A 41,264-nucleotide genomic window follows, 5' to 3' on the forward strand; every position below is an offset into this window, starting at 1 on the left:
ACCACGACCACTCCAAGGGGATCCTCGGGCGCGTTTTCGGTGCCGAGAAGGTGGGGATCTTCGCCGAGCTGCGACGCGGAACCAGGCGCGCTGACACGGCGAGCTACATCCGGTCCCTCTGGGACGGTCTCGCGGACGCCCGCTCCGTGGTGGAAGAGGCGGTGCTGGAGCAGTACCACGCGTTGTTCTCGGCGATGTCCGCGCCGACGTACGCGACACCGGGCAATGTGGACAGTCCGCAGCTGTGGCCGCAGTTCGCCGGTGACGGTGTGCACGTGCTCGACGGCGAGGCGGTGGAGATCGGCGGGCTGAAGTTCGGGTTCGCGGGTGGCGGGCTGATGCTGCCCGGACACATGCGCAACCCCAACGCGCCGTGGTTCCCGTACCTCCGAACGGACGAGGACATGGCGGCCGCACTGGATCGGATGGGTCCCGTCGACGTGCTGTGCACGCACATCCCACCGGCTGTTCCGGATCTGACCTACGACGTCGTCGCGCGCCGTCCCGAGTGGGGTTCGCGGCCGGCGCTGGAGAAGATCGTGCGGGAACGTCCGCGCTGGTCGGTGTTCGGGCACGTGCACCAGCCGCTCGCCCGCCGGGTGCGGATCGGGTACACCGAGTGCGTCAACGTCGGGCACTTCCAGCGCAGCGGCAAGCCTCACGTCCTCAACTGGTAAAGACGCGAGTAACCTCCTCACACATGGCCGACGAGTCCACTCAGTCCATCGTCATCGACGCGCCGCCTGAGAAGATCATGGCGATCATCGCGGATTTCCCGTCGTACCCGGACTGGGCGAACGGGATGAAAGAGGTGGAGGTCCTCGACGCCCGCGACGACGGCCGCGCGGAGCAGGTGCGCTTCGCGATCGACCAGGGGCCCGTCAAGGATGAGTACGTCCTGAAGTACGACTGGGCCCCGGACGGCCTTTCGGTGCAGTGGGACCTCGTCAAGGGCACCATGCAGAAGTCGCAGCACGGCAGCTACGTGCTGGAGCCGTCCGGTTCCGGTACCAAGGTCACCTACACGCTGTCGGTGCAGCTGGTGATCCCGATGATCGGGCTGTTCCGCCGCAAGGCGGAGAAGCTGATCCTCGACACCGCGCTCAAGGAGCTCAAGAAGCGCGCGGAGAAGGCGGCTTGAGCCGGGTCCTGCTCTTCACCGGCAAGGGCGGGGTCGGCAAGACGACACTGGCCGCCGCGACGGCGGCCTCCCTGGCGGCGCACGGCCGCAAGGCGCTCGTGGTGTCGACCGATCCCGCTCACTCGCTGGGCGACGCCCTCGACGTCCGTCTGGGCGCCTCGCCGTCCGAAGTGGACACGGCGGACGGTCTTTACGCGTGCCAGATCGACCCGCGCGGCCTCGTCGACGAGGCGTGGGGGGAGCTGCGCGGCCATCTGCGGACCGTGCTGGCGGGCGCGGGCGTCGACGAGCTCGACGCCGAGGAGCTGACCGTGCTGCCGGGCGTCGAGGAGCTCCTCGCGCTCGCGGAGGTGCGGCGGCTGGCTTCCAGCGGACCGTGGGAGGTCGTTGTCGTCGACTGCGGGCCGACCGCGGAGACGTTGCGGCTGCTGTCGCTGCCCGAGGCGTTCGCCGGCTATCTGGAGAGGCTCTTCCCGACGCACCGGCGGGTGGTGCGCGGGCTGCTGGCCGGTGTCGCGGGCACCGGGACCGTCGAGAAGTGGGATGCGACGGCGGACGCGCTCAGCAGGCTCGCGGAGCGGCTGGACGCGTTGCGGAGCATGCTCGCCGATCCGTCCTCGTGCTCGGTCCGGCTGGTGCTGACACCCGAACGCGTCGTGGCCGCCGAGACCCGGCGCACGCTGACCGCGTTGGCGCTGCAGGGAATCCGCGTCGACAGTGTGATCGCGAACCGGCTGGTGCCTTCGCCGGGTTCCGCGCGTGGTGCCGCCGCGACGTGGCTGCGGACGCGCCGGCACGAGCAGGACGCGGTGCTGGCAGAGCTGACCGGCATCGGCGAGATCCGCACGGTCGACCACCGCGCTTCGGAACCCGTCGGCGTGCCGGCTCTGCTGGAGGTCGCCGGGCAGCTCTACGGCGACTCGGACCCGTTGCCCGGTGGCGCGGTGCCGGAGTCGTTGCTGGAGGTGTCGGGCAGCGGACGCGGTCTCGACGCTCGATACTCGCTGCGTATCGCGTTGCCGCTGACCGATGACACGGAGCTCGACCTCGCGCGCGTGGGCGACGACCTCGCGTTGACCGTCGACGGCCGGCGTCGGCTCGTGGCGCTGCCCTCGTTGCTGAGGCGCTGCATCGTGACCGGCGCGGAGATGGACTCGGGTGGCGTGACAGTGGGGTTCCGCCCAGACCCGTCGCTGTGGCGCTGATCAGGAGTTTTCAATGACCCAGGACAACACCGGCAAGCTCGCCGAGGAGCTCCGGCTGCTCATCGACGCGGCCGCTGAGCGCATGCAGCCGTGGCTGCAGCGTGTGGCGGAGGCGGGCGACGGCTCGCACACGCCCGAGACGTGCGGCTGGTGCCCTCTGTGCAACGGCGTGGCGCTGCTGCGCGGCGACCGTTCCGAACTGGCCGCGAAGGCCGCCGAGCACGCGGCGGGCCTTGTCGCGGTGCTGCGCGCTGCCCTGCGCGAGCCCGGTGCCCCGCCGACGCCACCGCCGGCCTCGGGTGGCGAGCCCGCCGAGGCAGGCGAGGCCGGCCAGCGGGTGCAGCACATCAAGGTCGTCAGGAAGACCGACTAGTGCTCACGGTCGGAGTGGACATCGGTGGCACCAGCGTGCGCGCGGGCGTCGTGGACGCGCGTGGCTCGGTGCTGGACACCTCACGCGCCCCAACGCCCGCCGGCGAGCGCGCTCTCGAAGACGCGATCGTCGCCGCCGTGGAGGAGGTGGCGGACCGCCACGCGGTGAACGCCGTCGGTCTGGCAGTGGCGGGCTTCATCGCCTCAGACCGCCGCACGGTCCGTTTCGCGCCACACCTGGCGTGGCGACAGGCCGACGTGGCCGACCGCATGAGCGACCGCCTGGGCATGCCGGTCGTGCTGGAACACGACGCGAACGCCGCCGCCCTCGCCGAACACCGCTTCGGTGCGGCCCGTGGCGCGCACACGGCCGTGTTGGTGGCCATCGGCACGGGCATCGGTGCCGCGCTGCTGCTGAACGGCGAGGTCTTCCGCGGTGCCCACGGCGTGGCTCCCGAACTGGGTCACCTGCGCGTCGTCCCGGACGGCCGGCCCTGCCCGTGCGGCAAGAACGGCTGCTGGGAGCGCTACTGCAGCGGCACGGCCCTGAGCGCCACCGCCGTGGAGCTGCTCGCCAAGCATCCCGGCATCTCGACCGTGCTGGCCCGCGAAGCCGCCGGTGACTCCCGCGCGGTGACCGGCCGCCGCGTCGCCGGGGCCGCCCGCGACGGCGATCCCCTGGCCAAGCGCGCGATGGCCGACCTGGCCCGCTGGCTGGGCGAGGGCCTGGCGCTGGTTGCCGACGTCTACGACCCCGAGGTGATCGTCATCGGAGGAGGGGTGTCGGAGTCGGCACCGCTGTTCCTCGACGACGCCCGCGAGCGTTACGCCTCCGTGGTGACCGGCGCGGGCCACCGCCCGCTCGCCCGGATCCGCACCGCGCAGCTCGGTGACGACGCGGGCATCGTGGGCGCGGCGACTCTGGCTCGCGAGATGTCCGCCTCGATGGCGCGGAACTCACGCCGCTCCTGACCGCTCGCCGGACGCGCCCCACAAGCCCGAGGTCCTGCGCCGCCCCTTGTCCTCCGACTGATCCCGGCTCGCTTGCCCCTTGCAATGACTCGTTTGCGGGCGAAGTCCAAAGTCTCATTGCTAAGGCACAGGTCAGAGACGCACGGAACTGATATATCGGTTGGTATGTCATCCGCGACGGGCTGGTGCGTTCAACATCGCCAGGGCTGGGATCGACGGACTGGCAGGTGCCCGAACACGCCGAAGCCCGCTGCGCCGGGCGGGATCGCCAAGTGCAGCGGGCTTCCGGGTTGAGGTGTCGCGGCAGGCGTGTCGGGGTCTGTTCGCTCGCCGCGAACACCCAGCTCGAACGGCCGGGATCTAGCGGCCGAGCATGCGCAGGATGCGCGGGCGGCGGCGCTTGGCGCGCTCCGCGTCCTTCTTGCCCAGAGTCGCCAAGGCGCGGGCCATCATCAGGTGCTGCATCTGGTCCATGCCCGACACCGTAGGCATGACCGAATCGTTATCTGAAGGTTTGAGTGGCCGTTATCACGCCGTTACCAAGCAAAAGGTGACATGTCACACCTGGGCGCCGTCGTCCCATCCCGAGTCGGGTGGCGGGGTGTTGCGCATGCGCAGGATCAGCCAGCCGACGCCCGCGCACAGCGCGACGAGCGACAGCGGCGTGCCGATGCGCGGCTGGAGGCCGAAGATGCCGGGGGCGACCAGAAGGACGATGCCGAGCACGAAGAGGCCGAGCGCCGCGATCGTGGACGCGCGCAGCACCGGGAACGGCGGCGGCTCCGGCGGGACGTAGTGGTCCTCGTCGTCCCGATCTCGCCGATCAGGCTCTTCCGCGGGCTCGGTCGCGATGTCGTCGGTCGCGTCGTCGCGTAGCTTGAGGTCCTCCGGGGCCGCCTCGTCGAGGTCGAGCCAGTCCTTGCCGACCCCGTCCCGTTCGAGACCCGCGACGATCTCGGCAAAGAGCTCGTCGACGTTCTCGGGGCCGTCGGTCGAGTCGCGCCGGGCGTTCATCCAGAGCCTCTCCGTGTGCCGCAACCCTCTTGACCCCTCATCGTTGCACGGGCGGGATGTGTTGCGGGTTACGGCAGTCGGCTCAGTCATGGCCGTGACGCACTGACTCGGGATTCGTTGTGTGAGGTGCGGTCGGCTCCGTAGGCTGGTTGTCGGGATCAAGGTTCGGTGTCTAGGGAGGCGCTTCCCGCTGTGCTGTACTGGATCATGAAGCACGTCCTCCTGGGACCGATTCTGCGGCTGTTCTTCCAGCCGAAGATCATCGAGGGCGCCGAGAACATTCCCAAGGAGGGTGGCGCGATCCTGGCGAGCAATCACCTCGCCGTTTCCGACTCCTTCTTCCTGCCGCTGATGTTGTCGCGGCGCGTGACCTTCCCCGCCAAGATCGAGTACTTCACCGGTACCGGGCTCAAGGGCAAGCTGCAGAAGTGGTTCTTCTCCGGCGTCGGTCAGGTGCCGATCGACCGGTCCAGCGCCTCTGCCGCCCAGGGCGCGCTCGACACCGGCGTGCGGATCGTGCGCGAGGGCAAGCTGCTCGGCATCTACCCCGAGGGCACCCGTTCGCCCGATGGCCGCCTCTACAAGGGCAAGGTCGGTGTCGCGTGGATCGCGCTTGAGTCCGGCGCGCCGGTCATCCCGGTGGCGATGTTCGGCACGGACAAGGCGAACCCCATCGGCTCCCGGATGTGGAAGCCGTACCCGATCCGCATCAAGATCGGTAAGCCGCTCGACTTCTCCCGTTACGAGGGCCTGTCCGGCGACAGGTTCGTGCTGCGGTCCATCACCGACGAGATCATGTACGCGTTGATGGAGCTCTCCGGCCAGGAGTACGTCGACGTCTACGCGGCGAAGGCGAAGGAACAGCCGGCGAACGTCCCGGAGCAGGGCAAGCCCGCCGACCGGGTGCCCGAGACGAAGGCGGGCTGACCGCACCCCCTAGGGTGTCGCGGTGCGGTTCTTCTACGACTGTGAGTTCATCGAGGACGGGGTGACGATCGACCTCGTGTCGATCGGTGTGGTCGACGAGGAAGGCCGCGAGTTCTACGCCGTGTCCACCGAGTTCGACCCCGAGCGCGCGGGGCCGTGGGTGCGGCAGAACGTCCTCAACCAGCTGCCCTCGCCCGCGGACAAGGCGTGGCGCAGCCGCGAACGCATCCGCGAGGACCTGCTCGACTTCCTCGGCGCCCGCAACGCCGCGCGCGACGAGGTGGAACTGTGGGCGTGGTTCGCCGCCTACGACCACGTCGCGCTGGCGCAGCTGTGGGGCGCGATGCCGGCGTTGCCGCGCGCCCTGCCCCGCTTCACCCGCGACCTGCGGCAACGCTGGGAGGACGTCGGACGTCCCAAGCTGCCCGCCCCGCCCGCGGACGCGCACGACGCCCTCGCCGACGCCCGCCACAACCTCGCGCGGTGGAAGGTGATCGAGGAACAGCGGCGGAAACTCGGCTTTCCCGTCCGGTAAGTGAGACCCGCATTGCTGCACCGATACAGCTCGTGAAAGTCTGAGTGACACAGAACACGAGAGATTGGGCAAGCAGATGCGCATCGGTGTGCTCACTGGCGGTGGTGACTGCCCCGGTCTGAACGCCGTGATCCGGGCCGTGGTCCGCAAGGGAATCAAGGCTCACGGCTGGGAGGTCGTCGGGTTCCGCAACGGGTGGCAGGGCCCGATCGAGAACCTCACCAAGCCGATCGGTCTCACGGACGTCGAGGACATTCTCACGCGCGGTGGCACGATCCTGGGCTCGTCGCGCACCAACCCCTACAAGGTCGAGGGCGGTGTCGACCGCATCCGCGAGGTTCTCGCGGAGAACAAGGTCGACGCGCTGATCGCCATCGGCGGCGAGGACACCCTGGGTGTCGCCAAGAAGCTGACCGACGACGGCATCGGCGTCGTCGGTGTGCCGAAGACCATCGACAACGATCTCGGCGCCACGGACTACACGTTCGGCTTCGACACGGCCGTGCACATCGCGACCGAGGCCATCGACCGCCTCCGCACCACGGCCGAGTCGCACCACCGTGCGCTCGTCGTCGAGGTCATGGGCCGGCACGCGGGCTGGATCGCGCTGCACTCGGGTCTCGCGGGTGGCGCGAACGTCATCCTCGTCCCGGAGCGCCCGTTCAGCGTCGACAAGGTCGTCGAGTGGGTCGAGCGCCGTTTCGAGCGCGAGTTCGCGCCGATCATCGTCGTCGCCGAGGGCGCGATGCCCGAGGGCGGCGCCGAGGTGCTGCACTCCGGTGAGCGCGACGCCTTCGGTCACGTCCGCCTCGGTGGCGTCGGCCAGTGGCTCGCGGAGGAGATCGCGGACCGCACCGGCAAGGAGTCGCGCGCGGCGATCCTCGGCCACATCCAGCGCGGTGGCACGCCGACCGCGTACGACCGCGTCCTCGCGACCCGCTTCGGCCTCAACGCCGTCGACGCCGTCGCGGATGGCGACTTCGGTGTCATGGTCGCGCTGCGCGGCACCGACATCGTGCGCGTGAAGCTGTCGGAGGCGACGGCCGAGCTCAAGACCGTTCCGACGGAGCGCTACGAAGAGGCCGAGGTCTTCTTCGGGGCCTGATATCCGATATATCGCGTGCCGTCACAACGCGGTGCCGACCCGCCGATATATCAGTTATGCAAAAGACGTTTGCGGTCGTCCGCAAACGTCTTTTGCATAAGGATGGGTTTGCGCAGGTCAGAAGGCTTTCACGTCGAGGTAGGCGGCGAACGTGCCGAGCCAGTGGTCGGCCATGTAGCCGTGCCCGCCGAACACGTAGGTCCACCCGGCCTCGCGATGCGACGCCGAAGCGGTCCGGGCCAGCTCGGCATACCGGTGCCCGTCCGGCAGCGACTCCGCGATCGCCTCCCAGTTCCACGCCCGCGACAACGCGAGCCCGGCCAGGTGCGAGCCGTAGGGGTCACTGGGATCGTCGACCGGGAAGGGCTCGCGCAGCACGCGCCACCGTTCCGCGTCGAGGTCCGGCAGGTACGCGTCGAACCACGCGGCGAAATCCTCGGCGTCCATTGCGCGGCGCATCAGGTCGGCCGTCGTCAGCGCGGGCGACAGGAAGTCCGCGGCGTCCGGCTCGAACCCGCCGTACGCGACCTCGTCCCGGTGCCACCGCAAGGCGGCGTCCACGCACGCCGAAGCCAGCTCGGAGTCCCCGTTCACCTGAGCGGCGTCCAGCACCAGGCCGGTCGCGAACGCGGTGTTGCCGTGGGTCCCCGTCCGCACCGGCAGCCGCGCTGCCGAGATCCACTCCAGCCACCGGTCGCGCAGCACGTCCGCGATCGGCGCCACCGACCACGGCAGGCCGGAGGTTCGCAGCTCCGCGTCGAGCAGCAGCAGCCACGCCCACCCGTACGGCCGTTCCCAGTGCCGCCCCGCCGGCGAGGCGAAGAACGAGGCCTCTACGGCGCAGTTGTCGGGGGTGACCAGCTTGTCCAGCGCGTCACGGGCCAGGTCGGCGCCCGGCAGCGACGGGCGCAGCCGCAGCAGCCGCACGGCGAGCCACGTCTGGTGCACGCACGAGTGCCAGTCGAACGACCCGGCGAACACGGGGTGCAGGACCCGCTGCGGTATCAGCCGGTCGTCGCCGTCGATGACGTGTGTCCAGTGCACCGGGTGATCGCGCTGGATGTTGTCGATCGCGATGGCCAGCAGCCGGGTCGCGGTGCTGTCATCCAGCCGGGTGGCGTTCATGGCCACATCATGCAGGGCGTTGTCTCAACAGGGCAGAGGTGGATAGTTGACAAGTAACAGACTTCACTCGCAATACACCATCGGGCGGCATCCGTGCCGGCACCCGTGCAACTGCTGACAGGCCCGGCCGGGTCTCTCAGTGTGGGACAACTAGGATGAGCAGCGTGAACTGGACCGTGGACGTGCCCATCGACACGCTTCCCGAGCTTCCGCCGCTGCCTCCGGAAATGCGCAAGCGCCTGGACGACGCCCTGTCGCGCCCGGCCGCTCAGCAGCCCGAATGGCCCGACGCCGAACAGGTGCGTCGCGTGCGGACCGTGCTCGAGAGCGTGCCGCCGATCACCGTGCCCGCCGAGATCGACCGGCTGCACACGCAACTGGCGCAGGTCGCGAACGGTGAGGCGTTTCTTCTGCAGGGCGGTGACTGCGCCGAGACGTTCGCGGACAACACCGAGCCGCACATCCGCGCGAACATCCGGACCCTGCTGCAGATGGCCGTGGTTTTGACCTACGGCGCGAGCCTGCCCGTGGTGAAGGTCGGCCGCATCGCCGGCCAGTACGCCAAGCCGCGTTCGTCGAACATCGACGCGCTCGGCCTGCCGTCCTACCGCGGCGACATCATCAACTCCCTGGTCGCGACGCCCGAGGCCAGGATCCCCGACCCCGGCCGCATGATCCGTGCCTACGCCAACGCCGGCGCGGCCATGAACCTGCTGCGTGCGCTCACCGGCGCGGGTCTCGCCGACCTGCACCGGGTGCACGACTGGAACAGGGACTTCGTGCGCACCTCGCCCGCCGGCGAGCGCTACGAGGCCCTGGCCAGCGAGATCGACCGCGGCCTGAAGTTCATGTCGGCCTGCGGCGTCAACGACCAGTCGCTGCACGGCACGGAGATCTTCGCCTCGCACGAGGCGCTGCTGCTCGACTACGAGCGTGCGCTGCTGCGCCTGGACACCACCGGTGACCAGCCGAAGCTGTACGACCTGTCCTCGCACTTCGTGTGGATCGGTGAGCGCACCCGTCAGCTCGACGGCGCGCACATCGCGTTCGCGGAGATGCTCGCGAACCCGATCGGCCTGAAGATCGGCCCGACGACGTCGCCGGAGATGGCCGTCGAGTACGTCGAGCGCCTCGACCCGCGCAACGAGCCGGGCCGCCTGACGCTCATCTCGCGCATGGGCAACCAGAAGGTGCGCGACGTGCTGCCGGCCATCATCGAGAAGGTCGAGGCGAGCGGCCACAAGGTCATCTGGCAGTGCGACCCGATGCACGGCAACACGCACGAGTCGAGCACCGGCTACAAGACCCGGCACTTCGACCGGATCGTCGACGAGGTCCAGGGCTTCTTCGAGGTGCACCGCCGGCTCGGCACGCACCCCGGTGGCATCCACATCGAGCTGACGGGTGAGGACGTCACCGAGTGCCTGGGTGGCGCGCAGGAGATCTCGGACGACGACCTCGCCGGCCGCTACGAGACGGCGTGCGACCCGCGCCTGAACACGCAGCAGTCGCTCGAGCTCGCGTTCCTCGTCGCCGAGATGCTGCGTTCGTAGAAGTTTCCTGAAGACGAGCTGAAGAACGAAGGGCCCCGCGTCGAGAACGCGGGGCCCTTCGCTTTGCCCTGATCAGAGACCGACGATCGTGATCTCCGTGCCGCGCCTCACCCGTGTGCGCGGCGGGATCGACTGGTTCACGACGGTCGCGTTGTTGCTCTTGTTGAACTCGACCTTCACCTTCAGGCCGAGCTTTTCGAGCTCCTCCTTGGCCTCGCGCACCTTCAGCCGCGTCACCTCGGGGACCTCGACCTCCTTGTTGCTCTGGAAGAACACGGTGACGCGCTTGTTCGCCGTGCCCTCCAGCACCGTGCCCGCCGGCGGATCCGTCCGCACTGCGCGCGCCTCGTCGCCGTCGGCGGCGTCCTCACCGCTCGCCTCGACCGGCTCCAGACCGGCACGCTGCAGCTCGGCGAACGCCTCGTCCTTCGACCTGCCCGCGACGTTCGGCACCGGCCTGCGCGGCGCCGGGCCCTTGCTCAGCACCAGGGTCACCGGGTCGGTGGTCTTGAGCGCCGTGCCGGGACGCGGATCCAGCGCGACGACCTTGCCGATCGGCACGGTGTCGTGGAACGCGTCCTTCGTGGCGTCCTTGATCGCCTTGAGCCCCGCCGCCTCGATCTCCTTGGTCGCGGCCTCGACGTCCACGCCGACGTTGACGAACGGCACCACGGGCTTGCCGCGCGACACGACGATCTTCACGGGCTGGTTCTTGCGCAGCTCGGTGTTCGGAGCGGGATCGGTGCTGATGACCTGGCCGTTCGGCACGTCGTCGGACGGCACCTTGTCGACCAAGGCGGTGAGGTCGGCGCTGCGGATGAGCTGCGTCGCGTTCTGTTCGGTCTGGCCGACCACCGGGGGCACCGTCGTCCAGCGGCCCGCGCCGACGTACCAGGTGAACAGGCCGCCGATCAGCACCAGCACGCCGGCCACGGAGCCCAGGATGATGAAGAGCCTCTTCTTGCGCTTGCGCGCTTCCTCGACCGGGTCGACCTTCGGTTTCCGGTTCTGCGGCGGCCGCCGCCGCGGCGGTTCCGGCCGCGCCATCGTGCGGGTGGCCGAGATGCCCGGAGGCGGCGTCGGCGGGCCCGTGTTGACGGTCGTCATCGCCGGCTGCACCGGCTGCACCGGCCGGGTCGCCTCGGCGATCGACGGGGGAGTGGCGCCGACCGCGACCGCGACCGGAACCGGCCGCATGACGACCGTCCTGTCGTTCTCGGGCGCCGTGCCGGGCACGGGCACCGGCTGCGGCGTCAGGCCGACCTCCGACCCCACGCGCTCCAGCTCGGCGAGGAACGCGTCCGCGTTCGCCGGCCGCAGCGACGGGTCGCGCCGCGTCGCCTTGCGCACCAGCGTGTCGAGCGCCAAGGGGACGTCCGGGATGGACGGGACGTCCGAGTTCACGTGCTGATAGGCCACTGAGATGGCCGTGTCGCCGCGATACGGCGCCCGCCCCGCCAGCATCTCGTAGAGCACGATTCCGGCCGAGTAGACGTCACTGCGCGCGTCCGCGGCGCCCGTCTCCACCTGTTCGGGTGAGAGGTAGGCCACAGTGCCGAGGATCTCGCTGTCGCTCGTGACGCCGTTCTCGGCGATCGCGCGGGCCAGCCCGAAGTCCGCCACCTTGACCTGGCCGCCCGGCCCGATCAGCACGTTCTCCGGCTTCACGTCCCGATGCACCAGTCCGGCCCGGTGAGCGGCACCCAACGCGGACAGCACCGGGCCGAGAACGCTCAACGCGATCGCGGGCGGCAGCTTGCCGCGCTGATTCAGCAGGTCACGGAGGTTTCCGCCGTCGATCAGCTCCATCACCAGGTACACCTGGTCACCGTCGACGCCCTGGTCGTGCACGGACACCACCGCCGGGTGGTGCAACTGTGCCGCCGCGCGGGCCTCGCGCTCGAAACGCGCGACGAAGGCCGGGTCCGCCGTCAGGTGCGGATCCATCACCTTGATCGCCACATCACGATCGAGGCGGGTGTCGCGACCTCGATAGACGGTGGACATGCCACCGCGCGCGAGCACGGAGTCCACCCGGTAGCGCTGCTCGAGCAGTCCACCCATCACGTTCGAAACCGACCTCTCCACAGTGCGAGATGGTAAAGCTCAGGATGACCCGGTTGGCGGAAGGGCGTTCACAGTTCGGTTATGGCATCGTGACCCCCGTGAGTGCGATTCCTGCCGCTGCGGATGTACTGGCTGCCGACCTGGAGGTTCTTCCCCTCCCCGAGGTGGCCGACCGAATGGGACTTCCGGTCACCCGGGTCCACCAACTGCTGCGCGACGGGCAACTGCTCGCCGAGCGGCGCGACGGCGTTCTCGTCGTCCCCGAAGCATTCCTCGCTGCCGGAGGTGTGGTGAAGGGTCTGCCCGGCACCATCACGGTGCTGCGCGACCAGGGCTTCTCCACGGACGAGATTCTGCGCTGGCTCTTCACGGAGGACGAGAGCCTCCCTGGCACTCCGATCGAAGCATTGCGCGGAGACCGTGGGCGTGAGGTAAAGCGACGCGCGCAAGCCATGGGCTTCTAGTTCACACGATGTGGCGGTTCCGGGCTTCTCGGCAGGCGAGAGACGCCCGGAACCCCTGAACTGGTGCGCATGATCATCAAGACACTGCTCGCCGGCGTCACCGCCGTCGGGCTGCTCCTCTCGCCGGTCGCAGCCACCGCGGCTCCGGCCGTGCAGGCCAAGCCGACCACGCTCGAACTCGACGCGGGTGGCGCCACGGTCAAGCTGAAGAAGGGCAACCAGCTCCAGATCAAGGGCAAGCTCGGCGCGCAGGGCGAGCGTCAGCTCACCCTCGGTCTCGACGTGTTCGCCCAGGTCAGGGTCGGTGCGTCGACGTGGACCAACATCTACACCAGGTCCTGTGCGCCGAACTCGACGTTCACCGCGAAGCTCACCATCGACGCGTCCGCTGACCTGCGCCTCTACTTCGCGGGCACCAGCGTCTACGCCTCCGCGACGTCCAACATCGTCGGTGTCGTCGTCATCTAAGGCCGGGTTCATCTGGTCATGGCGCGTGCGAGCAGTGCCCGGCCCGCGCCGGGCACTGCCACCGCGAGACGTCGTGAGTTCGGCACAGCGACCCTCCGCCACAGCACCTCGCAGCCGATGAGGCCGAGGATGTCGCGATACAGCGTGAAGGCCGTCTGCATGCAGGGCCGCGACGACGGCGACAGCATCGCGATCCCCGGTTCGGCCGACTGATATATCGCATACGAGTGCGCGACGAGGTCGCCGAGCGCCCGTTGCACGCGGCCGTCCGCGCGACGACTTCGTCGGCACCATTGCAAGAGGTCGCGGTCGACGCCGTGCGCGACGAGGACGTCCTGCGGCAGGTACACGCGGCCGCGGTCGAGGTCCTCGCCGACGTCGCGCAGGAAGTTCGTCAGCTGGAACGCCACCCCGAGCCGGGCCGCGTACGGTTCGGCGTCCGCACGGGGCACGACGGTGCCGAGAACGGGCAGCATCTGCAGCCCGATGACCTCCGCCGAGCCGTGCATGTACACGCCGAGGGCGCCGAGGTCGGCGTACTCGGTGACGTGGAGGTCCATCCGCATCGACGCGAGGAAGTCCGTGAAGAGCGAGCGGTCGATGTCGTAGCGGCGCATCGTGTCCGCCAGCGCGTGCAGGACCGGGTTCGACGGCTCCTTGCCGAGCATCCGCTCCAGCCGGTCGAGCTCGCCCTGGCGGTCGTCGACCCCGGCCGCGTCGACGATCTCGTCGGCCCACCGCGCGAACGCGTACAGCGCGTGCACCGCGGGTCGCTGTTCGGGCCGCAGCAGCGTCGTGGCCAGGAAGAAGGTCTTGCCGTACCGCGCGTTCACCCGGCGGCAGGCGGCATAGGCGGTGTCGAGACTCATTCGTAGCGGGTGGACAGGCCGAACGGGTCCGGCTTCACCAGCGACCGCGCCGCGAGCGCCGACACGAGCAGGGCGAAGAACAGGTAGCCCCACGAGTACAGCGCCGTGTCGCCGTTCGGGTACGTCACCAGCAAGAGGAACACCGAGGCGACCGTCACCGTCACGAGCGCACCTGTGCTCCAGGCGAACCCGGCGGCGAGCGCCAGCGGCCAGCTGAAGTACCACGGCAGCGTCGCGGGGGAGAGCAACGCGACGGCCAGCATCGTCAGCGTGCCGCGCCGGATGCTGTCGCGGACGTCGCCGTCACGCGCCGCCCACCACTGCGTGTAGGCGATCCAGATCAGCACCGCAGAGCCGAGCGCCCGCGCCACGCCGATGAAGATGCCGCCGTCGACGTAGACGAACCAGTTCACGACCATGCGCACGAAGTCGCCGACCGCGCTCGGGATCGACAGCCAGTTGATGATCATCGACGAGCTGCGCAGCGCCGGGATCCAGCCGAGGGTCACGCCGGCGACGAGCGTGCACGCGGCGAACGTCCCGAGGAACGCCACCAGGCCGGGTACCAGCGCCTTGCGGAACTGCGTGCGCTTGTCGCCGTCGAGCCGCGCGGCCCAGATCCAGACGAGGAACGGCACGATCACGACCGCCGTCGCCTTCACCGAGAACGCGAGGGCGAGCAGCACGAAGCCGACGATGTGCCGGCGGTCGAGCACCAGCAGCACACCCGCGGCCATCAGCCCGATCATGAGCAGGTCGTTGTGCGCGCCACCGACCAGGTGGATCAGCAGCAACGGGTTCGCGGCCACCAGCCACAGCGCGATCGCCGACTTGCCGCCCAGGTGACGGCTGAGGCCCGGCAGCGCCCAGCACAGCAGCACCAGCCCGCCCGCGAGCGCGAACCGCATCGCGACGACGCCGAGGATCACGCTCGCGTTCGTCGCCCACACGATCGCCTTGGCGACGAGGATGAACAGCGGCCCGTACGGCGCCGGCGTGTGCTGCCACACCCAGCTGACGTTCTCGCTGAGCGTGCTCTGCAGCACCGCGGGCCCGACCTCGTACGGGTCGTACCCGGTCAGCGCGAGCTGGCCCTGCGCCAGGTAGCTGTAGATGTCCTTGCTGAACAGCGGCGGCGCGAAGAGCAACGGCAACGTCCAGACCGTCACCGCGACCAGCACCGCGAAGTCGCCGATCTCACCCCACCGGACGAGGCGGCCGAGCCGGACCCACGCCCAGATCACGAGGCCCAGGCCCAGATACAGAACCATGCTCGCGAGGTCGTGACCGTGGCCGTAGCGCAGCCAGCTGAGCCCGACCTGGGTGAGCAGCGGATCGCGCTCCAGAATCGCGCCCGCACCCATGCCGCCGAGCGCGATCAGCGCCACGCCCAGCAGGCCGAGCATGGTCGTGCGGATGGGGATGGCGTAGGTGTTCGCGCGCACGACAGGTGAAGGCTCCAGCGGAGACACCTCGGAGCTCGTGCGGGGGAGAGACGGAGTTGCTGCCATCGCCCGAACATCGTTGCACAAGGCGTGGAAGCGTCAGCAAGCAACAGCCCGGACTGGTCACGAGGAGTTAATGAAGAAACCAGTCCGGTGACTCATGATCGACTTCAGAACGCCCGCTTCGTGGAACTGATCGCGAGGTCGGCGAGCTTGGTCGCCGCGGGCTCGGCCACGGGAGCCGCGTCGAGGGCGGCCAGCGCGCTTTTCGTGAGCTCCTCGATGCGCTCCTCGACGGCGTCGACGGCACCCACCTTCACGAGCGCGCGGCGGACTTCCTCGACTGTGTCGATGTCGAGGTCGGGCTTGCCCAGAGCGATATCCAATATATCGGCGCCGAACTGCATGCCGAGCGCCACAAGCAGCGTCCGCTTGCCCTCGGCGAGGTCGTCACCAGCGGGTTTGCCGGTCACCTCCGGGTCGCCGAAGACGCCGAGCAGGTCGTCGCGCAGCTGGAACGCGACGCCGATGTCGGCACCGAACGCCCGCAGCCCGTCGATCAGCTCCGGCGAGCCACCCGCCATCGCCGCGCCCATGTGCAACGGCCGTTCGACGGTGTACGCGGCCGTCTTGAGCCGGTCGATCCGCAGCGCCGCGTCCGCGGACGAGTCGCCCCGCGCCTGCGTCAGCACGTCGAGGTACTGGCCCGCGAGCATCTCGGTGCGCATGTCCCGCCACGGCTCGCTCATCCGCCGCAGCACCTCGGAGGGCAGCCCGGCGGCGAAGAGCATGTCGTCCGCCCACGCCAGCGCGATGTCGCCGATCAGGACCGCGGCCGACATGCCGAACCGCTCCGACGAGCCGAGCCAGCCCTGCTCCCGGTGCCGCGCGCCGAACGCGATGTGCACGGTCGGCTTGCCCCGGCGCACCGACGAGGCGTCCATCAGGTCGTCGTGGATCAGCGCGCACGCCTGGATGAGCTCCAGCGAGCTGACCGCCGTGAGCACCTCGTCCGCGAGCTCGCCATCCGGATCGCCACCCGCCGCGCGCCACCCCCACCACGCGTAGGTCGGGCGGATGCGCTTGCCGCCGCCCAGCACGAAGTCCGAGAGCGCGTCCACCGCGCTCGCGAAGCTCGGGTCCATCGCCTCGCCCGACGCGCGCCGGGAGGCCAGGTACGTGGTCAACGCTTCTTCGACGTGCTGGGGCAGGGCAACATCGATCGGGTGGTGGGACACATGTCCATGGTCCGCTGTGTCCGGGACCACCCGCATGGCGGGGCCCGCGTACCACATGGTGAGCGGAAGTCTCACCTGGCGGAAATGCCATTAGGGTTGTACCCATGACGTCGGTGGTGGAGCGGCTACAGGGACAGTCCAGTGTCTCGGCCCCCAAGTTCTCGGTCGAGTTCCTGCCACCGCGGGACGCCGAGGACGAGAAGATCCTGTGGAAGGCCGTTCGCGAGCTGGAAGGCCTGGACCCGGCCTTCGTGTCGATCACCTATGGCGCCGGCGGGTCGCGAAGGGACCGCACGATCCGCGCCACCGGCCGGATCGCGCAGGAGACGACGCTGCTGCCGGTCGCGCACCTGACCGCCGTCGACCACTCGGTGGCCGAGCTGCGCAACGTGATCGGCTGGTACGCGGCGATCGGCGTGCGCAACATCCTGGCGCTGCGCGGCGACCCTCCCGGCGACCCGATGGGCGAGTGGGTCGCGCACCCCGAGGGCCTCAACTACGCCGACGAGCTGGTCCGGCTCGTGCGCGAGCTCGGCGACTTCTGCGTCGGCGTGGCGGCGTTCCCGTACGGGCATCCGCGGTCGAGCGACCTCGACACCGACCTGAAGTACCTGCTGCGCAAGCTCAACGCGGGCGCGGACTACGCGGTGGCGCAGCTGTTCCACGAGCCGGAGCCGTTCCTGCGGCTGCGCGACAGGGTGGCGGAGGCCGGCTGTTCGGCGGCGATCCTGCCGGGGATCATGCCGATGCTGTCCGCGCGCGGCCTGGCCAAGATCGTGGAGCTGTCCGGCGCTGACCTGCCGGTGGAGATCTCGCGGCGGCTGGAGCCGTACGCCGACGACCCCGCGGGATTCCGCGCCACGGGCATCGACATCGCGACCGAGATGTGCCAGCGGTTGCTGGAGGAAGGCGTGCCCGCGCTGCACTTCTACACGATGAACCGGTCGAAGGCGACGAAGGAAGTGCTGGGGCGCTTGGGTTTGGTGACCCGCGTCTAGGTCATCACGTTGCGCTTGTGCGCGATGAGAGCGAGCACGACGACGATCAGCGCGGCACCACCGGTGAGCCCGGCGACGAGCAGCGCCCAGCCGAAGAACGAGCCGGACTCCTCGCCCGCGTACTGCACGGTCGCCTGGAGCATCGACGCCTGACCGGGTTTCGGAGACCACGCGATGGTGTTGTTCTCCTCCTCGCGGCCGTTGGTGTTCACGATCTTGCCGGGGAAGCTGACCTTCACCTGGATGTCCGCGCGTTCCACTGGCACTTGGGTGAGGTCGACCGAGCCCGAGAGCGTGACAAGATCACCCGACCGGCGGAAGTTCATGCTGTACCGGCTGTTCGACGAGCTGGTGGCGGAGGAGAGCGTGCGCATCTCCTCGAACGACAGGCCGTTGAAGAACAACTGCGTGCCCGCGTACGCCTCAACCCGGTACGGCTTGGTGGTTACGCGACTCGCGAGCTCCGGCGGCACCTTCAGCTGGGGACCGGGGTCGTTGTCCTGCGTGGGCGGCGTGGCCGCGACGATCTCACCCGAGACGCGGTCGTCGTCCGACACGGCCATGGCCGCGTACACACGAACGCAACCGCTCAACGAGAACAGGGTGAGCAGCAGGAAGACCGGCACCAGAAGTGCCCGGGATCGACGCACGGCGGACATCCTGCCAGCACGGTCCAAACGACGCAGTACCTCCATTGGTCGTGAGCTTGACTAACTACCTTTTGGTGCCGTGGGCCGCGAGGTAGCGTTTCGCGCCATGGCATCCGTGCACGAGATCAGCAACAAGTACGTCAGCGACTACGTGGCGCTCGACCCCATCACCGCCACCACCCTGGGCTTCGCGGGATCCGATGACCAGCTGACGGACTTCTCGCCGGAAGGGCACGCGGCGCGCGACGAACTCGCCGTCCGCGCTCTGGCGGACATCACCGCCGCAAAACCCGCGGATGCTTCCGAGGAAGCGGCACGCGCCGTCTTCCTCGAACGAACGGGCCTCGAGCACGAGCGTTACGAGGTCGGCCAGACCGAGTCGTCGTTGAACGTGATCGCCAGCCCGATCCAGTCGGTGCGCGACATCTTCGATCAGATGCCGACCGACTCGTCGGAAGACTGGGCCACGATCGGGCGTCGTCTTTCCGCCGTGCCCACAGCTCTGGACGGTCTGCGCGCTTCTCTCTCACACGCCGCTTCCCGTGGCCACGTTTCCGCGCTGCGTCAGGTGACCAAGGTCGCCGCACAGTGCGACGTCTGGGCTTCGACGTTCTTCACCTCGTTCGTCGCCTCGTCCGGTGCCGACGGCGCGCTGCGTTCCTCTCTCGACGCCAGTGCCGCCGCCGCTGCTTCCGCGTACGCCGCGTTCGCCTCGTTCCTGCGGACGTCGCTGGCTCCCCAGGCGCCGGAGAAGGACGCGGTCGGCGAGGAGCGGTACCGCCTCGGCTCGCGCTACTTCACCGGGTCGCGGCTCGACCTGGCCGAGGCGTACGCGTGGGGCTGGGAGGAGTTCCTCGGCATCGAGGCCGAGATGAAGAAGGTCGCGGCACGGTTGAAGCCTGGCGCTTCACTGGTCGAAACGGCTGCCTACCTCGACGAGCAGCCGCGCTACCAGGTCCACGGCAAGGACGGGCTGCAGGCGTGGATGCAGGAGCTGTCCGACAAGGCCCTGCTCGACCTGCGCGACGTGCACTTCGAACTGCCGGACGCGCTGATGAACCTCGAGTGCAAGATCGCGCCGCCCGGCGGTGGCGTCGGTGCCTACTACACGCCGCCGACCGCCGACTTCTCGCGCCCCGGCCGCATGTGGTGGTCGATCGCCGAGGACAAGACGGTGTTCCCGACGTGGCGCGAGACCTCGACCGTCTACCACGAGGGCGTGCCGGGACATCACCTCCAGTGCGCGACGGCGGTGTACCAGGCGGAGACGCTCAACAACTTCCAGCGCCTGATGTGCTGGGTCTCCGGCCACGGCGAGGGCTGGGCGCTCTACGCGGAACGCCTCATGCGCGAGCTCGGTTACCTCGACGACGACGGCGACCTGCTCGGCATGCTCGACGCGCACCTGTTCCGCGCGGCCCGCGTGATCATCGACATCGGCATGCACCTGGAACTGGAGATCCCCGCCGGCACCGGTTTCCACCCCGGTGAGCGCTGGACCCCGGAGCTTGGTCTCGAGTTCCTGCTGACGAGGACGCTGCAGGAGCCCGCGGCGGCCCGTGACGAGATCGACCGCTACCTCGGCTGGCCGGGCCAGGCACCGGCGTACAAGATCGGCGAGCGCCTCTGGCTCGCCGCTCGCGAGGACGCACGGGCCCGCAAGGGCGCCGACTTCGATCTCAAGCGCTTCCACAAGGACGCCCTGGAGATGGGCTCGATGGGCCTCGACACCTTGCGTGAACGGTTGGCAGCCCTCTGACCCACCTCTCCGCCGCAGCACTCTGACCTGCGCAAACCCGCCCTTGTGCAAAAGACGTTTGCGGACGTCCGCAAACGTCTTTTGCATAACTGATATATCGGATATCGCTGGCGGAGTGCTAGCCGGCGGGGTGAGGGCGCCGGAGCCGGAACATCGAGATGTCGAAACCGGTGCCGGTGAGGCTGCTGTCGAACGGCGCGCCATCGGGGCCGGAGTAGGTCAGCCTGCGCACGTCGTCGTTGGACAGGAACGCGCCTTCGATCTCGAAGTCGTCGCCACCGCTCTTGATGCGCTGCGACAGCTGGTGGGCCAGGTACTGCGCGAGGCTGTACCCCTTGCCGGTGCCTCCCACCTCGGCCTTGAGCTCCTTGGCGATCTCCGGGTGCGCCCGGTCGACCTTGATCGCGAGTTGGTACGCGGTCATGTAGGGACGGCCGAAGTGGTGGCCAGACTCGTTGACGATCGTCACGGTCCCGAGCGCTTCACGGACCTTCTCCTGAACCGACAGCCTCTCCCAGATGCTCACGTGGCACGTCCTCCTGCGGCGGCGGATTCGACGGACGGCCTGTCGCGGGATCGCGGGAAGTCGTTACGACGCGGGCGCCCACCGAACGCGCACTCGGTTGGTGATCGGCTCCGAGTCGTCGGTCCGCACGAACTCCAGCCACGGGCCCGGTTCCGGCCGCACCGAGGCGAACCCGTCACCGCTGCGCACCACCGGATGCCCGGTCGCCTGAGCGGAAGCCAGCGGATCCGGGGAGTCGACGACGACGGCCGCGATCACGCCTGTGTACTCGGGCCGGGGTTCCAGGACGCAGAACTCGTTGCCCTGCGGATCGCGCAACACGACCCACGGCACGTCTCGCTGCCCGATGTCGGCGTGCTCGGCGCCGAGCTTCAGGGCCCGCGCCACGATGTCCGCCTGGTGCTCGGGCGACGTCGAGGCGAGATCGATGTGCACCCGGTTCTTCTCGATCTTCGGGGCGTCGCTCCACACGAACGTCAGCTCGAGCTCGTCACCGGCGAACTCGGACCAGAACGCGGCCAGGGCGGAGGGATCGGCTGCGTCGAACGTGATTTCCACGCGTGCGAGGGTACTGTCTCGCGGGTGGCGAAGCTGGTGCTCGGACCGCTCCTCAGACATGTCAACGAGACGTCCGCGACCGTGTGGGTCGAGACGGACGTCTCCTGCGACGTCACGATCGCGGGGCACACCGCGCGTACGTTCCAGGTCGGTGGCCAGCACTTCGCCCTCGTCCGACTGGAAAACCTGGGCCCGCGCACGGAGTACGAGGTCCAGCTCGACAAGCAGACCGTCTGGCCCGAACCCGGCAGCACGTTTCCCAAACCCGTGATCCGCACCGGCGACGTCCGCCGGATCGCCTTCGGGTCGTGCCGTGCCGCGCCGAACCAGCCGGTCGGCCCCGACGCCCTCGACGCCTTCGCGCAACGGCTCATGAACACACCCGAACAGGAGTGGCCGCAGGCGCTGATCCTGTTGGGAGACCAGGTCTACGCCGACGAACCCACCGAGGCCACCAAGCAGTGGCTGCGCGACCACCGCCACGGCACGCACGAACCCGACGGTGAGGTCGTCCACTTCTCCGAGTACGCCCGCCTCTACCACGAGACCTGGGGTGACCCGGAGATCCGGTGGCTGCTGTCGGTCGTCCCGACGTCGATGATCTTCGACGACCACGACGTGCGCGACGACTGGAACACCTCCGCCGCCTGGCGCGCGGAGATGAAGGACAAACCCTGGTGGCGCAACAGGATTCGCGGCGCCATCTCCTCGTACTGGGTGTACCAGCACCTCGGCAACCTCGGCCCGGAGGAGCTCGCCAGTGATCCCTTGTACGCCAAGGTGAGGGCCCAGGGCACGGACGTCCTGCCGCTGCTGGAGGAGTTCGCCGAGGAGGCGGACAAGGAAACGGAAGGCCGCAAGTCCACGTGGTGGAGCTTCCGCCGCGACTTCGGCCGCGCCAGGCTGCTGATGGTCGACACGCGCTGCGGCCGCATCCTCGAGAACGGCCGGCGGAAGATGGTCAGCGACGCGGAGTTCGAGTGGCTCGAACGCAACGCCGACGGCGAGTACGACCATCTGCTGATCGGCTCGTCGCTGCCGTGGCTGATGCCGCACGCGCTCAGCCACTTCCAGTCCCTCAACGAGATCGGCGCGCGCAAGAAGGGCTGGCAGGGACGGGCGGCCGAGAAGATCAGGCAGGCCGCCGACCTCGAACACTGGCCGGCGTTCCGCGAGTCGTTCGACCGGCTCACCCGCATGATCGAGAAGGTCGCGAACAACGGCGCCGCAACGGTGTGCGTGCTCTCCGGCGACGTCCACCACAGCTACGTCGCCGAAGCCGAGTTCCCCGCGCCGACCAAGGCGACCGTCACGCAGCTCGTGTGCTCACCTGTGCACAACGAGCCGCCGGACGTGTTCCTGCCGATCTTCCGGCTGTCGTGGTCCCGCATCGCCGCGTGGGTGTTCCGTCGTCTCGCGAGCCTCGTCGGCGTGCCGAAGGACCTGGTGCGCTGGCGCAAGACCAGCGGCCCGCACTTCGGGAACTCCGTGGCACTGCTGGAGTTCGACGGCCGCCGCGCCCGCTACCGGCTGTTCTCGGCAACGGGAGCGGAAACCGCGTCGGTGTTACTTGGTCGCGAGCCGCAGTAGTGCCCACAGCTGTGCGATCGCGTCGTGGTCGCCGATCACCTCGACCATCCGGTCGGGCAGCCGGCCCCACAGCCAGCGGTACATCGTCATCGGGAGCGCCGACACCTGCGCGTCGGCCAGGTGGGCGTCCTCCGGATTGACGACACGCCACGCCGACGCACCGTGCGGACCACAACGCGTCAGCCACTCGTCGTCGCCGACCCGAATGGCGACCAGCCCGTCCCGTGACCCCCGCACGCCGAGCACGTCCAGCTTGTGCCCCAGCCACAACGTGAGCACCTCGTCGACACCGTCGATCGCGACCTCGTCGGCGACGGCGCCGACCTCCATCCCGGCGGCACCCTGGATGTCCATGCGGTGCAACGTCGTCTCGTGCGCGAGCCGTCGCCGCCAGAACCCGTAGTTCTGCTGCACCGGCCACCACGTCGCGCACGGCTCGTTCTCCTCGTGCGCGCTCAACTCCTCGATCACGGCCTCCGCGCCCGAACGCATGAAGTCCAACGGGTCTTCGCCGTCCGCGGGAAACTCCTGCCATTCCCCGGCTTCGGGCTTGCGGCCGAGCCTGATCCACGCCAGCGCGATGCGGTAACCGCTGCCGACGTGCCGGACGGTCTCCCCGAGATTGAGCCCAGGACACGCGGGCACGCCCTTGTGCGGCGGCTGGCCGATCGCGGACATGGCGAGCAGTTCGGCCTCACGACGCAACACCTCCAGTGAGTTCACCGCCTCGCCTCGTTCATCACGCGGTCGACGAGAGTCACGAACTGATCGGTCTGACGCACCAGGTCGTCGGCCGTGCGCGCGTTGACGTGTCTGGTGATGCCTGCGAGCACAGCAGCACGCGTGGATGACCACGACGCGAAGAACGCGGCCCACTCCTGCATTTCCGGCGCGATCGCGGCGAGCAGCACCCACGCGCTGGTCGGCTTCGAACGCCCGCGATGGGGCCGTCCTCGCAACGCGAGCACCGCGGCGGCAGCACGCAACGCGGCGAGATAGGCGGTGGCGAACCGCTCCGGCGGCTCCGGCGTGCGCTCCGACTCGGCGAGCGAGTCGCGAGCCTGCTGCAGCAGCGCGAGCGCGGATGCGGGTGGCAACGGGATGGGGAAGTCGATGGCAGTCATCTCGGCCTCCTCGTGGCGTCGGTGAACGACGTCTCCGCCGAGGGGAAGCCGGCGGCTCCCGGAGGTGGGGTGCTTCCCCCACCCCACCTCCGGGGCATGGTGCGACTCGAACACATGTTCGAGTCCCTCTCAGCGTAGCTCCCGGCCGATGGATTCCTCAACCCGCCCCACCACGTGGGGGCCAGTCGTGGTCTGATGGTGATGTGAGTGCGCTCGAACACCCTGGAATCCGCAGAGTCGCCGAAGCCCTGCCACCCGCCACCGCCGAACGCATCGTCGTGCTGCCGGACGCCGTGCGGACCGCGGCAGCCGCAGCGGACGCGGTGGGCGTGCAGGTCGGCGCGATCGCGAACAGCCTGCTGTTCGCCGCGGTGCGCGACGGCGTGGCGACCCCGCTGCTGGTGCTGACCTCGGGTGCGCACCGGGCGGACACGTCACTCGTCGCCGAACTGGTGGGTGCGGACGCGGTGAAGCGCGCCGACCCGGAGTTCGTGCGCGAGCACACGGGCCAGGTGATCGGCGGGGTCTCGCCGGTCGGGCACCCAGCGCCGATCGAGACGGTGGTGGACGAGGCGTTGTCCGGCTACGAGGAGATCTGGGCGGCCGCGGGACATCCGCACGCCGTGTACCCCACGACCTTCGCGGAACTGGTGGCGCTGACGGGCGGACGTGTGGCGGTGGTGTCGTCATGACGGCGTCGCCACGCCTGGAGCGCATCGTCGAGATGTCCGCGTCCGAGCTGAACCTCCGCCTCGGTGAAGCGCTCGCGCTGTACGTGACCGCGATGAACTACCCGCCCAGCACCGTCGAGCAGCGCGCCCCGATGTGGCTCGCGCACATGATGCGGGAGGACTGGCGCTGCGTCGTGGCGCTGGGGGAGCAGGACGAGCTCGTCGGCATCGGGTACGGCTACCGCGGCGCCGCCGGGCAGTGGTGGCACGAGCAGGTGCGGCGCGGGCTGATGGCCGTCGCGTCACCCTCCGTCGTCGAGGACTGGCTCACCGACTACTTCGAGCTGACCGAGCTCCACGTGCTGCCGCGCGCGCAGGGCCGTGGCCTCGGCGAGGACCTGTTGCGCCGGCTCTTGGAGAGCGTGCCGTCGTCCCGCGTGCTGCTGTCCACGCCCGAAGGCCCGAGCAAGGCGTGGAAGCTCTACCGGCGCGTCGGTTTCCTGGACGTGTTGCGGCACTACCAGTTCACCGGCGACCCGCGCCCGTTCGCGGTGCTCGGCCGGATGCTGCCTCTCTAGCTCGCCCAGAACCACTCCGACTCCCGTGCCGCGCGCAACGCCTTGCGTCGCAGCTCCGGAGTGAGCCGGGACAGGTACAGCTTCCCGTCGAGATGATCGGTCTCGTGCTGCAAGCACCGCGCCAGCAACCCGGTTCCGCGCACCACCACAGGCTCGTTGCGCAGATCAACGCCGCGCACGACGGCCTCCTGTGCGCGCACCGTCGGGTACCAAAGTCCTGGTACCGACAGGCATCCCTCGCCGTCGTCCTGCGTCTCCTCGGACAACTCGACGATCTCCGGGTTGATCACGTACCCGGTCAGCCGTCCGTCCTCGGTGGGGACGTCGTAGCTGAACGCACGCAGCCCCACCCCGATCTGCGGCGCCGCGAGCCCGGCTCGCCCGTCGGGCTTCACCGTGTCGAGCAGGTCGCTGATCAGCGCTTCGAGGTTGCGGTCGAACCGCGTCACCGGGTCGGCACGGCTCATCAGCACCGGGTCACCGAAATATCGGATATCGCGTACTGCCATGCCGTCCAGCCTAGGTTGCGATCACCGGACCACGCCCCTACTCTCACCAATATGCAATATATTGGATATGGGTCACTGAAGGAGCGGGCGGCCGCCGAGATCAGGTCGGCGATCGTGCGCGGCGACCTCGAACCGGGCACCGCCATCAAGGACGTCGAGCTGGCCGAGAAGCTCGGCCTCTCCCGCACCCCGGTGCGCGAGGCGCTCGCCACGCTGGCCGACGAGGGCCTCGTCGAGACCAAGCCGCACGCGTACACCCGTGTCACCGCGCTGGAAGCGGAGCCGGTGCTCGACGCGCTCGTTGTCGTGCAGTCGATGCATTCCCTCGCGACCGGCCTGGTCGTGAAGTCGCGGTCGATCACGGCCGAGGACATCGCCGCGATGCGCGCCGCGAACAAGGCCTTCAAGAAGGCGCTCGACGCCAACGACGCCGTCGCCGCCCTGGCCGCCGACGACGAGTTCCACGCGGTGGCCGTCCACCGCTGCAACAACTTCGCGATCGCCGCGACCATCGACCGCTACACCCCGCTGGTCCGCCGCCTCGAACACAGCAGGTTCTCCTCGCCCAACGCCCGTCACTCCGTGCCCCAGCACGACCAGATCATCGAGGCGTGCGAGCAAGGCGACCACGCGCTGGCCTCGACCTTGGTCGACAAGAACTGGAGCACGCTGCAGGAGGAACTGTGAACAGATTCCCGCTTCTCTTCGGTCCCTCGCCGGTCCACCGCCTGGACCGCCTGACCACGCACCTCGGCGGCGCCTCGGTCTGGGCGAAGCGCGAGGACTGCAACTCCGGCCTCGCCTACGGCGGCAACAAGACCCGCAAGCTCGAATACCTCGTCGCCGACGCGCTCGCCACCGGCTGCGACACCCTCGTGTCGATCGGCGGCATCCAGTCCAACCACACCCGCCAGGTAGCGGCCGCCGCGGCGCGCGCGGGCCTGAAAGCCGTGCTGGTGCAGGAAAGCTGGGTCGACTGGACCGACGTGGGCCACGACCGGGTGGGCAACATCCTGCTCAGCCGCATGATGGGAGCCGACGTCCGTCTGGTGAACGCCGAGTTCGGCATCGGCGTCAAACCCGCCTGGGAACAGGCCATCGAGGACGTCCGCGCGTCCGGCGGCAAGCCCTACCCGATCCCAGCCGGCGCCTCCGACCACCCGCTGGGCGGCATGGGCTTCGCGAACTGGGCCGACGAGGTCCGCCAGCAGGAAGCCCAGCTGGGCGTCTTCTTCGACACCATCATCGTCTGCTCGGTCACCGGCAGCACCCAGGCGGGCATGGTCGCCGGTTTCGCGAACGACGCCAACCGCCGCGTGCTCGGCATCGACGCGTCCGCCAAGCCCGCCGAGACCCTCGACCAGATCACCCGCATCGCCCACAACACCGCCAAGCTCCGCGAGGTCACGGTGTCCGAGAAGGACATCCTCCTCGACGACCGCTTCCACGCCGGCACCTACGGCATCGCCGACCAGTCCACAGTGGACGCCATGCGGCTCGGCGCCCGGCTCGAAGGCATGATCACCGACCCCGTCTACGAGGGGAAGTCGCTGGCAGGCCTCATCCACCTCGTGTCGTCGGGTGAGATCGACCGCGACTCCACGGTTCTCTACGCCCACCTCGGCGGCCAGCCGGCCCTGAACGCCTACAGCTCGCTCTTCCCCGCCTGATCAAGCTCTCAACCGCAGTCCCTTCGGTGTGGCACGGAAACCCGCTTCCTGCAGCACCGTCGCGAGGTGCGAGGTCAGCGCGACCTCGCCGTCGGCCCGCTGCACGGCCAGCTGACCGAGCCAGCCGTCACGGACCGCCCGGCTCAGCGCGTTCGCGGCGATGCGCAACGTCGGGTCGTCGTCGGTGAAGGACAGCAGGGACTTGCCACCCCGCTCGACGTACAGCGCCGGGCTGCCGTCGACCAGGACCGCCAGCGCACCGGCCTTGCGTGCCGGCCGGTGTTTGCCCTCTCCCAGCGGATCCGGCCACGGCAACGCGGCACCGTACGGCTGGGCCGGGTCGGCCGCCGCGAGCACCACGGCAGCCTGGTCGGCCTGCGCCGGCTGACCGGGTGGACGGGACAACGCCCGCAGCCGGTCCACCGCGCCGCGCGCCGCGAACTGGGCCGCGCCCAGCCCTTCGACGACGTAGCCGCGGATCACCTGGCCCGATTCCTCCATGGCCCGCAGGACCTTGTAGACGCCGCTGAACCCACCGGTCACGCGTTCGGTGTCGAGGGCGCCACGGGTCAGCACGCCGTGGCGTTCCAGGAAAGCCTCGGCTCTGGCGTGCGCCCGGCGAGTCGGGTCTTCCGCCGGGCTCACCGCCAGCGACCAGCGGCCCGCGGCCGTCGGCGGACCCGTGCGCGACGGCATGTCCGGACGAGCCGCCCGCAGCCGGGCGTAGCGACCCCGCGGAGCGCTGCGGCGAGGTTTGTGGGCCGCGCCGCCACCGGACACCAACGCGCGCAGCGGAGACAGCGTGTCGTTGGTGATCAGGCCCGCCCACACCAGGTCCCACAGCGCGCCGACGACCTCGGCGTCCGTGCACTCCACGGACAGCGAGACCCGGTCGACCACCTGCCGGAAGAACAGCGCGCCACCGGACAGGGTCTCCAGGACCGCCGTGTGCAGCGGCGACTCCGGGATCGACTCCGGGACCAGATCGGGCAGCAGCAGATCGGCCACGTCCGTCGGGGCCAGCGCGATCCAGCCGTCGCCACCGGCCAGCGAACCGCAGCCCGTCCACGTCACCTCGCCGGACGCGGTCAGCTCGTCCAGCAGCGCCGGGTAGTAGCCCGGCAGCCGGGAGGGCAGCAGCAGGGATTCCAAGGCACTCGCGGGAAGTGGCGCTCCCGCGAGCTGTTCCACCACCGAGAACACGTCGTCGACCGTCGGCGCCGAACGCAGCCGCCGGCCCAGACCGTGCCACGACGGCAGGAACCGGCCCAGCGCCGCCGGTTCGACCGGCTCCACCTCGGAACGCAGGCGGGCCAGCGAGGCGCGGCGCAGGCGGCGCAGCACGTCCGCGTCGCAGTACTCGGTGTGCGTGCCGCCGGGCCGCAGCTCACCGCGGACCAGCCGGCCCGTGGCCGCCATCCGCTCCAGGACGCCCGTCACCACGGCCACGCCCAGACCGAAGCGAGCAGCGGGTTCCGCGGCGGCGAACGGGCCGTGGGTGCGGGCGTAGCGGCTCAGCAGGTCGCCCAGCGGATCGGCCACCGGTTCGGTGAACGCCTCCGGGACACCGACCGGGAGGGCGGCACCGAGCGCGTCGCGGACCCGGCCGGCGTCTTCGATCGCGATCGTGCGTTCCTCACCGGCGATCCGGACGCGGATCGCCCTGCGCGCGGACACCAGCTCGTCCAGCCACGCGCGGGGCACGCCGCGTTCGAGAGCCTCCGCGTCGGAGAGGTCTCCCAGGAACCGCAACAGGTCCGCGGTGTCCTCGGCGTGCCGCGGGCGGCGGTCCTCGGTCAGGCGCCGCAGGCTGCGCTCGACCTCGGCCACGACCTCCGGGTCCAGCAGTTCCCGGATCGCCTCGGAGCCGAGCAGCTCCGCGAGCAGCGTCGAGTCGAGGGACAGCGCCGCCGCACGGCGTTCCGCCAGAGGAGCGTCCAGCTCGTAGAGGAACATGCCGACGTACCCGAAGAGCAGGCTGCGGGCGAACGGCGACGGCGACGGCGTCTCCACCTCGACCACGCGGACCCGGCGCGCGCGGACGTCGGACATCAGCTCGCGCAGGCCCGGCACGTCGTAGACGTCCTGCAGGCACTCGCGCATCGCCTCCAGGACCACCGGGAACCGCTCGTACTTCGCCGCCACCGACAGCAGCTGCGCCGAGCGTTGCCGCTGCTGCCACAACGGGGTGCGCCGTTTCGGATCGCGGCGGGGGAGCAGCAGCGAGCGGGCCGCGCACTCGCGGAACCGGGCCGCGAACAACGCCGAGCCGCCGACCTCGGCCACCACGATCTGCTCGACCTCGTCGGGATCGAGCAGCACGTCCTCGGCGCTCGCCGTGATCTCCACGCCCTCGAAGTCGAGCGCGTCGGGCAACCGCAGCACGATGCCGTCGTCGGAGTGCGCCGCCTGCACCTCGACGCCACGGCGTTCGCGCAGCCGTGCCGCGATCGCCAGCGCCCACGGCGCGTTGACCTGGGCGCCGAACGGGGAGTGCACCACGAGCCGCCAGTCGCCCAGCTCGTCGCGGAACCGTTCCACCAGAACGGTTCTGTCGTGCGGGACGTGCCGCGTCGCCTCCCGCTGCTCGCTCAGGTACGCCAGCAGGTTGTCCGTCGCCCACTTGTCCAGCCCGGCGGAGGCGGCCCGTTCGCGAGCGGCCGAATCCTCCATCGTGGACACTTCGCGGAGGAACTTGCCCATCGCGCGGCCGAGTTCCAGCGGACGGCCCGGTGCGTCGCCCTTCCAGAACGGCATCCGCGCGGGCTGACCCGGCGCGGGCACCACGATCACCCGGTCGTGGGTGATGTCCTCGACCCGCCACGACGACGTGCCCAGCAGGAACGTGTCGCCGACCCGCGACTCGTAGACCATCTCCTCGTCGAGCTCGCCGACCCGTGAACCGGGACCGTTCTCCGACGGTGGTGTCATCACCGCGAACAGCCCGCGGTCGGGGATCGTGCCGCCGGACGTGACCGCGAGCCGTTGCGAGCCGGGCCGCCCGCGCAGCTCGGAGTTCACCCGGTCCCACGTGATCCGCGGCCGCAGCTCGCCGAACTCCTCGGACGGGTACCGGCCCGACAGCATGTCCAGCACCGCGTGCAGCGCCGAGTCCGGCAGCCCGGCGAACGGCGCCGCCCGCCGCACCAGCGCGGTCAGCTCCTCGACCGTCCACGTCTCCATCGCCACCATCGCGACGATGTGCTGTGCCAGCACGTCCAGCGGGTTGCGCGGGAACTTCACGGCCTCGATCGCGCCGTTCTGCATCCGCTCCGCCACCACCGCGCACGACACCAGGTCGCCGCGGAACTTCGGAAACATCACGCCCCGCGACACCGCGCCCACCTGGTGCCCGGCGCGGCCGACGCGCTGCAGCCCCGAGGCGACCGACGGCGGCGCCTCGACCTGCACCACCAGGTCGACCGAGCCCATGTCGATGCCGAGCTCCAGCGACGACGTCGCCACCACGCACGGCAGCCGCCCGGACTTGAGGTCTTCCTCCACCGCCGTGCGCTGCTCGCGTGACATCGACCCGTGGTGCGCGCGGGCCACGGACGCGGTCTTCTGGACCGTGAGCCCCGACTGACCGATCGCCTCGGCCGGGAAGGACTCCAGCTCGGTGGCTTCCTCCGCGAGCTCGTTCAGGCGCGCGGTCAGCCGTTCGGCGAGCCGCCGCGAGTTCGCGAAGACGATCGTCGACCGGTGTGCCCGCACCAGTTCGAGCACCCGTGCCTCGACCGACGGCCAGATCGAGGCGCGCTGCTCGGCTCCCGCCGCCGAGCCCGAGACCTCACCCGTCGGCTGGCCGAGCAGCGACATGTCCTCGACCGGCACCTCCACCTCGACCTGGATGGTCTTGGGAGTCTTCGGCTGCACCACCGACACCGGGCGGCCGCCGGAGAGGAACGTGCTGATCTCCTCGACCGGCCGCACCGTCGCCGACAGCCCGATCCGCTGCGCCGGCCGTTCGAGCAGCGCGTCCAGCCGTTCCAGCGACAACGCGAGGTGTGCGCCGCGTTTGGTGCCGGCCACCGCGTGCACCTCGTCGACGATCACCGTCTCCACGCCGCGCAACGACTCGCGCGCCGACGAGGTCAGCAGCAGGAACAACGACTCCGGCGTCGTCACCAGCACGTCCGGCGGAGTGCGCCCGAACGCCCGCCGTTCCTCCGGAGACGTGTCGCCCGTCCTCATTCCGACCGTGATCGACGGCTCCGCCAGTCCCAGCCGGTGCGCGGCCTGCCGGATCCCGGCCAGCGGCGCGCGCAGATTTCGTTCGACGTCCACCGCCAGCGCTTTCAACGGCGAGACGTAAAGGACCCGGCACCGTTTTTTCGGCTCCGCGGGTGCGCCGGAAGCAGCCAGCCGGTCGAGTGCCCACAGGAACGCGGCCAGCGTCTTGCCGGAGCCCGTCGGGGCGATGACCAGCGCGTGCTCGCCCGCCGCCGCGGCCGCCCACGCGCCGGTCTGCGCCTGGGTGGGCGCGGCGAAAGCCCCGGCGAACCACTGCCTGGTCGCCGGTGAGAAAGCCTCCATCACGTCCATGGGCACCATCATGACGGCGGGGTCTGACAATTTCTGATTACGCAGGTCCGAGCACCTGCCGGAGGCCGCTGTGGCACGATCACCGAAGTACGTCCTGCGAGGGGAGCACGGTGCGCGTCCTGTCCGTCGACCTGGGCACCGCCAACACGGTTGCGGTGCTGTCCGACCACGGTGTGGTGGATCTGGACGGAGGGCCGACCATGCCCTCGTCCGTCTACCTCGACGAGGACGGCACCCTTCGCGTCGGCAGGGAAGCGGAGCGGCGTTCGCGCCAGGACCCGTCGCGCTACGAGCCGAACCCGAAGCGCCACATCGACGAGGCGACGATCAAGCTCGGCGAGACGAACCTGCCGGTCAACGACGCGCTCGCGGCCATCTACGCGCGCGTGATGGAGTCCGTGACCCCGTTGCTCGGCGGCGGTCAGCTCGACGAGATCCGCCTCACGCACCCCGCCGAATGGGGCCCGACCAGGCGCAACAAGCTGCTGTCCTCGGCGAGGCTCGCGGGCATGACCGGCCAGCTCGTGCCGGTCCCCGAGGCCATCGCGGTCGCGTCGCTCGGTGGCGGCCGCCCGCTCGCCGTCTACGACTTCGGCGCCGACACGTTCGACGTCTCCGTGCTCGACTCCGAGCACCGCATCCTCGCCGACGGCAGCCTCAGCGACGTCGGCGGTCTCGACGTCGACCAGGCGCTGCTGGAACACATCGGCCGCGCGGTCTCCCACAAGGACCCGGCCGGCTGGCAGCGGTTGCTGCGCCCGGTCACCGTGGACGACCACCGCGCCCGCCTCGGCCTGCGCGAGGAGCTGCGCCTCGCCAAGGAGGACCTCTCCGAGCTGCCTCAGGTCGAGGTGATGATGCCGGAGCCGTTCGAGAAGGTCGTCGTCACGCGCGCCGAGCTGGAGGCGCTGATCCGGCCGAGCCTGATCCGCAGCGCCGAGCTCCTCATCGCCACCGTGCAGAAGGCCGGTGTCACGCCGGAGCACGTCTACCTCGTCGGCGGCTCCTGCCGGATGCCGCTGGTCGCCCAGGTCATCGCGGAGAAGGTCGGCATCGTCCCGACCAACCCCGACCACCCGGAGACGATCGTCGCGTCCGGCGCGCAGGTCGTGGACCGCGCGACGATCACGTTGAAGGCAGAGGACGACAAGCCCAAGTTCGTCGAACCGCCCACGGTCGTCACCACGCCGGTCAGCCCCTCCGTCAGCGGCTCGTACCCGGTCAGCCCGACGACCAGCGGCTCGTACCCGGTCGGCCCGACCGCGAGCGGCTCGTACCCGGTCAACCCGAACGTGAGCGGGCCGTACTCGGCGAGCGGCACGTACCCGGTCACCGCGCCGTACCAGGTGAACCCGTCGGTCAGCGGCAGCTACCCGATGAACTTCCCGCAGCAGGCGCCGAAGAAGGACAACAAGAAGGTCCTCCTCGGCATCGGTGGCGCGGTCGTGGCGCTGGCCGTCGTGATCGGCGCTGTGTTCGCGTTCTCCGGTCCGGACCTGCCCAGCGCGGACGAGTGCAAGGACGACACCGCCCAGGACGGCCAGGGCTTCACGAAGTGCCTGCGCCAGCTCGCGGGCCACGTGCCCGACGGCGGAGGCTGCGAGAAGGCCGGCTCCGCGCAGATCACCGGCATGGAGGAGATCAAGGGCACGGTCGTGAGCTGCACGATCCGCGACGGCTACGAGGTCCAGTACATCCTCACCGACAGCGTCACCGGTGCCGAGAACAACGCCGACGCCATCGCGAAGTCGTTCCAGACCGACCGCGTCGAGGCCGACTGGACCGGCAACGGCCTGGAGGGCACCTACCGCGCGGCCACCTCGACCGGCACCGGTGTGCTGGTGTTCACGGCCAAGGGGCGCCCCATGTTCGGCATCCTCACCAAGCACGCCGAGGAGAACGCCGACGAGCTCAAGCCGGACGAAATCGCCGATTTCTTCGAGAACTCCGTTCAACCGGGTGAGTAAGCGCCCCTGATGGACCTGTCGGCGCGCGGCTGAGCGTGCCACCATCGCGATCATGGTGACGGTCGCGCCGCAGGTCGAACGCGTGCAGCGCAAGGTCGTCCGCGTGCTGACCGGCACCCAGGTCCTGGGGTCGGCCGCGGTGACGATCGGGCTCGCGATCAGCACGTTGATCGCCGCGTCGCTGTCCGGATCCGATGCCGTCGGCGGGCTCGCGCAGACCGCGGCCGTCGCCGGAGCCGCGTTGCTCGCCCTGCCCGGTGCCCGTCTGGCGCAACGGCGTGGGCGTCGGCCCGCGCTCCTCCTCGGCTACGGGGTGGGCGCGCTCGGTGCGTTGGTGGCCGCTGTCGCCGTGAGCGCCGGGCTGTGGCAAGTGCTGCTGGTGGGGCTCCTCCTGTTCGGAGGGGCGTCCAGCGCGAACTACGCGGCTCGTTATGCCGCAACGGACCTGGCGGATCCGCAACGCCGCGCGCGCGAGCTGTCCCGTGTGGTGTGGGCGGCCATGATCGGGGCGATCATCGGGCCGAACCTCGCCGATCCCGCCGGGCGGACGGCTGCTTCGCTGGGGCTGCCGGTGGGCGCGGGACCGTTCCTGCTCGCCGCTCTCGTGCTCGGCGCCGCGGCGCTGGTGATCCAGCTCGGGTTGCGGCCGGACCCGTTGGTCGTCGTGAAAAGCACTCGACCGGTTGAATCTCCGCACTGCTCTGGCGGAGGCACACCCGGTGGTCTGAGGATCTGGGGATCGCTCGGGCCGATGGCGCGGCTTGCACTCGTTGGAGTGATGTTGTGCCACACCGCGATGGTCGGGCTGATGTCGATGACGCCGGTGCACATGAACCACTCCGGGTCGTCGTTGCGCGTGGTCGGCATCGTGATCAGCCTGCACGTCGCCGCGATGTACGCCGCGAGCCCGTTGTTCGGGTGGATGGCGGACCGGCTCGGGCGCGTGCCGGTGCTCGCGATCGGCGCGTCGCTGGTGGTGGCGGCGTCCGGGATCGCGGGGATGGCGCCGTCGCACGACGCTCCGCAGCTCGCCGCGGGACTGGCGCTGCTCGGGTTCGGCTGGTCGGCGGGGCTGGTGTCGGGATCCGCACTGCTGACCGAGTCCGTGCGGGTGGAGGACCGGCCGGCCGCGCAGGGACTGTCCGATCTGGTGATGAACGTCGGTGGCGCCGTTGGTGGCGCCGTGTCCGGGATCGTCGTCACCGCGTGGTCGTACGCGGCGCTCGGGCTGATCGTGGGGTTCACCGCGCTGCCGCTGCTGATCGTGTGCCTCTTCGCATCGCTGCACAGACCCGTTCGTTAGTGTCTGCAGGTGCGCATCACCATGTTCCGCAAGCTCATGGCAGGGGAGTTCGGCCAGGTCAGGGCCGAGATGATCGCCCGTGACCACGTCCTGTCGTCGCTCGGCGGACGCACCGCCGACGAGGCTCTGGAGGCGGGGATCGGGGCCAAGGAAGTCTGGCTCGCGGTCTGCGACGCGTTCGAAATTCCCGAAAATCGTCGCTGAGCTGGCCCTTCGGAGTGTCGCGTGTGCTCGAACACGTGTTCGGCTAGAGTGGCCCCGACCCCGGCTTCGCGAAATTGTCAGACCCCGCCAGTAGCGTCAGGTCCAACATGACGAAGCAACGGCAGACGACAAGAGGTGGACCCAAGATGGCACCCGCAGCACCCGACCGGGACAAGGCGCTCGAGCTGGCCCTGGCGCAGATCGACAAGCAGTTCGGCAAGGGCTCCGTGATGCGCCTCGGCGAAGAGGGCCGCGCCCCGATCGAGGTGATCCCGACCGGTGCGATCGCGCTGGACGTGGCGCTGGGCATCGGCGGTCTGCCGAAGGGCCGCGTCGTCGAGATCTACGGTCCTGAGTCCTCCGGTAAGACCACCGTCGCCCTGCACGCCGTCGCGAACGCCCAGAAGGCCGGCGGCATCGCGGCGTTCATCGACGCGGAGCACGCGCTCGACCCCGAGTACGCGAAGAAGCTGGGCGTCGACACCGACGCGCTGCTGGTCTCCCAGCCCGACACCGGTGAGCAGGCGCTCGAGATCGCGGACATGCTGGTCCGCTCCGGCGCGCTCGACATCCTGGTCATCGACTCGGTCGCCGCGCTCGTGCCGCGCGCCGAGATCGAGGGCGAGATGGGCGACAACCACGTCGGTCTGCAGGCCCGCCTGATGAGCCAGGCGCTGCGCAAGATCACCGGTGCGCTCAGCGCGTCCAACACGACCGCGATCTTCATCAACCAGCTGCGCGAGAAGATCGGCGTGATGTTCGGCTCCCCGGAGACCACGACCGGTGGTAAGGCGCTGAAGTTCTACGCCTCCGTGCGCCTGGACGTCCGCCGCATCGAGACCCTGAAGGACGGCGGCGAGCCCGTCGGCAACCGCACCAGGGTCAAGGTCGTGAAGAACAAGGTCGCGCCGCCGTTCAAGCAGGCCGAGTTCGACATCCTCTACGGCCAGGGCATCTCGCGCGAGGGCTCGCTCATCGACATGGGCGTCGACCAGGGCATCCTGCGCAAGTCCGGTGCCTGGTACACCTACGAGGGCGACCAGCTCGGCCAGGGCAAGGAGAACGCGCGGAAGTTCCTGCGCGACAACCCGGACATCGCCAACGAGATCGAGAAGCGCATCAAGGACAAGCTCGGCATCGGCGCCACCCTCGACGCCGAAGAAGCGGCTCCCGCCGCGCCGGTCGAGTTCTAAGAGGTAGCAGAAGGTTGGACGAGGCTGAGGAGCAGCGCAAAGCGCGCGACATCTGCTACGCGCTGCTCACCGCTCGCGCCCGATCCCGGCAGGAGCTTCACGACGCGTTGCTGCGCAAGGGGATCAGTGCCGGTGTGGCCGAGGTCGTGCTCGGCAAGTTCGACCGCGCCGGCCTGATCGACGACGCCCAGTTCGCCGAGATGTGGGTCCGTTCCCGCCACACCTACAACGGTCTGGGCCGCCGTGCCCTCGCCATGGAACTGCGCCGCAAGGGCGTGGCCGACGAGGTGGTGGCCGAGGCCGTGGCCGCGGTGGACGGTGAGGCGGAGGAGGAACGGGCCCGCGAACTGGTCCGCAAACGCCTGCGCACGATGTCCGGTGTGGACGAGACAGCGAAGATCCGCCGTCTCGTGGGGGCGTTGGCGCGCAAGGGTTACGCGGAAGGGCTCGCGTACCGGGTGGTGCGCGACGAACTGCGCGCCGCCGGTGACGAGGCGTCGGCTCTGGACGAGCCCTGGCCGTGAGACCGGTGCCGTGCTGATCGGTCGGCTTCCCGTGGACGAACAGGTCGACGCACTTCGTGCGGCACTCGCCCGCAACGAGGTGCTGATGGAGGTCCTGGCCCGTGCCGCGAAGCTCGGCCTGCCTGGGTGGTACCTGACGGCCGGGTGCGTGTTCCAGACCGTGTGGAACGTGGTCACCGGCCGCCCACCGGCCGAGGGCATCAGGGACTACGACCTGTTCTACTTCGACGACTCCGACCTCGGCTGGGATGCGGAGAACGAGGTCATCCAGGCAGGCGCGCACGTTTTCCGCGACCTGCCGGCCGTCGTCGAGATCCGCAACGAGGCACGCGTGCACCTCTGGTACGAGGACCACTTCGGCGTTCCGTGCGAGCCGTACACGTCCACCGAGGCGGCCATCGACTCGTTCGCGGCCACGACCTGTTGTCTCGGCATCCGTGTCGACCGTGACGATCGGTGGCGGATCTACGCGCCGCACGGCCTCGCCGACGTGTTCAACCTCGTCGTCCGCCCGAATCCCGTGCTCGCTCCCCGCAGCGTCTACGAGGCGAAAGCCCGGCGATGGCGCGAACAGTGGCCAGAACTCACGGTGCTGCCCTGGCCCGAACACGCTGGCGACGTCCCGTAACCGATCTCGCCGCTTGGCCGTTTCGTCCCGAGTAGCCTGAAACCCGTGAGCACCACTCCCGACACGTCCGCCGCCACTCCCACCGTCGCGGACCTGCTCTGCTTCGACCTGTACACGACGTCGCGAGCGGTCACGGGCTTCTACCGCCCGATCTTGGACAAGGCGGGCATCACCTACCCGCAGTTCCTCGTGATGCTCCTGCTGTGGGAGCGGGACTCGCGGCCGATCCGGGAACTCGTCCAGGAGCTCGACCTCGAGTACAGCACGCTGTCGCCGTTGATCAAGCGGCTGGAGAAGAGCGGGCTGCTGGTGCGCGTCACGCACCCCGACGACGAGCGGTCCGTGCTCGTGCAGCTCACCGACAAGGGCCGTGACCTGCGGTGGATCGGTGCCGAGATGACCAACCGCCTCGGCGAGGCGCTCGGCATGACCAGCGATGAGATCACCGTCCTGAGGAAGGCGTTGAACCGGGTCAAGCACGGCGCCGAGCGCTAGTGGCCTGAAACACATCGCGCACGAGGTATCTCGTCCGGTAACTTACATCGTGCACGACCTAATTGAGCACGATGCACCGTCACCGCGGTGCCGACGAGAGAGTGAGAGAGCAATGCGAGTTCGTAAGGTGTTCGCCGTTCTTGGGACGCTGCTGGCCCTGGCTGCTTCTGTTCCGTCGGGTGCCGGTGCCGCGGAGGACGCCGGGAAGTCCGGCGCCAAGAAGCCGACCATCGTGCTGGTGCACGGCGCGTTCGCCGACGCGTCCAGCTGGAACGGTGTAGTGGAACGCCTACAGCGCAAGGGATTCCCGGTAGTCGCGGTCGCGAACCCGTTGCGCGGCCTCAGCTACGACGCGAACTACCTGCGCGAGGTGCTCGCCTCGATCGACGGTCCGATCGTTCTCGCCGGACACTCCTACGGCGGCATGGTCCAGTCCCAGGCCGCGCTCGGGAACCCGAACGTGAAGTCGCTCGTCTACGTCGCGGCGTTCGCGCCGGAGAAGGGCGAGAGCGCACTCGAGCTGTCGAACAAGTTCCCCGGCAGCACACTGGGCGACACACTGCAGATCATCGACCTCGGTGACGGCACCAAGGACTTCGCGATCCAGCAGGACAAGTACTGGCAGCAGTTCGCGGCCGACGTGTCCCGCCGGGACGCGACCATCGCGGCGGCGACGCAGCGGCCGGTCAACGACAGCGCGCTGATCGAAGGCGCCGGCGAGCCCGCGTGGCACACCGTCCCGTCCTACTTCGTGGTCGCGGGCAAGGACAAGAACATCCCGATCGTGGCGCAGAAGTGGATGGCCGAGCGCGCCCACGCCCGCGCCGTCGTCGAGGTCGGCAACGCCTCGCACTCGGTGGCCGTATCCCACCCGGAGACCGTGGCCGACCTGATCGTCCGCGCGGCGCGGTAGTGAAAGCGGAAAGCCGGGGCGCTGCAGGGGCGTCCCGGCTTTCGTCATGCGCGGTGTTCGCTCATCAGGGCTTCGCGACCTTGCACCCCGGCAGTGACAAGTCCAGCGTCGTGCCAGGACCGAAGCAGGACACGAAGTCGAACGTCTGCTGGCCGTAGTTGGTGCCCTTGCGGACGGTGACCCTGCCGGCGGCGTTGACCTCGCACGGGTTGTTCATCGTGCAGCGTCGGCCGCTCTCGTTGCCGGTGTTGTTGACACCGACGACCTTGCCGCTCACGTTGTCGATGATCGGCGAACCCGAAGTGCCGCCGATGGTGTTGCACGACGACGTGTAGCGCAGCGAGTCACGCCAGGTCCAGTCGGCTTCCTTGAGCTGGTACACGAAGCCGTCGATCTGGCAGGGGTAGATCTTCTTCCAGTAGCCGGAGACGACGCGGATCTGCGTTTTCGCCACGGGATGCGAGGCCGACAGCTCCAGCGCGCGGCTGCCGTACTGCTGCTGGATCTGCCCGTACGTCGTGTCGAGCTGGTAGAACGCGGCGTCGGTGCCGGTCATCGTCGCGTAGAGGAGTTTCGTCGAGCTCAGGTTCGCGATCTTCGAGCCGGAGGCACCGAGCAGATCGAACCTGCGCTCCTTCACCGTCGTGTTGACGAACACCTGGCCGGGCTTCATGAGTTCGACGCAGTGTCCGTTGGTGAGAACGAGCGCCTCGTCCGCGGCGGTCGAGGTCGGTAGCCGGACCAGCGAACCGGAGCAGTTGTCGAGTTTCACGGCGCCGGTGAAATCGACGGCGGCCTGTGCGGGCGCTGTCGTGACGCCGAGTGCGGCGATCGCCGCGAGCAGGGATCCGACGAGTCGTCGTGCCATGTGCAAGTTTCCTTTCACGGATGGCATCCAGCACCAAGCCTCTACGGATCGTAGCCATTGCGCTACCTTCGGAAGTCGGCTGGCGGGCCGCGAGTAACTCGATCGAGTGAGGATGCAATACCCGGCTAACGGGTGAAGCAGATCAATCGACGTCGTGGTCACACTCGCAACCGCCAGGAGCCGTGATGACCTATTCGACGCAGCCCGCCTACGCCCCTCCTCCGGTCGCACCGCAGAAGCCCGCGAGGTTCGGTGCGCTCGCGTGGACCGCGTTGATCCTCGGGATCGTCGGTGTTGTCTGCTCGTGGGTCATCTTCCTCAACAACCTCACCGCGATCGCCGCGTTCATCGGGATCGTGCTCGGCGTCATCGCGTTGTTCGGCACGCGCAAGATCCTGGCGGCCATCGGCGTCGTTCTTTGTGTCACGGCGATCGCCTTCACCGTGGTGGCGCAGCAGTCCGCGGTCAAAGAGCTCGACAATGTCCTCGACCAGGGCGTCGTGAGCGAGACTCCGAACCAGGAAGCGCTTGCCGAACCTCTGACCTGGGGCACGCGCTACACGTGGGCGAACGGCCTCTCGGTCGACGTCGCCGCGCCCGTCGCGTGCACGCCTGGCGAGTACGCGGCACCGCAGGGCATCGTCCGCGGGACGAAGTTCAAGGTCACGATCACCAACGGCACGAGCGCCGCGTTCGAGACCGCGCTGCTGTCGCTGGGCAACGACGCCCAGTTCAACGAGCAGAAGGCTCCGAAGGTGTTCGACACCAGCGGGGGTTGTAACAGCACTGTCGACAACGCGACTGTGCTGCCCGGCAAGACCTACACCTACGAGGTCTCGTACTCGGTGGGCGCGCAGCCCGGTGAGATGCAGCTCGTGTTCGAGCCGAGCTTCAACTCCGAGAAGGCGGTGTTCGTCGGTCAGGCGTAAGCCGTTCGCGAGCGGGCGCTCGGACGGGTTACAAGACGGGTGCCGTTCCGCGTGATCGCGGGACGGCACCTCGTCATCAACCATCGGTCCGGCGTAAACCGTTAGCGACCGGGTACTCGGACGGGATACAAATTGAGGCATGTTGCGCAAGTACCCGCGAACGCCCCACCTCGAGGGCTCGCGCCTGCAACCGGGCGACGAGGACCTCGACCAGGTGCCGTTCCGTGCGATCGCGGGACGGCACCTCGTCGTCGAGGAGAAGCTCGACGGCGCCAACGCGGGCATCAGCTTCGACTCCTCCGGCGTGCTGAAGTTGCAGTCACGCGGCCATTTTCTGACGGGTGGACCGAGAGAGCGGCAGTTCGCGCCGTTGAAGGCGTGGGCCGCGACGCACCAGGGCGTGCTGTGGGAGAGGCTCGGCACACGCTACGTCCTTTAGAGGTCCTAACAAATGATCGCTTGTTTGCATGCCAGTTCTTGATCGTTGATCATGGTGCGGTGAGGAAGGGTGAGCAGCCACCATGGATCGTGTCCGACGACCTGTGGGAACGAATCGAGCCGT

Annotated in this window: 42 protein-coding genes (1 of these 42 running past the window's edge); 28 read left to right on the top strand and 14 right to left on the bottom strand. The window is 69.4% G+C overall.

Annotation, left to right across the window (positions count from 1 at the left end):
* The 5 genes in view from ABFX45_RS23065 to ABFX45_RS23085 are tightly spaced (at most 23 nt apart) and all read left to right on the top strand, a layout consistent with a single transcriptional unit that may run on beyond the window.
* Positions 1-677, top strand: the 3' portion of a protein-coding gene (locus tag ABFX45_RS23065; RefSeq protein ID WP_211337639.1) for a metallophosphoesterase family protein. It extends 112 nt beyond the left edge of the window; only the last 677 of its 789 coding nucleotides appear in the window; its start codon lies off the left edge, out of view; the stop codon is at positions 675-677.
* Positions 678-700: 23 nt separating this feature from the next.
* Positions 701-1,141 (top strand): SRPBCC family protein, encoded by a 441-nt coding sequence (locus tag ABFX45_RS23070; RefSeq protein ID WP_109640549.1) that lies wholly within the window; start codon positions 701-703, stop codon positions 1,139-1,141.
* On the top strand, positions 1,138-2,346 hold the full coding sequence (locus ABFX45_RS23075; RefSeq protein WP_109640548.1) for an ArsA family ATPase: 1,209 nt from the start codon (positions 1,138-1,140) through the stop codon (positions 2,344-2,346). The genes ABFX45_RS23070 and ABFX45_RS23075 overlap by 4 nt, the downstream gene beginning before the upstream one ends.
* A gap of 13 nt (positions 2,347-2,359) precedes the next feature.
* Entirely contained in the window at positions 2,360-2,719 is a 360-nt protein-coding gene (locus ABFX45_RS23080; RefSeq protein ID WP_109640547.1) for a hypothetical protein, read from the top strand.
* A gap of 14 nt (positions 2,720-2,733) precedes the next feature.
* Complete coding sequence (locus ABFX45_RS23085; protein ID WP_112229338.1) at positions 2,734-3,690, top strand: ROK family glucokinase; 957 nt, start codon at positions 2,734-2,736, stop codon at positions 3,688-3,690.
* Positions 3,691-4,248: 558 nt separating this feature from the next.
* On the opposite strand, the gene ABFX45_RS23090 is transcribed toward ABFX45_RS23085, so the two are convergent.
* On the bottom strand, positions 4,249-4,704 hold the full coding sequence (locus tag ABFX45_RS23090; RefSeq protein ID WP_346131906.1) for a hypothetical protein: 456 nt from the start codon (positions 4,702-4,704) through the stop codon (positions 4,249-4,251).
* Between the two features lie 192 nt (positions 4,705-4,896).
* Here ABFX45_RS23090 and ABFX45_RS23095 point away from each other — a divergent pair, with 192 nt between their 5' ends.
* From ABFX45_RS23095 to ABFX45_RS23105, 3 genes are all read left to right on the top strand, one after another.
* A complete protein-coding gene (locus ABFX45_RS23095; protein WP_109640546.1) occupies positions 4,897-5,631 on the top strand; it encodes a lysophospholipid acyltransferase family protein in 735 nt (244 codons plus the stop codon).
* 22 nt (positions 5,632-5,653) lie between these two features.
* Positions 5,654-6,166 carry a polyadenylate-specific 3'-exoribonuclease AS gene (locus ABFX45_RS23100; RefSeq protein WP_109640545.1) on the top strand — a complete coding sequence of 171 codons (513 nt, stop codon included), beginning with the start codon at positions 5,654-5,656 and terminating at the stop codon, positions 6,164-6,166.
* A 76-nt stretch (positions 6,167-6,242) separates the two neighbouring features.
* Positions 6,243-7,271 carry a 6-phosphofructokinase gene (locus ABFX45_RS23105; protein ID WP_109640664.1) on the top strand — a complete coding sequence of 343 codons (1,029 nt, stop codon included), beginning with the start codon at positions 6,243-6,245 and terminating at the stop codon, positions 7,269-7,271.
* Between the two features lie 117 nt (positions 7,272-7,388).
* Here ABFX45_RS23105 and ABFX45_RS23110 read toward each other — a convergent pair whose 3' ends face one another.
* On the bottom strand, positions 7,389-8,396 hold the full coding sequence (locus ABFX45_RS23110) for a DUF2891 domain-containing protein (RefSeq protein ID WP_346131907.1): 1,008 nt from the start codon (positions 8,394-8,396) through the stop codon (positions 7,389-7,391).
* Between the two features lie 164 nt (positions 8,397-8,560).
* Between ABFX45_RS23110 and ABFX45_RS23115 the strand changes: the two genes are divergently transcribed.
* Positions 8,561-9,949, top strand: a complete 1,389-nt coding sequence (locus ABFX45_RS23115; RefSeq protein WP_109640543.1) for a class II 3-deoxy-7-phosphoheptulonate synthase — start codon at positions 8,561-8,563, stop codon at positions 9,947-9,949.
* A gap of 72 nt (positions 9,950-10,021) precedes the next feature.
* On the opposite strand, the gene pknB is transcribed toward ABFX45_RS23115, so the two are convergent.
* On the bottom strand, positions 10,022-12,037 hold the full coding sequence (gene pknB, locus ABFX45_RS23120) for a Stk1 family PASTA domain-containing Ser/Thr kinase (protein WP_109640542.1): 2,016 nt from the start codon (positions 12,035-12,037) through the stop codon (positions 10,022-10,024).
* 77 nt (positions 12,038-12,114) lie between these two features.
* Here pknB and ABFX45_RS23125 point away from each other — a divergent pair, with 77 nt between their 5' ends.
* Positions 12,115-12,480, top strand: a complete 366-nt coding sequence (locus tag ABFX45_RS23125) for an Rv2175c family DNA-binding protein (RefSeq protein ID WP_233442358.1) — start codon at positions 12,115-12,117, stop codon at positions 12,478-12,480.
* Positions 12,481-12,549: 69 nt separating this feature from the next.
* Positions 12,550-12,948: a hypothetical protein gene (locus tag ABFX45_RS23130; protein ID WP_109640541.1), complete on the top strand. Its 399-nt coding sequence runs from the start codon at positions 12,550-12,552 to the stop codon at positions 12,946-12,948.
* Between the two features lie 8 nt (positions 12,949-12,956).
* On the opposite strand, the gene ABFX45_RS23135 is transcribed toward ABFX45_RS23130, so the two are convergent.
* From ABFX45_RS23135 to ABFX45_RS23145, 3 genes are all read right to left on the bottom strand, one after another.
* Positions 12,957-13,817, bottom strand: a complete 861-nt coding sequence (locus ABFX45_RS23135) for a phytoene/squalene synthase family protein (RefSeq protein WP_109640540.1) — start codon at positions 13,815-13,817, stop codon at positions 12,957-12,959.
* A complete protein-coding gene (gene mptB / locus ABFX45_RS23140; protein WP_170155233.1) occupies positions 13,814-15,328 on the bottom strand; it encodes a polyprenol phosphomannose-dependent alpha 1,6 mannosyltransferase MptB in 1,515 nt (504 codons plus the stop codon). Before mptB ends, ABFX45_RS23135 begins: the two co-directional genes overlap by 4 nt.
* 104 nt (positions 15,329-15,432) lie before the next feature.
* A complete protein-coding gene (locus ABFX45_RS23145) occupies positions 15,433-16,500 on the bottom strand; it encodes a polyprenyl synthetase family protein (protein WP_325051081.1) in 1,068 nt (355 codons plus the stop codon).
* A gap of 104 nt (positions 16,501-16,604) precedes the next feature.
* On the opposite strand from ABFX45_RS23145, the gene metF reads away from it, so the two are divergent.
* Positions 16,605-17,498 (top strand): methylenetetrahydrofolate reductase [NAD(P)H], encoded by an 894-nt coding sequence (gene metF / locus ABFX45_RS23150; protein ID WP_109640538.1) that lies wholly within the window; start codon positions 16,605-16,607, stop codon positions 17,496-17,498.
* Here metF and ABFX45_RS23155 read toward each other — a convergent pair.
* Positions 17,495-18,148 (bottom strand): DUF3153 domain-containing protein, encoded by a 654-nt coding sequence (locus tag ABFX45_RS23155; protein ID WP_109640661.1) that lies wholly within the window; start codon positions 18,146-18,148, stop codon positions 17,495-17,497. The genes metF and ABFX45_RS23155 overlap by 4 nt on opposite strands.
* Before the next feature lie 106 nt (positions 18,149-18,254).
* On the opposite strand from ABFX45_RS23155, the gene ABFX45_RS23160 reads away from it, so the two are divergent.
* Positions 18,255-19,907, top strand: coding sequence for a DUF885 domain-containing protein (locus ABFX45_RS23160; RefSeq protein ID WP_346131908.1), 1,653 nt, complete (start codon positions 18,255-18,257; stop codon positions 19,905-19,907).
* A 118-nt stretch (positions 19,908-20,025) separates the two neighbouring features.
* On the opposite strand, the gene ABFX45_RS23165 is transcribed toward ABFX45_RS23160, so the two are convergent.
* Positions 20,026-20,433: a hypothetical protein gene (locus ABFX45_RS23165; protein ID WP_346131909.1), complete on the bottom strand. Its 408-nt coding sequence runs from the start codon at positions 20,431-20,433 to the stop codon at positions 20,026-20,028.
* A 63-nt stretch (positions 20,434-20,496) separates the two neighbouring features.
* Complete coding sequence (locus tag ABFX45_RS23170) at positions 20,497-20,991, bottom strand: VOC family protein (RefSeq protein ID WP_346131910.1); 495 nt, start codon at positions 20,989-20,991, stop codon at positions 20,497-20,499.
* Between the two features lie 24 nt (positions 20,992-21,015).
* On the opposite strand from ABFX45_RS23170, the gene ABFX45_RS23175 reads away from it, so the two are divergent.
* Positions 21,016-22,581 carry an alkaline phosphatase D family protein gene (locus ABFX45_RS23175; protein WP_109640534.1) on the top strand — a complete coding sequence of 522 codons (1,566 nt, stop codon included), beginning with the start codon at positions 21,016-21,018 and terminating at the stop codon, positions 22,579-22,581.
* On the opposite strand, the gene ABFX45_RS23180 is transcribed toward ABFX45_RS23175, so the two are convergent.
* Both ABFX45_RS23180 and ABFX45_RS23185 read right to left on the bottom strand, forming a co-directional pair.
* Positions 22,558-23,304 carry a maleylpyruvate isomerase N-terminal domain-containing protein gene (locus ABFX45_RS23180; RefSeq protein WP_233440111.1) on the bottom strand — a complete coding sequence of 249 codons (747 nt, stop codon included), beginning with the start codon at positions 23,302-23,304 and terminating at the stop codon, positions 22,558-22,560. The two genes, ABFX45_RS23175 and ABFX45_RS23180, sit on opposite strands and share 24 nt — an antisense overlap.
* Positions 23,301-23,705 carry an SAV_6107 family HEPN domain-containing protein gene (locus tag ABFX45_RS23185; protein ID WP_109640533.1) on the bottom strand — a complete coding sequence of 135 codons (405 nt, stop codon included), beginning with the start codon at positions 23,703-23,705 and terminating at the stop codon, positions 23,301-23,303. Before ABFX45_RS23185 ends, ABFX45_RS23180 begins: the two co-directional genes overlap by 4 nt.
* A gap of 203 nt (positions 23,706-23,908) precedes the next feature.
* On the opposite strand from ABFX45_RS23185, the gene ABFX45_RS23190 reads away from it, so the two are divergent.
* Positions 23,909-24,397: a YbaK/EbsC family protein gene (locus ABFX45_RS23190; protein ID WP_233440110.1), complete on the top strand. Its 489-nt coding sequence runs from the start codon at positions 23,909-23,911 to the stop codon at positions 24,395-24,397.
* Entirely contained in the window at positions 24,394-24,954 is a 561-nt protein-coding gene (locus ABFX45_RS23195; RefSeq protein ID WP_109640531.1) for a GNAT family N-acetyltransferase, read from the top strand. The genes ABFX45_RS23190 and ABFX45_RS23195 overlap by 4 nt, the downstream gene beginning before the upstream one ends.
* Here ABFX45_RS23195 and def read toward each other — a convergent pair.
* Positions 24,951-25,463, bottom strand: a complete 513-nt coding sequence (gene def / locus ABFX45_RS23200) for a peptide deformylase (RefSeq protein ID WP_109640530.1) — start codon at positions 25,461-25,463, stop codon at positions 24,951-24,953. The genes ABFX45_RS23195 and def overlap by 4 nt on opposite strands.
* A gap of 51 nt (positions 25,464-25,514) precedes the next feature.
* Here def and ABFX45_RS23205 point away from each other — a divergent pair, with 51 nt between their 5' ends.
* Positions 25,515-26,150 carry a GntR family transcriptional regulator gene (locus ABFX45_RS23205; protein WP_346131911.1) on the top strand — a complete coding sequence of 212 codons (636 nt, stop codon included), beginning with the start codon at positions 25,515-25,517 and terminating at the stop codon, positions 26,148-26,150.
* The gene (locus tag ABFX45_RS23210) at positions 26,147-27,133 is read left to right on the top strand and encodes a 1-aminocyclopropane-1-carboxylate deaminase (protein ID WP_346131912.1); all 987 of its coding nucleotides are present in this window, start codon (positions 26,147-26,149) and stop codon (positions 27,131-27,133) included. The genes ABFX45_RS23205 and ABFX45_RS23210 overlap by 4 nt, the downstream gene beginning before the upstream one ends.
* Here ABFX45_RS23210 and ABFX45_RS23215 read toward each other — a convergent pair whose 3' ends face one another.
* Positions 27,134-31,678 (bottom strand): ATP-dependent helicase, encoded by a 4,545-nt coding sequence (locus ABFX45_RS23215; RefSeq protein WP_346131913.1) that lies wholly within the window; start codon positions 31,676-31,678, stop codon positions 27,134-27,136.
* Positions 31,679-31,788: 110 nt separating this feature from the next.
* Between ABFX45_RS23215 and ABFX45_RS23220 the strand changes: the two genes are divergently transcribed.
* The 8 genes from ABFX45_RS23220 to ABFX45_RS23255 all read left to right on the top strand — a co-directional run bounded on the left by ABFX45_RS23220 (position 31,789) and on the right by ABFX45_RS23255 (position 38,905).
* On the top strand, positions 31,789-33,645 hold the full coding sequence (locus tag ABFX45_RS23220) for an Hsp70 family protein (RefSeq protein WP_346131914.1): 1,857 nt from the start codon (positions 31,789-31,791) through the stop codon (positions 33,643-33,645).
* Positions 33,646-33,697: 52 nt separating this feature from the next.
* Positions 33,698-34,948 carry an MFS transporter gene (locus ABFX45_RS23225; protein WP_109640525.1) on the top strand — a complete coding sequence of 417 codons (1,251 nt, stop codon included), beginning with the start codon at positions 33,698-33,700 and terminating at the stop codon, positions 34,946-34,948.
* Positions 34,949-34,957: 9 nt separating this feature from the next.
* Positions 34,958-35,152: a DUF3046 domain-containing protein gene (locus tag ABFX45_RS23230; RefSeq protein ID WP_170155231.1), complete on the top strand. Its 195-nt coding sequence runs from the start codon at positions 34,958-34,960 to the stop codon at positions 35,150-35,152.
* 146 nt (positions 35,153-35,298) lie between these two features.
* Positions 35,299-36,345, top strand: a complete 1,047-nt coding sequence (gene recA, locus ABFX45_RS23235; RefSeq protein ID WP_109640524.1) for a recombinase RecA — start codon at positions 35,299-35,301, stop codon at positions 36,343-36,345.
* A 14-nt stretch (positions 36,346-36,359) separates the two neighbouring features.
* The gene (locus tag ABFX45_RS23240; RefSeq protein ID WP_109640523.1) at positions 36,360-36,869 is read left to right on the top strand and encodes a regulatory protein RecX; all 510 of its coding nucleotides are present in this window, start codon (positions 36,360-36,362) and stop codon (positions 36,867-36,869) included.
* Positions 36,870-36,879: 10 nt separating this feature from the next.
* Positions 36,880-37,497 carry a nucleotidyltransferase family protein gene (locus ABFX45_RS23245; RefSeq protein WP_211337650.1) on the top strand — a complete coding sequence of 206 codons (618 nt, stop codon included), beginning with the start codon at positions 36,880-36,882 and terminating at the stop codon, positions 37,495-37,497.
* A gap of 45 nt (positions 37,498-37,542) precedes the next feature.
* Positions 37,543-37,992 carry a MarR family winged helix-turn-helix transcriptional regulator gene (locus ABFX45_RS23250; protein WP_109640522.1) on the top strand — a complete coding sequence of 150 codons (450 nt, stop codon included), beginning with the start codon at positions 37,543-37,545 and terminating at the stop codon, positions 37,990-37,992.
* Positions 37,993-38,104: 112 nt separating this feature from the next.
* The gene (locus tag ABFX45_RS23255) at positions 38,105-38,905 is read left to right on the top strand and encodes an alpha/beta fold hydrolase (protein WP_346131915.1); all 801 of its coding nucleotides are present in this window, start codon (positions 38,105-38,107) and stop codon (positions 38,903-38,905) included.
* A 64-nt stretch (positions 38,906-38,969) separates the two neighbouring features.
* On the opposite strand, the gene ABFX45_RS23260 is transcribed toward ABFX45_RS23255, so the two are convergent.
* Positions 38,970-39,773 carry a S1 family peptidase gene (locus ABFX45_RS23260; protein ID WP_346131916.1) on the bottom strand — a complete coding sequence of 268 codons (804 nt, stop codon included), beginning with the start codon at positions 39,771-39,773 and terminating at the stop codon, positions 38,970-38,972.
* Positions 39,774-39,958: 185 nt separating this feature from the next.
* On the opposite strand from ABFX45_RS23260, the gene ABFX45_RS23265 reads away from it, so the two are divergent.
* Positions 39,959-40,702, top strand: coding sequence for a hypothetical protein (locus ABFX45_RS23265; protein ID WP_346131917.1), 744 nt, complete (start codon positions 39,959-39,961; stop codon positions 40,700-40,702).
* A gap of 139 nt (positions 40,703-40,841) precedes the next feature.
* Entirely contained in the window at positions 40,842-41,141 is a 300-nt protein-coding gene (locus ABFX45_RS23270; RefSeq protein WP_346131918.1) for an RNA ligase family protein, read from the top strand.
* The last annotated feature ends 123 nt before the right edge of the window (positions 41,142-41,264 follow it).

Source organism: Lentzea roselyniae (genome assembly GCF_039537795.1).
Lineage (GTDB): Bacteria > Actinomycetota > Actinomycetes > Mycobacteriales > Pseudonocardiaceae > Lentzea > Lentzea atacamensis.

Coding starts and splice junctions, on each gene's coding strand:
- def (WP_109640530.1), bottom strand. CDS start 25,463: ATGGCAGTACGCGATATCCGATATTTCGGTGACCCGGTGCTGATGAGC.
- ABFX45_RS23205 (WP_346131911.1), top strand. CDS start 25,515: ATGCAATATATTGGATATGGGTCACTGAAGGAGCGGGCGGCCGCCGAG.
- recA (WP_109640524.1), top strand. CDS start 35,299: ATGGCACCCGCAGCACCCGACCGGGACAAGGCGCTCGAGCTGGCCCTG.
- ABFX45_RS23185 (WP_109640533.1), bottom strand. CDS start 23,705: ATGACTGCCATCGACTTCCCCATCCCGTTGCCACCCGCATCCGCGCTC.
- ABFX45_RS23215 (WP_346131913.1), bottom strand. CDS start 31,678: ATGGACGTGATGGAGGCTTTCTCACCGGCGACCAGGCAGTGGTTCGCC.
- ABFX45_RS23090 (WP_346131906.1), bottom strand. CDS start 4,704: ATGAACGCCCGGCGCGACTCGACCGACGGCCCCGAGAACGTCGACGAG.
- ABFX45_RS23110 (WP_346131907.1), bottom strand. CDS start 8,396: ATGAACGCCACCCGGCTGGATGACAGCACCGCGACCCGGCTGCTGGCC.
- ABFX45_RS23265 (WP_346131917.1), top strand. CDS start 39,959: ATGACCTATTCGACGCAGCCCGCCTACGCCCCTCCTCCGGTCGCACCG.
- ABFX45_RS23195 (WP_109640531.1), top strand. CDS start 24,394: ATGACGGCGTCGCCACGCCTGGAGCGCATCGTCGAGATGTCCGCGTCC.
- ABFX45_RS23080 (WP_109640547.1), top strand. CDS start 2,360: ATGACCCAGGACAACACCGGCAAGCTCGCCGAGGAGCTCCGGCTGCTC.
- ABFX45_RS23270 (WP_346131918.1), top strand. CDS start 40,842: ATGTTGCGCAAGTACCCGCGAACGCCCCACCTCGAGGGCTCGCGCCTG.
- ABFX45_RS23255 (WP_346131915.1), top strand. CDS start 38,105: ATGCGAGTTCGTAAGGTGTTCGCCGTTCTTGGGACGCTGCTGGCCCTG.
- ABFX45_RS23135 (WP_109640540.1), bottom strand. CDS start 13,817: ATGAGTCTCGACACCGCCTATGCCGCCTGCCGCCGGGTGAACGCGCGG.
- ABFX45_RS23160 (WP_346131908.1), top strand. CDS start 18,255: ATGGCATCCGTGCACGAGATCAGCAACAAGTACGTCAGCGACTACGTG.
- ABFX45_RS23225 (WP_109640525.1), top strand. CDS start 33,698: ATGGTGACGGTCGCGCCGCAGGTCGAACGCGTGCAGCGCAAGGTCGTC.
- ABFX45_RS23260 (WP_346131916.1), bottom strand. CDS start 39,773: ATGGCACGACGACTCGTCGGATCCCTGCTCGCGGCGATCGCCGCACTC.
- ABFX45_RS23105 (WP_109640664.1), top strand. CDS start 6,243: ATGCGCATCGGTGTGCTCACTGGCGGTGGTGACTGCCCCGGTCTGAAC.
- mptB (WP_170155233.1), bottom strand. CDS start 15,328: ATGGCAGCAACTCCGTCTCTCCCCCGCACGAGCTCCGAGGTGTCTCCG.
- ABFX45_RS23130 (WP_109640541.1), top strand. CDS start 12,550: ATGATCATCAAGACACTGCTCGCCGGCGTCACCGCCGTCGGGCTGCTC.
- metF (WP_109640538.1), top strand. CDS start 16,605: ATGACGTCGGTGGTGGAGCGGCTACAGGGACAGTCCAGTGTCTCGGCC.
- ABFX45_RS23070 (WP_109640549.1), top strand. CDS start 701: ATGGCCGACGAGTCCACTCAGTCCATCGTCATCGACGCGCCGCCTGAG.